Annotated in this window: 56 protein-coding genes, 7 tRNA genes and 2 pseudogenes (1 of these 65 cut by a window edge); 13 read left to right on the top strand and 52 right to left on the bottom strand. The window is 48.5% G+C overall.

The window, feature by feature from the left end; translation table 11 throughout:
* Positions 1–7: 7 nt before the first annotated feature.
* Positions 8–1165, bottom strand: a pseudogene (locus tag MHB80_RS06930) (beta-galactosidase trimerization domain-containing protein); the annotation flags it as partial.
* Between the two features lie 380 nt (positions 1166–1545).
* On the opposite strand from MHB80_RS06930, the gene MHB80_RS06925 reads away from it, so the two are divergent.
* Positions 1546–3822 carry a helix-turn-helix domain-containing protein gene (locus tag MHB80_RS06925; RefSeq protein WP_341281476.1) on the top strand — a complete coding sequence of 759 codons (2277 nt, stop codon included), beginning with the start codon at positions 1546–1548 and terminating at the stop codon, positions 3820–3822.
* Positions 3823–3924: 102 nt separating this feature from the next.
* Positions 3925–4470, top strand: a complete 546-nt coding sequence (locus MHB80_RS06920) for a glutathione peroxidase (RefSeq protein ID WP_341281475.1) — start codon at positions 3925–3927, stop codon at positions 4468–4470.
* Between the two features lie 97 nt (positions 4471–4567).
* On the opposite strand, the gene MHB80_RS06915 is transcribed toward MHB80_RS06920, so the two are convergent.
* The 22 genes from MHB80_RS06915 to MHB80_RS06810 all read right to left on the bottom strand — a co-directional run bounded on the left by MHB80_RS06915 (position 4568) and on the right by MHB80_RS06810 (position 27461).
* On the bottom strand, positions 4568–5242 hold the full coding sequence (locus tag MHB80_RS06915) for a TIGR00266 family protein (RefSeq protein WP_341281474.1): 675 nt from the start codon (positions 5240–5242) through the stop codon (positions 4568–4570).
* 63 nt (positions 5243–5305) lie between these two features.
* Positions 5306–5932, bottom strand: a complete 627-nt coding sequence (locus MHB80_RS06910) for a sigma-70 family RNA polymerase sigma factor (RefSeq protein WP_341281473.1) — start codon at positions 5930–5932, stop codon at positions 5306–5308.
* A 46-nt stretch (positions 5933–5978) separates the two neighbouring features.
* Positions 5979–6539: a hypothetical protein gene (locus tag MHB80_RS06905; protein WP_341281472.1), complete on the bottom strand. Its 561-nt coding sequence runs from the start codon at positions 6537–6539 to the stop codon at positions 5979–5981.
* 419 nt (positions 6540–6958) lie between these two features.
* The gene (locus MHB80_RS06900) at positions 6959–8065 is read right to left on the bottom strand and encodes a toxic anion resistance protein (RefSeq protein WP_341281471.1); all 1107 of its coding nucleotides are present in this window, start codon (positions 8063–8065) and stop codon (positions 6959–6961) included.
* 39 nt (positions 8066–8104) lie between these two features.
* On the bottom strand, positions 8105–8779 hold the full coding sequence (locus MHB80_RS06895; protein ID WP_341281470.1) for a hypothetical protein: 675 nt from the start codon (positions 8777–8779) through the stop codon (positions 8105–8107).
* A gap of 34 nt (positions 8780–8813) precedes the next feature.
* Entirely contained in the window at positions 8814–9845 is a 1032-nt protein-coding gene (locus MHB80_RS06890) for an ATP-grasp domain-containing protein (protein ID WP_341281469.1), read from the bottom strand.
* Positions 9842–10693 (bottom strand): HAD family hydrolase, encoded by an 852-nt coding sequence (locus MHB80_RS06885; RefSeq protein WP_341281468.1) that lies wholly within the window; start codon positions 10691–10693, stop codon positions 9842–9844. The genes MHB80_RS06890 and MHB80_RS06885 overlap by 4 nt, the downstream gene beginning before the upstream one ends.
* Positions 10690–11871, bottom strand: a complete 1182-nt coding sequence (locus MHB80_RS06880) for a cysteine protease StiP family protein (protein ID WP_341281467.1) — start codon at positions 11869–11871, stop codon at positions 10690–10692. The genes MHB80_RS06885 and MHB80_RS06880 overlap by 4 nt, the downstream gene beginning before the upstream one ends.
* Positions 11868–13301, bottom strand: coding sequence for a phosphoribosyltransferase family protein (locus tag MHB80_RS06875; protein WP_341281466.1), 1434 nt, complete (start codon positions 13299–13301; stop codon positions 11868–11870). The genes MHB80_RS06880 and MHB80_RS06875 overlap by 4 nt, the downstream gene beginning before the upstream one ends.
* Positions 13246–14451, bottom strand: coding sequence for an HpcH/HpaI aldolase/citrate lyase family protein (locus MHB80_RS06870; RefSeq protein ID WP_341281465.1), 1206 nt, complete (start codon positions 14449–14451; stop codon positions 13246–13248). The genes MHB80_RS06875 and MHB80_RS06870 overlap by 56 nt, the downstream gene beginning before the upstream one ends.
* A 157-nt stretch (positions 14452–14608) precedes the next feature.
* Entirely contained in the window at positions 14609–15349 is a 741-nt protein-coding gene (locus MHB80_RS06865; RefSeq protein WP_341281464.1) for a TerC family protein, read from the bottom strand.
* An 18-nt stretch (positions 15350–15367) separates the two neighbouring features.
* Positions 15368–16738: a TerD family protein gene (locus tag MHB80_RS06860; protein WP_341281463.1), complete on the bottom strand. Its 1371-nt coding sequence runs from the start codon at positions 16736–16738 to the stop codon at positions 15368–15370.
* On the bottom strand, positions 16735–17313 hold the full coding sequence (locus tag MHB80_RS06855) for a TerD family protein (RefSeq protein ID WP_341281462.1): 579 nt from the start codon (positions 17311–17313) through the stop codon (positions 16735–16737). Before MHB80_RS06855 ends, MHB80_RS06860 begins: the two co-directional genes overlap by 4 nt.
* A 139-nt stretch (positions 17314–17452) precedes the next feature.
* Positions 17453–18028 (bottom strand): TerD family protein, encoded by a 576-nt coding sequence (locus MHB80_RS06850; RefSeq protein WP_341281461.1) that lies wholly within the window; start codon positions 18026–18028, stop codon positions 17453–17455.
* 36 nt (positions 18029–18064) lie between these two features.
* A complete protein-coding gene (locus MHB80_RS06845) occupies positions 18065–18667 on the bottom strand; it encodes a TerD family protein (protein ID WP_341281460.1) in 603 nt (200 codons plus the stop codon).
* A gap of 171 nt (positions 18668–18838) precedes the next feature.
* The gene (locus tag MHB80_RS06840; protein ID WP_341281459.1) at positions 18839–19606 is read right to left on the bottom strand and encodes a VWA domain-containing protein; all 768 of its coding nucleotides are present in this window, start codon (positions 19604–19606) and stop codon (positions 18839–18841) included.
* Between the two features lie 148 nt (positions 19607–19754).
* Positions 19755–21584 (bottom strand): ABC transporter ATP-binding protein, encoded by a 1830-nt coding sequence (locus MHB80_RS06835; RefSeq protein ID WP_341281458.1) that lies wholly within the window; start codon positions 21582–21584, stop codon positions 19755–19757.
* A complete protein-coding gene (locus tag MHB80_RS06830; protein WP_341281457.1) occupies positions 21577–23322 on the bottom strand; it encodes an ABC transporter ATP-binding protein in 1746 nt (581 codons plus the stop codon). The genes MHB80_RS06835 and MHB80_RS06830 overlap by 8 nt, the downstream gene beginning before the upstream one ends.
* A 149-nt stretch (positions 23323–23471) precedes the next feature.
* Positions 23472–24242, bottom strand: a complete 771-nt coding sequence (locus MHB80_RS06825; RefSeq protein WP_341281456.1) for an N-acetylmuramoyl-L-alanine amidase — start codon at positions 24240–24242, stop codon at positions 23472–23474.
* Between the two features lie 165 nt (positions 24243–24407).
* Positions 24408–25274, bottom strand: a complete 867-nt coding sequence (locus MHB80_RS06820) for a protease modulator HflC (protein ID WP_341281455.1) — start codon at positions 25272–25274, stop codon at positions 24408–24410.
* On the bottom strand, positions 25271–26305 hold the full coding sequence (hflK, locus tag MHB80_RS06815) for an FtsH protease activity modulator HflK (RefSeq protein WP_341281454.1): 1035 nt from the start codon (positions 26303–26305) through the stop codon (positions 25271–25273). Before hflK ends, MHB80_RS06820 begins: the two co-directional genes overlap by 4 nt.
* A 73-nt stretch (positions 26306–26378) precedes the next feature.
* The gene (locus MHB80_RS06810) at positions 26379–27461 is read right to left on the bottom strand and encodes an AI-2E family transporter (RefSeq protein ID WP_341281453.1); all 1083 of its coding nucleotides are present in this window, start codon (positions 27459–27461) and stop codon (positions 26379–26381) included.
* Positions 27462–27640: 179 nt separating this feature from the next.
* Between MHB80_RS06810 and MHB80_RS06805 the strand changes: the two genes are divergently transcribed.
* The 4 genes and pseudogenes from MHB80_RS06805 to MHB80_RS06790 all read left to right on the top strand — a co-directional run bounded on the left by MHB80_RS06805 (position 27641) and on the right by MHB80_RS06790 (position 31254).
* Positions 27641–28543, top strand: coding sequence for an AraC family transcriptional regulator (locus MHB80_RS06805; protein ID WP_341281452.1), 903 nt, complete (start codon positions 27641–27643; stop codon positions 28541–28543).
* Between the two features lie 117 nt (positions 28544–28660).
* Positions 28661–29269, top strand: a pseudogene (locus tag MHB80_RS06800) (LamG-like jellyroll fold domain-containing protein); the annotation flags it as partial.
* Positions 29270–29275: 6 nt separating this feature from the next.
* Positions 29276–30562 (top strand): right-handed parallel beta-helix repeat-containing protein, encoded by a 1287-nt coding sequence (locus MHB80_RS06795; RefSeq protein WP_341282884.1) that lies wholly within the window; start codon positions 29276–29278, stop codon positions 30560–30562.
* 137 nt (positions 30563–30699) lie between these two features.
* Positions 30700–31254 carry an SEC-C metal-binding domain-containing protein gene (locus tag MHB80_RS06790; protein WP_341281451.1) on the top strand — a complete coding sequence of 185 codons (555 nt, stop codon included), beginning with the start codon at positions 30700–30702 and terminating at the stop codon, positions 31252–31254.
* 147 nt (positions 31255–31401) lie between these two features.
* Here MHB80_RS06790 and MHB80_RS06785 read toward each other — a convergent pair whose 3' ends face one another.
* The 7 genes from MHB80_RS06785 to MHB80_RS06755 all read right to left on the bottom strand — a co-directional run bounded on the left by MHB80_RS06785 (position 31402) and on the right by MHB80_RS06755 (position 35872).
* A complete protein-coding gene (locus tag MHB80_RS06785) occupies positions 31402–31824 on the bottom strand; it encodes a pyridoxamine 5'-phosphate oxidase family protein (RefSeq protein WP_046228838.1) in 423 nt (140 codons plus the stop codon).
* A 249-nt stretch (positions 31825–32073) separates the two neighbouring features.
* Positions 32074–32667 carry a ribonuclease H-like YkuK family protein gene (locus MHB80_RS06780; protein WP_341281450.1) on the bottom strand — a complete coding sequence of 198 codons (594 nt, stop codon included), beginning with the start codon at positions 32665–32667 and terminating at the stop codon, positions 32074–32076.
* Between the two features lie 48 nt (positions 32668–32715).
* Positions 32716–32800 (bottom strand) — tRNA-Leu (locus tag MHB80_RS06775).
* A gap of 10 nt (positions 32801–32810) precedes the next feature.
* Positions 32811–32884: transfer RNA gene (locus tag MHB80_RS06770), tRNA-Glu, on the bottom strand.
* Between the two features lie 257 nt (positions 32885–33141).
* A complete protein-coding gene (locus MHB80_RS06765; protein WP_341281449.1) occupies positions 33142–33375 on the bottom strand; it encodes a hypothetical protein in 234 nt (77 codons plus the stop codon).
* 662 nt (positions 33376–34037) lie between these two features.
* Positions 34038–35090: a beta-galactosidase gene (locus MHB80_RS06760; RefSeq protein WP_341281448.1), complete on the bottom strand. Its 1053-nt coding sequence runs from the start codon at positions 35088–35090 to the stop codon at positions 34038–34040.
* Entirely contained in the window at positions 35060–35872 is an 813-nt protein-coding gene (locus tag MHB80_RS06755) for a response regulator (RefSeq protein WP_341281447.1), read from the bottom strand. The genes MHB80_RS06760 and MHB80_RS06755 overlap by 31 nt, the downstream gene beginning before the upstream one ends.
* Positions 35873–36050: 178 nt before the next feature.
* Between MHB80_RS06755 and MHB80_RS06750 the strand changes: the two genes are divergently transcribed.
* Together MHB80_RS06750 and MHB80_RS06745 are read left to right on the top strand one after the other, a co-directional pair.
* Positions 36051–36749 carry an S-layer homology domain-containing protein gene (locus MHB80_RS06750; protein ID WP_341281446.1) on the top strand — a complete coding sequence of 233 codons (699 nt, stop codon included), beginning with the start codon at positions 36051–36053 and terminating at the stop codon, positions 36747–36749.
* A gap of 198 nt (positions 36750–36947) precedes the next feature.
* Positions 36948–37364, top strand: a complete 417-nt coding sequence (locus MHB80_RS06745; protein ID WP_341281445.1) for a hypothetical protein — start codon at positions 36948–36950, stop codon at positions 37362–37364.
* A 144-nt stretch (positions 37365–37508) separates the two neighbouring features.
* Here MHB80_RS06745 and MHB80_RS06740 read toward each other — a convergent pair whose 3' ends face one another.
* The 8 genes from MHB80_RS06740 to MHB80_RS06705 form a co-directional block, all read right to left on the bottom strand.
* Positions 37509–39227: a DUF4127 family protein gene (locus MHB80_RS06740; RefSeq protein ID WP_341281444.1), complete on the bottom strand. Its 1719-nt coding sequence runs from the start codon at positions 39225–39227 to the stop codon at positions 37509–37511.
* A gap of 912 nt (positions 39228–40139) precedes the next feature.
* A tRNA-Leu gene (locus MHB80_RS06735) sits at positions 40140–40224 on the bottom strand.
* A 27-nt stretch (positions 40225–40251) separates the two neighbouring features.
* Positions 40252–40327, bottom strand: a tRNA-Lys gene (locus tag MHB80_RS06730).
* An 18-nt stretch (positions 40328–40345) separates the two neighbouring features.
* A tRNA-Glu gene (locus tag MHB80_RS06725) sits at positions 40346–40420 on the bottom strand.
* Between the two features lie 86 nt (positions 40421–40506).
* Positions 40507–40595 (bottom strand) — tRNA-Ser (locus MHB80_RS06720).
* A gap of 5 nt (positions 40596–40600) precedes the next feature.
* A tRNA-Asn gene (locus MHB80_RS06715) sits at positions 40601–40676 on the bottom strand.
* 54 nt (positions 40677–40730) lie between these two features.
* The gene (locus tag MHB80_RS06710) at positions 40731–41201 is read right to left on the bottom strand and encodes a SprT family protein (protein WP_341282883.1); all 471 of its coding nucleotides are present in this window, start codon (positions 41199–41201) and stop codon (positions 40731–40733) included.
* A gap of 116 nt (positions 41202–41317) precedes the next feature.
* Positions 41318–41695, bottom strand: a complete 378-nt coding sequence (locus tag MHB80_RS06705; RefSeq protein ID WP_341281443.1) for a helix-turn-helix domain-containing protein — start codon at positions 41693–41695, stop codon at positions 41318–41320.
* 227 nt (positions 41696–41922) lie between these two features.
* On the opposite strand from MHB80_RS06705, the gene MHB80_RS06700 reads away from it, so the two are divergent.
* The 4 genes from MHB80_RS06700 (at position 41923) to cmpA (ending at position 44643) form a co-directional block, all read left to right on the top strand.
* Positions 41923–42501: an NAD(P)H oxidoreductase gene (locus MHB80_RS06700; RefSeq protein WP_341281442.1), complete on the top strand. Its 579-nt coding sequence runs from the start codon at positions 41923–41925 to the stop codon at positions 42499–42501.
* Between the two features lie 43 nt (positions 42502–42544).
* Entirely contained in the window at positions 42545–43750 is a 1206-nt protein-coding gene (locus tag MHB80_RS06695; protein ID WP_341281441.1) for an MFS transporter, read from the top strand.
* A gap of 311 nt (positions 43751–44061) precedes the next feature.
* Complete coding sequence (locus tag MHB80_RS06690; protein WP_056034079.1) at positions 44062–44412, top strand: hypothetical protein; 351 nt, start codon at positions 44062–44064, stop codon at positions 44410–44412.
* Between the two features lie 78 nt (positions 44413–44490).
* Positions 44491–44643 carry a cortex morphogenetic protein CmpA gene (cmpA, locus tag MHB80_RS06685; RefSeq protein ID WP_099516750.1) on the top strand — a complete coding sequence of 51 codons (153 nt, stop codon included), beginning with the start codon at positions 44491–44493 and terminating at the stop codon, positions 44641–44643.
* An 80-nt stretch (positions 44644–44723) separates the two neighbouring features.
* On the opposite strand, the gene MHB80_RS06680 is transcribed toward cmpA, so the two are convergent.
* The 6 genes from MHB80_RS06680 to MHB80_RS06655 all read right to left on the bottom strand — a co-directional run bounded on the left by MHB80_RS06680 (position 44724) and on the right by MHB80_RS06655 (position 50462).
* Positions 44724–45365: a nitroreductase family protein gene (locus tag MHB80_RS06680; RefSeq protein ID WP_341281440.1), complete on the bottom strand. Its 642-nt coding sequence runs from the start codon at positions 45363–45365 to the stop codon at positions 44724–44726.
* A 156-nt stretch (positions 45366–45521) separates the two neighbouring features.
* Entirely contained in the window at positions 45522–45977 is a 456-nt protein-coding gene (locus MHB80_RS06675) for an Rrf2 family transcriptional regulator (protein ID WP_341281439.1), read from the bottom strand.
* Positions 45978–46078: 101 nt separating this feature from the next.
* Positions 46079–48274, bottom strand: a complete 2196-nt coding sequence (locus tag MHB80_RS06670; RefSeq protein ID WP_341282882.1) for a Tex family protein — start codon at positions 48272–48274, stop codon at positions 46079–46081.
* A 285-nt stretch (positions 48275–48559) separates the two neighbouring features.
* Positions 48560–49204 carry an MBL fold metallo-hydrolase gene (locus MHB80_RS06665; protein WP_341282881.1) on the bottom strand — a complete coding sequence of 215 codons (645 nt, stop codon included), beginning with the start codon at positions 49202–49204 and terminating at the stop codon, positions 48560–48562.
* Positions 49205–49227: 23 nt separating this feature from the next.
* A complete protein-coding gene (locus MHB80_RS06660; RefSeq protein ID WP_341281438.1) occupies positions 49228–49794 on the bottom strand; it encodes a thioredoxin family protein in 567 nt (188 codons plus the stop codon).
* A 59-nt stretch (positions 49795–49853) separates the two neighbouring features.
* Positions 49854–50462: a DedA family protein gene (locus MHB80_RS06655; RefSeq protein ID WP_341281437.1), complete on the bottom strand. Its 609-nt coding sequence runs from the start codon at positions 50460–50462 to the stop codon at positions 49854–49856.
* Between the two features lie 147 nt (positions 50463–50609).
* Here MHB80_RS06655 and MHB80_RS06650 point away from each other — a divergent pair, with 147 nt between their 5' ends.
* Positions 50610–50921: a dehydrogenase gene (locus MHB80_RS06650; RefSeq protein WP_341281436.1), complete on the top strand. Its 312-nt coding sequence runs from the start codon at positions 50610–50612 to the stop codon at positions 50919–50921.
* A gap of 102 nt (positions 50922–51023) precedes the next feature.
* Here the strand turns inward: MHB80_RS06650 and MHB80_RS06645 are convergent, their stop codons facing one another.
* The 8 genes from MHB80_RS06645 to rfbB form a co-directional block, all read right to left on the bottom strand.
* Complete coding sequence (locus tag MHB80_RS06645) at positions 51024–51203, bottom strand: H-type small acid-soluble spore protein (RefSeq protein ID WP_341281435.1); 180 nt, start codon at positions 51201–51203, stop codon at positions 51024–51026.
* A gap of 25 nt (positions 51204–51228) precedes the next feature.
* Positions 51229–51435, bottom strand: a complete 207-nt coding sequence (locus MHB80_RS06640) for a hypothetical protein (RefSeq protein WP_341281434.1) — start codon at positions 51433–51435, stop codon at positions 51229–51231.
* Positions 51436–51523: 88 nt separating this feature from the next.
* Positions 51524–52969 carry a cardiolipin synthase gene (gene cls, locus MHB80_RS06635; protein WP_341281433.1) on the bottom strand — a complete coding sequence of 482 codons (1446 nt, stop codon included), beginning with the start codon at positions 52967–52969 and terminating at the stop codon, positions 51524–51526.
* A gap of 216 nt (positions 52970–53185) precedes the next feature.
* Positions 53186–54166 (bottom strand): glycosyltransferase family 2 protein, encoded by a 981-nt coding sequence (locus tag MHB80_RS06630; protein ID WP_341281432.1) that lies wholly within the window; start codon positions 54164–54166, stop codon positions 53186–53188.
* A complete protein-coding gene (locus tag MHB80_RS06625) occupies positions 54156–55562 on the bottom strand; it encodes an undecaprenyl-phosphate glucose phosphotransferase (protein ID WP_341281431.1) in 1407 nt (468 codons plus the stop codon). The genes MHB80_RS06630 and MHB80_RS06625 overlap by 11 nt, the downstream gene beginning before the upstream one ends.
* Before the next feature lie 103 nt (positions 55563–55665).
* Positions 55666–56646, bottom strand: coding sequence for a glycosyltransferase family 2 protein (locus MHB80_RS06620; protein WP_341281430.1), 981 nt, complete (start codon positions 56644–56646; stop codon positions 55666–55668).
* A 40-nt stretch (positions 56647–56686) separates the two neighbouring features.
* Entirely contained in the window at positions 56687–57559 is an 873-nt protein-coding gene (gene rfbD, locus MHB80_RS06615) for a dTDP-4-dehydrorhamnose reductase (RefSeq protein ID WP_341281429.1), read from the bottom strand.
* On the bottom strand, positions 57556–57671 hold the 3' end of the coding sequence (rfbB, locus tag MHB80_RS06610; RefSeq protein WP_341281428.1) for a dTDP-glucose 4,6-dehydratase. The gene runs 907 nt beyond the window's last position; 116 of the gene's 1023 nt are visible here — the last part of the coding sequence; the start codon falls outside the window, past its right edge; its stop codon occupies positions 57556–57558. Before rfbB ends, rfbD begins: the two co-directional genes overlap by 4 nt.

Raw genomic sequence — 57671 nt, 5'->3', positions numbered from 1 at the left:
ACCTTGCCTATGTCGAGATTTGAAGAATCATGACGCCATACGGTTCGATCGTTACTGCTCCGGATAAGCGCTCACTGGTCAGCAAATCGGTGTATCCCACTTCTCCCAGCTCAAGCTTGGATTCAAAAGGATTATGATTCAGCACGAAGGTGTATGCTTCTTCCCCTTTATGACGCTGCGCAAGCTCGACTCCAGAGGCTGCGCGAAGCGGCGCTTCGATGCCCAGCTTCTCGCATAGCGTCTGCACCAGCCCGCTGAGCAGCTTCTGCTCAGGAACCGTCGCCACATAATAGGCTTCGCCTTTCCCATAGCGATTGACGGTTAGCGCTGGCATCCCCGCATAAAAATCAGAGCCATAGCTACCTATCGCCTCGGCACCTTCTAAATGAAGCAAATCGCATAGCAGCTCACACTCATAGGAGCCCCCTGCGATATGTCCAAAACGCTCGCCCACTTCGACGGTATTGCGCATATCTGGCGTCAAGCTGTCGATTTCCTCGACCCAGACGCCAAGCAGCTTTCTTAAGGCGCCTGGATAGCCGCCCAGCGTGACCAGATCATTTTCATTGACGATACCGCTGAAAAACGTCGTTATAAACGTGCCGCCGGCCTGCACGAACGCTTCGATGCGCTCGGCTACGCCTGGCTTAAGCATATACATGACGGGAGCGACTACGATCTTGTACTTGGAGAAGTCGCTGAGCGGGCTGATGACGTCCATTTGAATGTTTTGGTCATAAAAAGCTTTATAATAGCGCTGCGCCTGATCCAAATAGTTCAAGTCCACGCTTGGACCGCTCGTGATCTCAACCGCATTCCAGTAGTCGATATCAAACAGCAGCGCGGCTTCCGCATGTACCGTGGCATCCAGCAGCTTGTCGCCCAGCGCCTCAAGCTCGCGCCCAAGCTGCGCGCATTCACGGAATACGCGCGTATGCTCATGTCCGACATGCTCGTTTAGCGCGCCATGATATTTCTCGCAAGCGCCGATCGAGCGGCGCAGCTGGAAGAACATCACCGTGTCGGCTCCATGCGCCACCGCCTGATAGCTCCACAGCCGCATGACGCCCGGACGCTTGAGGCTGTTGTAGGGCTGCCAGTTTTGCTGGCTTGGCGTCTGCTCCATCAGCATGAACGGCTTGCCCTGCTTCAGGCCCCGCAAGATCAGGATTATAGTCACTGACATACCATATTTTGGAATCTTGGAATGAATCATTTTGTCACTTTCCCTTCGACTTATCGATATTGCACTGCGAATTCGAGGAAAATTTCTAAAGGAAAGCAATAGGTTTATCATCTGAACGTATAGGTTTTGCCAAAAAGTTCACTCTAGTTCGGTTTGTTCATAGCGTTCAAAGCAAGAGCGTTCAATTTTATGCATAGAAAACATTGTACGGTTGGCACAGTGAAGTTTATAATATGAACATAAGATGTGCCAGAGCTCAGGTGAACAAACTGACATATACGCATATACAAGCAAACGTTAGCCAAATCACTTAGAAACTAAAAAAACGTAAGCGCTTACTAAAAAGAGGGGGGACAGCTATGAAAGTCACCGCATGGAAAAATAACGGGAAGCTCTACAGCAGGTTTCTGCTCAGCATTACATTATGTATCGTATTGACGCTGCTTATCTCGTCCTTCTTCTATTATCTTGCTTATACACGGCTGGACCTGAAGCAAGCCTATTTATCTGATGTCAGCAGCCTGACCCAGACCAGCCAGGAAGTGAACAGCATGACGGAGAGCGCCCAGTCGCTCACCTTCCAGCTGTATCGGACGTTTACGATTTCCAAGCTGCTTTTTTATACGAAGCCTAATATTTATGATGTGACGGCAGCCATGAATGATTTGACCAACTACTTGAGCTCCATGCCGTTTATTGAGTCGATTTATGTATACAATTCAGCCAGCAATCAATTTTACATTGCCAATCGTTCCGGGCAAAGCGGGATTTTTACCATGGAGGAAATTTCCGATAAAGGCATTTTGCAGACGTTAGACGATTACCAGACGTATAAGCCGTTTACTCCTATTCCCCGTTCCTATATTCCGGAGGATACAAACAGCCCATTATTGCCTGGCCAGCCTTCTCCCGTGCATCATGTATACACTTATTTAGGCTACGATGCGGTCGGCAAAAGCCAAACGATAAACTCGGCGGTCATCGTCAATATTTCATCGTCGTGGATCAATAAAGATATTGGAACCGTGGCAAGCGAGTCACTCGGTAAATCCTTTATTATCGATGATCGCCAGCGCATGCTTTCGCGTGATACGCTTGCCCCTAAATCGCTGAGCGAGCAGGATAATGACATGCTTTCATCACAAATTTACGGACAGCAGCAGCCGGGCTATGTTGTGGCGCGATTTGACGGCCAAAAATCGCTCATTTCCTATACATCCTCGGATGCGCTCGAATGGCAATATGTTCGTGTCACGCCTTATGGCGAAATCACCGGAAAAGTAAGTGCCATTCGCAATACGACGCTTGCCATTGCGGCCGCCATTCTCGCCATCGGCCTGCTTATTTCCTGGTTGCTGTCACGTTTGCTCTACCGTCCGATTCATCATATTATGGACAAAATGAATATGCTCGAGACCGAACGGCGCAACAGCTCCTATACGGTTAGACAAAATATTTTACGCAACCTGCTGGAAGGCGCGCAGCAATTGCAGACCAAGACCCAGCTCGACAAGCTGGAGCAAAGCGGCATTACGTTTGATTTTACGAACCATTACCGCGTTGTATTAATTAAAATTGATGATTTGGAAGCGCTCAGGGAAACGCGAGGCAATGATTTGCTCGCTTATAAATTCGCGATTATGAACATTAGCTGGGAAATTGGGCTGAAGCATTACCGCGTCGAAACAGTGGATATGAACGAAGACAGCGTTGTGCTGATGCTGGGCCGCCTCGAATCGACGGAACAGCCGGATGATGAGCTGCTGCGGACGATGCTGCTGCAAATTCAGCAATCCAGCTTGGAATATTTGCGTATTGGCATTTCTATGACATACAGCCCGGAGGCGCAACAGCCTCAGCAGCTTGCCTCTCTCTATAAACAGGTGAAGGAGGCTTCGCTTCACCGCTTATTTTATGGGCAGGGCTGCTTGATCTATTCGCAAAATATTATGGAGCTCAAAGCGAAGGAATATAAATTCCCCGTCGATAAGGAGAAGAAGCTGACCGATGCATTGATGGCTTCCAAAAATGTCGATGCGAAGCAGATTTTCGCCTCTATTGTAGAGGAAACGGCTGAATATCCGATTCACGTCGTGCAGCTCGCCATCTCGCATTTAACGATGACGGTCAATACGATTTTGTACACGATTCATAAAAATAACAGCCTCGAGGTCGAAACCGGGCTGAATACGAATATGCCTTCCCTCGATAAATTCGAGACGGTGGAGGAAATGAACGCCTTATTTTTCACTTTATTTGATGATATTCAAGCAAGGTTGATGGAGAAGCGCACGCTCAAGCAAAGCGATCTCATTCGTAAAATCAATGAGCTGATTGAGCGCGACTTCGCGAGCTCCAATCTATGCTTGAATTGGATCGCCGAGGAACTGGATATGTCTTCCATCTATATTAGCCGGGTTTACAAGCAGCAGACGCTGACTGCTGTCGTTGACGTCATTAATCAGGTGCGGCTCGAGCATGCCAAGGATTATTTGGAAAATACCGATTGGTCCGTCGTCGATATTGCAGACAAAAGCGGCTATACGAGCAGCTCCTATTTCCATCGCATGTTCAAGAAGAGCTTCGGCGTCACCCCCGCCGACTATCGCAAATCAAGACTCGCCCAGCATGGCTGATCGACATAGGTGAAAACTATAACCTTTATCTCCATTATATATTAGACCAATAAATAGAATTGTCCTATGATGGGTTGTATAGCGCCGAAGGGAGCGAACAACTTGTCCATCTATGACTTTCAAGTAAAAACGATGACCGGCGAATGGCTGGATTGGTCAGCCTATCAGGGGAAGGTTTTGCTAATTGTTAATACGGCTAGTCAATGCGGTTATTCCAGCCAATTTGCCGCGCTGCAGCAGCTTTACGAAAAGCATCACCACCAGGGATTTGAAATATTGGCTTTCCCCTGCAATCAATTTAACGACAAAGAACCAGGCAGCGACGCTGAAATAAGAGCCTATTGCGAACAAAGCTTTAGCATCACTTTCACTCTGCTCAGCAAGGTGGACGTTCGCGGCGAAACCGCTCATCCTTTGTTTCACTATTTGGTGAGCGAAGCTCCATTTCGCGGTTTCGATACACTAACCCCAAACGGCAAGTGGCTAGATCAATTTTTAAGTGAAAAATACCCCGAGCTCCACGCTGGAGACGGAATCAAGTGGAATTTTTCCAAGTTTCTCCTTGATCGCAGCGGCCAAGTGTCTGGCCGTTTTGAACCGACTGTGCAGCCACTGGAGCTTGAAGCAGCGATACGAGCACTGCTTTAAAAAATAAAAAGCAAGGTGCCTAGCTCGTCTACCCGAGCTAAACGCCTTGCTTTTTCTTAACCCTTTCAGGCCTGTCCGTCTATGTACCTTCGTTTTATCACTTTGGAATAAACTGATTAATCCAGCCGCCAAAGCTTTTCGGATTTCTCGTTTGAATCAAGACGACGCCTTCGCCGCGGAATCGGCACACAACCCCTTCGCCACTTGTAATGCTGGACAACCAGCCACTCGCAGCCTTCTCGATCCGGTAATCCATATAATCAGGCCATGCAACCAGATGTCCGTTATCGATGATAACTTCCTCGCCCGCGGCCAGCTGCACCGCATGAATCGTTCCGTAGGAGGAAAGAAACACCGTTCCTTTACCGCTAATTTCAACAATAAAGAAGCCTTCGCCCGACAAGAAGCCTTTCGCCAGGTTTTGCATCTTCGTGTTAACCTCAATGCCAGGCGTTCCAGCCAAGAAGCCGTCCTTCTGCACATACAGCTTGTACGATCCATCAAGCTCAATCGATTCAATATCGCCAATCGCTGCGGAAGCAAGCAGCGCTTCACCTGGACCGCGCGTTGCAGACAGCTCTTGAAAGAAAAATTTCTCGCCGCTCAGCATTCGGCCAAGGCCGCGCATAATGCCGCCATCCAGCGTACCCTTCAGCTCAAGGTTTGGCGACATCGATACCATTGCACCTGACTCTGCTTTAATCGTCTCGCCGCGCTCCAACAGCACCTTCAATAATGGAAAAGCGCCGCGGTATAAAATTTCATGTCTCATTTCAATTTACTCCTCCGATCATTCGTACTGCCTTCGGGCGTAGAAGATGTTGCCACCACGCTTTTAGAAAAGCGGCCCGCCCATCATCATGCTGCTAAGAAAATTCAAGGAAGCACCGCGTAAGTTTAGTATGCTCCATTTTTTCTTCAATAGCTGACGCACGCGAAATAACCGTGATTTTATGGTGCCAACAGGAACCTGTGTTTCCTGGCTAATTTCGTCCAGCGACATATCGTAAAAATATCGCTTCACGACCAGCTCGCGGTCCTTATCGGACAAGCCCTTCATCACCTCGGACAGCTCCTCGGACAGCTCCTGCTCCAAATACACGTGCTCCGGCCCTTTATCCGGGCTCGGCAGCGTTTCCTTGAGCGGCCATTGCGACATAAAATAATCCGGCTCCGCATCCAAAGAAACGCTGCGACGCGTTTTGCGTTTTCTAAGCGTATCAATACATAAGTTAATCGTAATTTGAAAAATCCAGGTTGTGAAGTTTTTGGAAGGATCAAACTTATCGATATTCGTCAGCAGGCGAATAAACGTCTCTTGCAGGACATCTTCGCTTTCCTGACGGCTGCCAAGCATCCTATAAGCAGTTGAAAACAGCCTATCATAATAGACCTTTGTAATTTCCGCGAAAACCAACGGGTCCTTCTCTTTGATCCGAACCGCTAACTGGGAAGCATCCATAATTTCTCTCCAAACTTAAATAGGATAATAGACTTTAATATTGGCATTACCGAATTTTGGCGATGTCCTCGCTCGCCCTCTTATACGCCTTCACAAGCTCCTGAATTTGATTAAATTCACTGTCGCCTGGCCCAAGGCCATCCATAAACATTTTCTGAAGCACCGATTTGAAAAGGGTTGTCCGCTCCTCAATGAAGCTGCGCTCCAGCTCCAAAATTTCATCCAGTGTGTGGCTATTGATGAAATCATCCAGCTCGCTCCGCTCGGCGCGGCCGCCGCCCCCATCACCGCCATAACGCTCGCCCCGCAGCCTCTCCGGCTCCGGCATGGGCTCCTCTTCCTCGTAAGAATTCAGGTTAACGGAGGAGCGTATCGATGATAAAATAATATTTTCTTTCGCCAGCATAATTTGGAACGATTTGTTTTGAAACAAGTCACTCATGACGCTGCGACATAAATCACGATTTTTTAGTAAGATGCCATCGAAGGGATGAATGGTCCAATTATCATTCGAATAAAATAAATTAAAAATAAATTTCTCGCTGCCAAAAACGTATTCTACGTTTATTGTATGCTCATCCAGCATCTCAAATGAAAAATCCAACATTATCGTTCCCTCCATACGAGCAGCAGGCCCGAAATCTTCCGATAAGTCAATTTTACCAAATGATCCGCCATTACGCTAATATTATATAAAATTCGACGCTATTCTCGTTCTCATAGCTAAACCTAGACTTTCTTATCCTTCGAAAAATATAACAATGGCCGCATCTTCTTAAATTACAGAAAATACGGCCCTGCCCACGCTTATAATTGGTTATGCTGCTCTACAATAGCCTCTACCCGTTCGCTGCTGGCAACGATAATCAACGTTACAATCAATAAGCCGAGCGTGCCTACTGCAATCAAAGACAACCATCCTCTCATTCCATCGCTTTTGTTAAGCCTATGAATGAGTGGGGCCATCTATGAGTATTGTTGCCTATGCTTTTCTATATTTAAAATAGAACGAGCCTCCTGCTATTATTAGCTGAGCAGCCTGTCCATTTCGTTTCCACCAGCAGCTCCACTGGTAATCGCCGATTGCGGTTGTCCGCCAGTCTCCAAGCCTAAACGCTTCGACATATTCTGGTTAATTTGCGCCAGCTTCTCCGTATGCGTTTTGCAGGTCGCGATAATGTCGCGGTTGGATTTCTCCGATGTATCAAGCGCTGTAATCAGATCGGCAATCGCCGTATTGACAGCCTCGAGCGACATCGCTGGCTTTTTGAGCAGCTCCGCCGACTTTTCCGTTGACGTTTTGAGCAGCTCTGCATTGCGCTTGAACTGGTCTTCAATCGTGCTGTTTACACTCTCTACTGCATTGGCGATTTTTAACTGATCCTCGATAGCGAGCGTAATCATTGCCGACACTGTAATTAGATTAGACGCTTTATAAATGCTGTTGTTGACCGCATCAATGAGCTTATCGCTGTTGTCATTGACAATGTCTGTCGCGGCAACTGCCTGATTGAACAGTAATATATCCTCGGTCATCGACTGGATGCGGGTGACGACTTTACGCAATCCACGCTCCAGATACGTTTTGCGCTGCTCATTTTCCGGCTTGGCAATTTCCGTTTCGAACAGCTCCTTGAGCTTGTTGCCCATCGCGATCTTCTCTTGCAGCGAATAAATTTCCTCAAGTGAGCTGCGCTTGAGCGTGCGCATATTCACGATGCTCTCTTCAAGGCCATCCTTGCCGTCACGCAGCCCTTGCACAATCGCATCAATATTCGTCCTTACGGACTGATATTTATAAACGTAATTTTTCACAGGCGACTTGCGTATCAGCTTGCCAATGAAGCCAACGTTTTTACTTTGCTGCAAAGATTCGCATTCATTACGCAGCGACAAAATCAGATTCGATACTTGGCTTGACCCGCCCGACATAAGGGTGGCAACCGGACGCTCCAGCTGCTTCAGCGTCGCTCCTGCGCGCTCCTGCGTCTTGGCGCCCAGCTTACCCATCTCGTCCATCAAGCCATCTAGCGACAGCGTATCGGCCTGTGCTACCTTCTGAATAATAACGGCCGCTTCCTGGACGGCCTTCTGCTCGTCTTCTTTTTTCAATTGAATCGTTTGTATGGACACTTAAGTTCCCTCCCCACGGATTTTCAATCTGACACGCCATTAAAACTCCGAGTAGTTATAGCGTTTATGAATGACCTCCGCCTTGGTTTGCAGCTCCATCAAATCCTTGTGTTCAATCGTTGCAACAATTTCCGAAATTTTAGTATTAATATCCCGCAAACCATTTAACAAAATTCTACGGTTTTTCGTCTTGGCGTCGCCGCTCAGCCTTAAGAAAGGATTAATGACGCTGTTCAGCTCCTTGAGCACAAGCCGTCTGACCGTATGATTAATTTCATCATTATTCAGTTCAGACAGGAGCGGCAATACCCGATGCAAACGCAGAAAAAGCGAGCAGGATTTCTCTACAATTTCATTGTCCAGCGTATTTTTCTGCCCTTCGGAGATCACCATATCCTCCAGCACTTCCAAATACTCCAGCACCGGCTCAAATATGGGACTAATCGCTGGTGAAGCTGCTCCGCCTCCGCTAGAGGCAGAGGGCTGCACGGCTGCTTCTGGCAGCTGCCCAGGCTCAGAAGGACCTCGGCCCGGAGACGGAATCGCATCGATAATATTGGTTTTGCGCAGCAGCCGCTTCTCATCGAGCACCACACCCGCGAGCGTAGCTGCGACTGGGATAAGCACCGTTATAAATTCTGGCAGCAGCCAGCTTGTTGCAGCGGCAATGATAAGTCCGATAGCCGCTCCGATAATCGAGCGTTTTTGAATCACTCTCTCACCCTCCAACCTGCTGTGCCACTCGCTTCTATTCGAATGCTGTCAAACGCATCGGCTGCTCAACATGGCTGGCAAGCACGCCATACTCAGGCGTCAGCTTGCCCACCGTTCCACCTAGCGCCAGCTTGACCGCCAAATAAGGGAAGTTGATGCCGCTCAGACAGGAAACATGGAGACCGCCAGACATCCGCGGATTAATCTCCAGAAGCTTGGGCACTCCATTTTTGTATTTCATCTGTATATTATAATTGTAAGGGATTTTGTATGTTTCTGAAACCCTTTGGGCAATTTCCAGTAATTCCGGCACATCATCCAGCAGGCGCAGACGTCCGCCCGCTTTGCGGCGCGGAACTGCAGCAAGCAGTTCTCCATTTGGCGCAGCTAGGCAATCGATACTGTATTCAAACCCGTCAAGCAGCTCCATTACCATTAAATCGCCAAACTGTGGAACAGTCGATAAGGTGCGGTACACCTCTTCAAACGACAGCGCGCGTGAAACCGAGCCGAACAAATCCGCCAGCTTGTCGCGCTCATTGTCAATGATGCGAAAGCCTTGTCCGCCTTCGCCATCCGTTGGCTTAAAGCAAACGCGATGCCCTTTTGAAGCCAAATCGTCATAGGCAGCCTTAAACTGCTCTGCCGTTGAAACGACATGATAATCGGGAATGACCATAATGCCGCTTTCGCTCACCGATTCATAAAACTGATCCTTGACCATCAGCTTGCCAAGCAGCTCCTCATCTTGACAAACGACGACTTTAACGCCTATTTCATCAAAACGCTTGATGCTCTTCACAATATCCAGCATATTCAGCCTTGGGACGAACACATCTATTTTGTGCCTCAAACAGAATTCAATGCAAAAATCAACGTAAGCCTCGCCTTTTACAGAAGGCTCAACCTCCACCACATCGCAAGCTTGCAGCGACATATGCTTCGGATCGGCATGCGTGCCGTACAGCTCAAAGGCTGCACCATCGCTATTATTGCGAATCGCATTCATATAATGATAAGCGACTGAAAACCAGCGGTTGAACCATACTTTTGTTACGTTGCTCATACGTTTGCCTTCCTTTCGAATGCCGCTGCTGTCTTAAACTCAGCCATGACGGTCGATACAAAGTCCAAAATTTGCTGCGAAGCCATAATGCCCGAGTTCGTTGTAAAGGTGTAAGCCATGTTTCCCGGCTCACGCTGCTCTTGGCGAAACAGCTCACCATGTCTTGGAGCAATGGCATGACTTGCCGCATCAAGCAGACACTGGTCGAGCAAGGAATCACCGGAGGCAGCAACGACCGTCGCGCCAAGCTGCTGCTTTAAATGCAAGAGCGCCGCGCTTTTGCTCACCTCATTTGGCACGAGATAAATTTTGCGTCCTTGAACCGATACTTTCCAGCCTAGCGCCGTAATTCGTTCCACAGCACGGCTAACCTGCTCTACTGGCATCCGCTCCCGATCAATGACGTAGGCGTAAAAAAGCTCGTCGCAATAACGTGCGCCGTGAATCCAGTCGCTACTGGCCACCTCATCGAAAATCGCTTGAATTTCCGCAGCTGGAGCCGCGCTAGCCGCAATAAGCTTCTGAATATGCATGCTCCATGCTTCGTCACGCACCCCATTTACCAAAATATTGCCGCCATTGCTTGTGACCGCATACGTTGGCGCTATATGCTCGCGGAACAGCTCAATCCGGTTGTACTGCTCCATCGTCCGGGTCGTTACCGGTATAAAATGAACCTCCTTCGCAATAGCTTGCAGCAACGGGAGCATTTCCGTCAAAAAATACGACAGCACTTGACCATCTTTCGTTTCTGCGGGCATCACAAGCCCTGAGCCCTCCGCACCATCCAGCCCCATCGATCTCGTGGAATAAATGAGCGTCTGATCAAGATCACTGGCGAAAATCATACAGCTTCCTCCTCGGCGGAAGCAGCAATATCCGCCTTTTTATTTTTAGGTTTAATAATGCCGCAGCAGGAATAAGTCAATTCGGGAAATACTTCTACCGGAACACCACGATCGCTTGCCAGCAGCAAAATATGCTGGAGCCCCGGGTTGTCCAGACGATCAACGAGAATTTTCCAAGGCACCCGGCGCAGCAGCACCCGTGTCGTCTCCCCCACGCCCGGCTTCACTAAATTAATATCCTCGATGCCGTAAAGCTTCTGAATGGCCTTAATATCTTTCAGTCCCTGCCAAGTTGCCACTGCCTTCTCATTCATCAGCTTTACAGCTTCCTGCTTCGCCTGCTGCGATATTTGGCTAAAATAGGCGGATACCGTATCGATAAAATGATTCGATAGGTCATCCTTCATCCATTCCTTATAAAACTTCGCTCCGTGAAAATCATCCGGCCCAATAATATCGCCCCGCAATACCGTGCGGCTCATCAGCCCGGACACGGTGGAATTAAGGCAAGCACTCGGAATGAGGAAATCCTCTCGGGTACCGAATATACTTGAGCTGCAGGCAGGATCAGCAAGTACCGCCAGCTCCGCATCCAGCTCAATCCCATACTTCTGCTTAAAGGTTCGACAGGCTTCAATCAGCACCTGTGTAATCGCTCCTTTACCCGTCCAGCCGTCGACGAATTGAAGCTTCGCTTCGGGCCCATGCTGCTGCAAAATGTAGAGCAGCGCATTTTCATCAATGCCCTTGCCGCGGATAATAGAGATGCTGTAATGCGGCACATCGAGCCCGCACGTCTCTGCTATGTAGCGCTTCATAAGAATGCCAATTGGCGTGCCCGCTCTCGCTAAAGAAACAAGTACCGTGTGCTTGCCGCTGCGCGCTACTACCTGTTCGGCAACGATGCCAGCAGCAAGTGCTACCCGCTGCGCAGACTCCGTCAATGTCTGGTGAAACAACCGAATGTATTCCGGTGTTGGCTGATATTCGACGGGCAGCATTTCCGAATAATGCACACCGGATTGGATCGCTTCCTCACGATCCTCCGTACCCCGCTCCAGCTGCACATCGCTCAAATCCTTCAATAGAAAAACGACGTCAGAAGGCTTATAACTGCCAAGGGGCTTCGGAGCTCCGATCGGTTTTTGCAACCGTTGTTCAAGCAAGCTTCTGCTCATGCCATTTCCTCCTTATGACTGCCCTTTGATGGACCGCAAATAATGACGTTGATTTGCCCAAAACCGCATGTATGCAGCGCCGACAGCAAAGGAGCAAAACGTTCCTCTGACCAGTCGCGCTCTGCAAAAATAAAACAATCGTCGTATTGCGAGACACCGACATTATAAAAAAAGTTCCGCACCTGCTCATCTTCCGGTGATGGAAACGTTTGTCCCGACTTAATCGCATAATCTGGCTTGTCAATCGGATGAACCGGGCTTCTCGTCGTTGAATGGAAAAATACACCTTGCCCCAGCTCCGCCGCTATTCGCATCGGTATATACATAAACTCGCCCGTACCCAGACATAATGTGCGCTCGCCCACCCGCATGCTTCTCAGCTGAGCCCCAGTCTCTGCAATGCTTGCATCAAGCGTTCCATTATCGCTAGACTGAATGCCGAAGCGTCCCGTTCCTGCCACATAAGGCGAGGCATTCACCACTCCCGCTGAATCAACCGAGCTGTAGGACGCAAGCTCGAACAGGTCGTCCAAATACACTTTATTCAGGCGAGCGCTTGCTGGCGTCTCAGCCTGCGTCTGCGCACTGGCCGCTACCTGCTCGGGCGAGCTTCCTTTCGCCTCGATAGCGCCCTTCATTAGCGACAATACTTCAATCGACACGCCAAGCTCCTGTGCGGCTTCCGCAAAACGCTGCTCATCCGCTTCTGTTCTCCAATCGAGCAGTGACGCTACTATATATTGTTGACGGGGAAATTGCCTTTGGATATCCCGTATTATATTCAAGGCTGTTTTACCAGTCGTGAGCTCATCATCGACGAGAACGATCGGCTCGTTACCGTTAAAAAAGGCAGCATCCAAGGCGTAACAGCGATGTGCCACCGCGTGGGAATGCTCCTCCTCAAAGCTAATGAGCGATTCCATCGCCGGAATCTGCTCCCTGGTCGTGTGAAGATAAGTACAATCCGCACCGAACACGCGAAACATGCTGTGACCAAGCGCAGTTGCTGTTTCAGCAAAACCGATGAACAGCGCCTGTTCCGGCAGCTTAAGCTTAGCGTCAATCACCTGATGATAAACCTGCTCAGACCGCTCCGGTCTAGTCAAACCTTCGATGGCAGCATCAAGCAGTTCATTAGCCAAAACATGCTGCTGCTCATCCTCGGCGTACCTTTTATAAAGCAGCAGAGACAAAGCCGCGCCGCTTAGCAGCGAAGTATAAGAATTAACAGGCAGATGCTTGCCCAGCACTTTGCTGACAAACAGAAAGGCCCGCTTCTTGTTCATCCGCGCTGCCATAGCAAACAGCGTATCCGGCGATAATCCGAATGGGTTTGCTGTCACCGTTACCGTAACCTTAAGATCATCTACAATGTTATACGTATGCTTGCTCCTGGCTTGCGAGTAAGGCGATAAAATGTTGTTCTTCATGCAGCACCCCGTATATTTTTGATCTTGCAATGACTCGATTAGCCCAATTCATATGGGGTTTCACTTCATTCATTTTATTGGCATAATCGCTCTTGAGTACGCCGTTATAGCCATTATGGCTAGCAATAATGCTTTGCGCATCAATATATTCCTCATACGTAACTGCATAGAGGGATTGCACCGGCCGAATATGCGACGGGTGAATAATGGTTTTGCCAATAATACCGTTTTCCTTGTCCATCATGACCTCACGCAGCAAACCATCCGTTTCCGGTGCCGCCGAATGCCGCAATGGCCAGCGCTCGCCTCTTCCAGACAGCTGCTCCGGCTGCAAAGGAAACAGCGAAGGAACAGGAGCCTGCTTGCTGCTTGAGAAATATTCCCATACCGGTCCCGAGATGACATAAGAGGAATCCATTCTTCCAAATATATTGATAATATCCGCCATACAATCGCGAACTGGCAAAATATCGTATATCGTCATCGTTTTGCTGCGACGCAGCCCAAACAAGCTGGAGAAGTCTGTCGCTCCAATACGGACGTTGAGTACATAACGCTGATAACGATCCAAAAGCTGCTTAATCGCCAGCAATTCCTCCATGCGAGACTCGCGATAAATAATAGCAGGCGTCTCTAGTATAGGCAGCCCATAAAGCACGGGTGCCCCCTCGCTCTGCTGAGAGTTGAATGCCGCAATTTGACTAAAATAAGCTTCACCGTTTGCTGCCGTAAATTTAGGGAAAATAAAGCCGGTAATCAGGCTGATCTTTTCTTCCAGCCGCTCGATAATGCGGGCAAGCTGCTGCACGCTGCGAATGCGAATGAACAGGAGAGGAAGATGATCACGCGATAACGAGCCTATTTTCAAAAATGAGGATAACCGAAAAATCTGCTGCAGCAGAGATTCCTCTGCCATTTCCACCAAATGGTCGCCAACCGCATCCTCCAGGTCAATGACCATCGTCGTCAAACCTTCATGCTTGCGGTTTAAAATATCTTCGGAAATCGTTTGGCGGGTAGCCGGACAATACAAAGCAGCTCCGACGGCATAAGCGAGAAGCTCCCGCTCCGTCGTATGATTGAATGGGGTAGGTGCCGAGAAGAAAACCGCTTCTTCTTCCTCCCAGGTAAAATAATCAAAGTATCGCATTCCGGTTTCCTCCTGATTCATTCCAGTAATCGACACTGTTCCAATTACTCGGCCCCGATCGCCAAATACGCGATCTACTCATAAAAAAAATAATCCCCCCTTTAACCAGGAGGGATTAAGGGATCATTACCCGCATAAACCGCTATTTAAACATGTTCTAGTTGCTGTTTGAAGTACCCTTCTTTTGTCTCATCAGGCTTAGTACGATTGTACCGCCAAACAGAAGACCGATTAGGGCGAAGAAGTAGAGATGAGGGATTTCGATATGGAAGGCCCCCAAAATCATCTTAACTGCGATTAACGCAATGAGGAAAAATGCCGTTTTTTCCAGCTCAGGAATTTTCTCAATCAGCTTGAGGAATACTTGGGCCACGCCGCGCATCATCAGAACGCCAAGAATACCGCCAAGGAACAATACCCATACTTCCTTGCTGACACCAAATGCCGCGATAACACTATCGATACTGAATGCAATATCCATTAATTCTACAGCGATAACCGTTCTCCAGAACGATTGCCCTTTGTTTTCAACACTGTCTTCGCCGCCGCCCTTGAACAATCCTTTATAAGCGATGTACAAGAGATAAGCTGCACCTAGGAATTTGACGGCTGTGAACGTAACCAAATACGTACCAAAGCCAATCGCCAGAAACCTGAAAATATAAGCGCCCAAAATACCGTAAAACAAAGCTCTCTTCTGTTGTTCCTTCGGTAAATGCTTAACCATAACCGCGAGCACGAGCGCATTATCGGCGGACAAAAGTCCTTCCAATATAATCAGTGTTCCAATAATTCCCCAGCTGACAGGGTCGGAGAGGGTAGTTACTACTGCATTCCAATCAAAGAAATGCCCGTAGTTCTCCACTATGCTTTTGAAAAAATTCGATAGCCAGTCCACTTCATTCTAACCTCCATTTTATTTGCTTCCTGCAACCCAGCTGAGACCCCAATCGAAAGCACTATCAAGCTTCCGATGTCCTTCAAAATACCGAACAATCCGCTCAATACTGAACGTTTCATTGTTCACATTCGTAATCATCGCAATGGCACACATCGCCTGGCCATTATCGTATTCATCCAGCTTAACGATAATATCCGGGCCGCCTTGCTGGCTAAGCGTGACGACTCCGTCAGCCTCAGACCAGCGCGTCACCCCTTTGTAAATAAAGGTGAAAATGAGCAAGCGTTTGATTTCCTTAATTTTCTCTCCGTTAATCCGGATATTTTCGCCCGTCGTTACTGAGCCTGTCCGATCATCGCCATCCAACATGACGTATGGCGCTCTGTTCAGGGAACCGAAGCTGTTGCCAAGCGCCTGAATCACGCCCTTGCTGCCATCTTTCAACTCATACATGCAAGCGAGGTCAAGATCAATGCCCGTACGTTTGAACAATCCGCCGCCGGCTTTTTGGTTCCAATTGAGGTTTATCAAAATTTCACCCAAACCGCCGCTTTGCTTCGTCAGATTAATGACGTCGCCCTTCTTTTTCAGCTCAATTTTAGAAAAATTGATTTTCGCCGCTTCTGAAGTCGGCTGCTGCGAAGCAGCAGGAGCAGATGGTGCAGGGGCAGGCGTAGAGCCAGGCCTTGGTGGAATAACGATGCGCGAGCCCTGCGTCTCCTGTGGCTTAGGAGGCGCTGGCGGAATAAGCGGATTTCGTGGTCCAGAAGACGTCTGCGGCGCAGATGGTACTGGCGGCGCAGGAGGAGGAGTTGGCGCAGCAGGAGCTTTGGGCTCGTCCTTTACCTCAATGCCATAGCTTCCGCATAAGTCTTTCAATCCGCCGGAATATCCGGCCCCTATCGCATTAAATTTCCACTCCTGATTGTACCTGTATAGCTCACCGATGACAATTGCATTTTCCACCGAGAACGGCTCACGAAGGTCATAACGAATAATCTCCTGGCCCGTACTTTCATTCAGGAAGCGTATGTATAGGCCGGCTACTCCGCTAAACTGCTGATTCCGTTTATCGCCATCGTAAATCGTCAACGTAATTGCAATTTTCTCAATCGCAGCATCGGTACGGGAAAGATCGATCTTGAACTGCTTGCGGTCATTGCCGCCCGGCGATTCGACATACGATAAAAAAGCATTCGATGGATTGCCGTAAAACAGCAAATCATTGTCGCTTCGCACCTTTCCGCCTGCAGCTAGCAAAAACGCAGAAGTATCGATTTCGAAGGAGGAAGGGGCTGACCATCCCAGGGCAGCCGTAATCCGGGTCAAACCCGGATTAGACTTGGTTACATCAGCTTTCTGCCCCTTTACGAGCGCTACCGTCATACCTCTAGGCCGTAATTACGGCAAAGATCGGCTAGACCGCCAGCGAAGCCACTTCCAATCGCCTGGAATTTCCAATCGCTCTCATGGCGGTAAAATTCGCAGAATACAACTGCCGTTTCCGTCGAAAATTCTTCACCAAGGTCAAAACGAAGCACTTCATTGTTATTCGCCTCATTAACTACTCGTACGAAAGCGCTGCTAACTTGACCGAAGTTTTGTTGGCGAACAGGAGCATCATGAATCGTAACTGTAATGCCGATACGCACGATATGTGCTGGAACCTTACTGAAGTCGATAACGACTTGCTCATCGTCCCCTTCACCTTCACCAGTACGGTTGTCGCCAGTATGCAGCACAGCCCCGCCGTATGTTTCTCTATTATTGTAGAAAATAAAATCTTCGGCTCCCTTGGCCTTTCCATCAGCATGGAGCAAAAATGCAGAAGCGTCAAGGTCAAATTCGCTGCCGCCTGCATATTTATTCGTATCCCAGCCCAGACCGACAACTACTTTGGTCAATCCTGGATTTGTTTTTGTGAGATCAATACGTTGGCCTTTAGACAAGTTAATAGACATATGATTTCCCCGCTTTCTAGAAGAGTTAAGTGATAGAGGTTGGAACGTTAGAAAAAAGCTGTAAAGGGGCTTGCCCTCCCCTCCCGCCACATCGCACGCGAGAAAAGAGGACCTGCCCCTGCTTGTATGCTCTTAAAGGTTAGTTCAAGCCGAAGTCGCGAGCCAGACCGCCCAAGCCGTCTTTATAGCCGCTGCCGACTGCGCTGAATTTCCATTCGCCGCTATGACGATAAAGTTCGCCTACAACAACGCCCGTTTCGATTGAGAAATCTTCGCCCAAATCGAATTTGATCAGTTCTTCACTGCTTGCTTCATTCACAATACGGATGTACGCATTGGAAACTTGTCCAAAGTTCTGGTTGCGCGTCTCTGCATCGTAGATCGTAATAGCGAAAGCTATTTTCTCTACATTTGCAGGCACAGCTGCCAGTTCGACTTTGATTTGCTCATCGTCTCCGTCGCCTTCGCCGGTACGATTGTCGCCTGTATGTACGACGGAACCGTTCTCATTGGATGTATTGTTGTAGAATACGAAGTTTTTCTCGCCTTCTACTTTACCCGATGCTGCCAAGAGGAATACCGATACGTCGAGGTCAAATTGGCCTCCGCCGTCATATTTGTTAGTATCCCAGCCTAGGCCTACCAAAATTTTGGAAAGTCCTGGGTTTGTTTTCGTCAAGTCTACTTTTTGACCTTTGGATAAGTTAATTGCCATTGTCAAAGACCTCTTTTCATTTATATGGAATGGGTATTACTTGTATCGCGCCGCCAAAATATCAATATGTGGCGCTTGGGCTCCTTCACCGATGGCGTTGAATTTCCATTCGCCATTGTGACGGTAAAGCTCACCTGTAATCAGAGCGGTCATGCCGGAATAATTATCCGTCAAATTAAACTTTACCAGCTCTTGCATATTATTTGCATTTAAGACCCGGATATAAGCCGAGCGGATCATGCCGAAATCCTGCTTTCTTGCTTCAGCTTCATAAATGTTGACAACGACTAGAATTTTCTCCACATCAGCTGGCACTTTCGCCAAATCGATACCGATTTGCTCGTCATCACCATCGCCTTCACCCGTGATATTATCACCCGAGTGAATGACCGAGTTGCAGGCACTTTGCTTATTATAGAAGCAGATGAGGCTTTCGCGGCTTGCCAGCTTTCCGTTAGCATTCAGCATCAGTGCCGAAGCGTCACAGTCAATGTTAGCCGCCTGCTTCCGTCCCATTCCGAAAAAGCTTTTCTTCTCTTCCACCGCTGGGTCCCAGCCAAGACCAACCATAAGCTTGGTAAGACCGGAGGTTCCTTTGGTCAAATCGATTTTCTGTCCCTTAACCAGATTAATACTCATGTTCGAGGTCACCTCCTTCCCACATCAGGCGAAGCAGCTTCGTCATCTGTGGCTTTCGTTTTCATTCTACCTTTTCTACGGATGTAGCGCCCAACAAGTTTCAGAGAATTTCAGCAAATCGTATAAAGATTTTATTAAGGGAAGAAAAGGCTGGATTAACCTGTCATTTATTTAGAATAATTGTTTGGCTTTGGCTTCCTTAAGCCATGTCGGGAATTCGACAAGTAGGCTGTCATACAAATCGTCGTCGGAAATTTTATCGAGGTTTTTCACCTTGAGGAAATTCGCATTGTCGATATAACGGCCATCCAGGTTGTCCAGCTCGTCCAGGAAATAGAAGCGCTCATTGCCAATGCCGACAAACTGGAAGAAAATCCCCAGGCGTGACAAGCCGCGAATCAGCTCGCGCGTCTCCTCTTTGTCGGAGTTGTCCCCATCTGTAAAAAACAGGACATACACGGGCGGATCATTTTTAACTTTGGATGCATCTATTTCATATTCCGTCCGGCTGCCCAAGCCGAGAAAACCGCCCTTGCGGGTAAGCTTCAGCGCCCCTGGATAATAAAAGTCCGCGATCTGCTTCATGACGCCCGCATATTGCGTGCCCATCTCAAGCTTGTGCTTGCTCGTAATTTCCCGCTCTACAAATTGATAAAAATTCGCTTGATATATTTCCCCAATTTCATGGTTGCTCAGTCCGAATGCGAATACATCCGCCGCACCGTTATCATCAAAATTCATCGCAAGCGCAAGCGCGCGCTCCGCCGTTTTTTGAATAATGCCGCTTCTGTACAAATTAGTCATTGAGCCGGAAATATCGAACACGGCTGCTACCCGGGCAACCTGCCCGTTCAGCCCCCGCTTAGTTAAGGAAATCGTCGCTTTCTTCTTCAAATCAATTAAATGGTCTTCCGCTTGCTTCCTTAGATCAATACTCAAAGAGATCCCTCCTTAGCTTGATACTATTAACTATATCAAATCTAATATAAAATGACAAAAACCCCAAAGTCCATTGCTAGTTTTTTACTTTTCTCGCGCAAAACACATACCTGCTATTCATACCCATTTTTCGAACGATTTAATCAGCTCACGCGAATACTTTTCCCCGCGAATGGCGATACAGCTCCTCATAATAGCCATGCCGTCTCACCAGCTCTGCATGCGTGCCCTGCTCGGCAATTTCACCCTTGCGCATGACAATAATGCGATCGGCCTTCATTACTGTAGAAAGGCGGTGGGCGATAATAATCGTCGTGCGCCCCTTCGATACGATCGCAAGCGCCTGCTCCAGCAGCTGCTCGCTGTAGGAATCAAGATTCGCCGTCGCTTCGTCGAGAATGAGAATTTTGGGCTGAAATACGATAATTCGGGCAAAAGAAATCAACTGCCGCTCGCCGGCAGACAAGCCGCTTCCCCGCTCGGACAGCCGCGTATTATAGCCATCGCTCATTCGCTGAATAATCGCATCCGCTCCAACCAGGCGGCATGCTTCGATAACCGTATCCTCATCAATATCTGTATCGAACAGCCGCACATTATCCAGTACGCTGCCCGAATAAAGATAGGGCTCCTGCTGAACGAGGCCGACGATACGGTGCAGCTGCGATTGCTCCATATCGCGTACGTCCGTGCCGTCGATTCGCACGCCGCCAGAGCGAACATCATAGAAACGGCAGAGCAGGCTGATCAGCGAGCTTTTGCCTGCACCAGTCGTGCCAACGATGCCAATTCGCTCCCCTGCCCGGATACGCAGTGATAAGCCCTGAATGACAGGAGGCCGCTGCCCATAACCAAATACAACATGGTCAAATTCGATATCGCCACGTACGTGCACTTTCGCAAGCGCATGCGGCATCGCCTGGTTCTCCACCTCCGGCTTAAGCGCAAATATGCCCCAGATGCGGGTGACCGCAACCGTCGCCGATTGCAGCGTATTCCACTGCTGTGTAATCGTGTTAAGCGGCTGGAAAAACAGACGGATATACGTAATAAACGCGTAAAGCACGCCGAAATCCATTTGCTTGTTCAACACCGCCATGCCGCCAAGCCACGTAACGAAAGCAATTGACAGATTACTTAATATATCAAAGGAGCAGCGAAACCATACCTGCGTCTTCACTTCCTTCATATTAGCTCGGAAATAGCCTTCATTGCGCGCCGTAAACTCCCGCTGCTGCTCCTTCTCCTGATGAAAAACCTGAATCAGATTCATGCCTGCTAAATTTTCAGCAGTAAAAGCTATGAGCCGGGAGAGCTGCGTGCGCGCACGCTGATAGGTCCGGCGCATATAAGAACGAAAACCAATGGCGATGCCCGCGATAATCGGCAGCAGAAGCAAGCAGTAAAGCGCAAGCTGTGCATCCAGCTGGAACATCAAAAATATAATGAACACCAATGTCATGCCATCGCGCAGCACACTCATCAGCACTTGGCTGAACAGCTGATTCAGCGATTCTGTATCGCTGGATACGTGGGTAATCAGGCTTCCGCTTGAGGTGCGGTCAAAATAAGACATCGACAGCTTGGAAATATGCTCGAACAGCTGCTTGCGGACTTTCGCCACAATGCTTTGCCCTGTGTATTGCAGCATATTGTTCTGCAAATAGGTGAACAGCAGGCTCATTGCTGCTAAGCCCAAATACAAAGCTCCTATGCCGATAATGGCACCATACTCTCCCTTGCCCGCCATCAAATGATCATCAATAATGACTTTCACCAGATAAGGTTGGAGCAATTCCGCAGCTATAGCCAGCAGCGTACAGAAGAAGATTAGCGCAAAGCTCCATTTATGGGGTTTAGCAAAGGAAGATAGCGCCCGGAATGCTGACACATATTTTATATCCGGCTTCGGCTGGTTTTCGCCCGTTTGCCGCTCAGCCCTCTGGTCAGCCTCCCAATTGCGAATGGAATTAGCCATCTGCTTCTCCCTCCTCCTGAATCGCACACAGCGATGCGTATAAGCCCGGCTTCGCCGACAGCTCGGCATGGGTTCCCTGCTGCGCTATCGTTCCGCCCTTCATGACGATTATTTGATCGGCATGCTTGATCGCACTAATGCGATGGGCCACAATAATCGTCGTTTTTCCTTTGCGCATTCTGCGTACCGTATTCATAATTTCCGTCTCGGTTACAGCATCGACTGCGCTTACACTGTCATCCAAAATCATAAGCGGAGCCTGCTTAATGAAGCCTCTCGCAAGACTCGTTCGCTGGCGCTGTCCGCCTGACAGCGTCACGCCCCGTTCTCCGAGCTTCGTCTCGAACTGCTCGGGAAACGCCATAATATTTTCAAAAATTTGCGCCTGCTTTGCTGATTCCTCAACAGCGTCCATTTCTCGCCCCCGATCCGAAAAAGCAATATTATCGCGAATAGAGGTGCTGAATAGAAAACCATCCTGCGGCACATAGCCAATTTGGCTGCGCAGGCTCTCCAGCGTAATGTCGCGAATATCCGTCTCAGCAAAACGAATGCTGCCCCTCGGCGCCTCATAGGTGCGCAGGAGCAGCTTCATCAGCGTTGTCTTGCCGCTGCCTGTCGCCCCTACGATGCCAATCGTCATACCCGGACGAATATCCAGCCGAATATCCCGCAGCGCAGCTCCGCGAGCCCCCGGATAAGTAAAAGACAGTCCCTCAACATGAATGCTCTTGCCCTGCAAATCAAGCGAAGCGGCAGCCTTGCTTTCCTGAATGTCCGGCGTCTCTGACAGCAGCTCGTTCAGCCTCTCCAGTGAAGCGCGGGAACGCTGCATCGTATTAATAACCGTGCCAATCTGCTGAAGCGGGTTCATGAGCATCCGTATGTAAAGCGTCAATGCCACAAAATGCCCCAGCGACAGCTCGCCGTTCACCGTTAAGTAGCCGCCTAACGAAATCGCTATAATTAAAGATAACGCGCCGAGAAATGGGATGATTGCTTGAAAAATCGATGATACCCGGACCAGACGAAGCTGGTTGTCCTTGATTTGATCCACCGTTGTGAAAAAACGCTCATTCATGACCGATTCAACAGCAAACTTCTTGGTGACGCGTATGCCCCCGAACTGCTCCTCCGCTGATTCCGTCATCGTGGCGAGCGAGGCCTGCACTTTTTTGGAGCGCTGCATAATGACAGGACCGAATCTCGTTACGATGAATGGGATCAGCAGCAGCGGCACAATGGACGAGGCTAGCAAAAACAGCGGGATGCCGCTGTAAAGCATCATCGTCACGACGGCGAAAAACAGCGTCACCGCACTGGCCGTCTGATTGACGCCCATCGAGATCGACTCCCTCACTCCGGTGACGTCATTGACGACATAGCTCAGCAGCTTGCCGACGCCATTTTTCGAATAAAAACGTTCGCTGAGTCCTGTAAAATGCATAAACAGCTTGCTGCGCGTCAATCGCTCAAAGCGTCTGCCAATGTACATGATGAGAAATTGCGCCACACAAGCCAGCACAACGTAGCTCGCGCCAATGGCGAGCAGCAGCAGGCTGTATTTTTGAATAAGCCCGCTTGATAAACCGTTATTTTGCAGCGCATCCGTAAACCTACCCAGCACCTGCGGGAAGAACACCTGAATGATGCTGGATGCGACATGCAGCAGAACGGCAACAGCATATAAAGGCCAGCTTTGCTTTAGAAAATCGACTAAAATCCGCCCTTTTTTCATTCTGCACATCACTCCTTTGCCGACTAACTATTTACCACTATAGTATTCATTGTAACAGTTTATTCGCCGTTTGGGTCGAAAATGACGAAAGACGGCTCGCTTGAGCCGCCTCCGCCCTGCGTTTGGCCTTTGCCTGCTTTGTATGCTGCCTACAGCAGCCCTTTGCGATAAAGCACCGTCAGCAAGCGATAAAAGTCCAGCGAACCACCTTCCGGCGTGTCGATGACGCCAGCAGCTACCGCAGCCGCAACTGCTGCTTTCGCCCATGCTGGCACCGCCATACTGTGCTTGGCTTCTAACTCCGTTACCCGCTTCACAAGCGTATCAAACTGCAGGCGCTCCGCTTCTGTCATTGGCTCCCCCTCCTCTTCCGGCTTTTCCGGTTCCGGCTCTGGCTCCGGCTCCGGCTCTGGTTCCACGAGATTGCCCAGCAGCGCTTTGATTTGCTGCAAAAAGCTTTCCCAGCCGCCCGGCCGGCTCCGAAACGTATGCGGACAGTTTTTGCCGCTCCAGCGGTTATGCTGGACGACTGCTGTAATCGGCAGCCCAAGCTTGCGCAGCAGCTCGGCAATGAGCGCCGCTGCATTCGCCTCCGCCTTGCTGCGGATGCCATCGCCATTTTCACAAATTTCGATTCCGATTGAGCTGCGGTTACCCGGCCCATTGCCATCGCCTGCATGCCAGCCATGCTCGTTCACAGGCAAATGCTGCACCACCCTCGTATCATCCACGGTAAAATGCCAGGAGACGGGCAGTGCTGCGGCGGCACCTCCTTTTAAATATTTGGCATGGGAAAGCGCATCCGCCCCCTTCGAGCTGTTCGCTGTATCATGTACCGTCACATATTTCGGCCCTTGAATGGCTGTGCCGGGACGATTGTTCCTGCCTGCCGGAATAAAATCTTGTATCCTATCAGCCATCTTTCACCCTCCCTTCCAGCGCGAGCATGATTCGCTCGCTTCTATTAGGAAGTGCGCCAGCGGCACAATTGGTTTGTACACCTGCCTGAGGACGACAAAAAAAGGCGTGGAAAAGAGTGCTGCTCCACTCTTTTCCACGCCCTGTCATTCAGCCAAAGCTGGCCCTTATTGGCCAAGCAAAATTTTCGCATATGGCGAGTCGATTGGCAGCATGATGACCGGCTCATTTTTGAGCGTCGTCACATAGCTGTCCAGCGTCCGGTAAAAATTATAGAACGCCGGGTCCTGCCCGTATGCTTTATTGTAGATTTTCGCCGCCTGCTGCTCACCCTCGGCAATGATTTTTTTCGAGTCAGCCTGTGCCTGCGACATCAGCTCGCTTGCAGTACGGTCAGCCTTCGACGTAATTTTGCGCGACTCCTCATCACCCTCGGACAAGTAACGGGCCGCGATGGATTGACGGTCGGAAATCATCCGATTGTACACGCTTTGCTTATTGCCTTCAGGCAAATCCGTCCGCTTAATGCGCACATCGATCACCTCAACGCCATAATCATCACGCTTCAGCGCCTCGGCTACATCGCGCGTAATTTCATCATTTATATTGCCGCGCTCCGTCTGCTCGCTAATAATATTATCGTAATTCACCTCAGACAGCTTGCGCCTGACCGAATTGTATACCGCTTCATCAATACGCTGGACACCCGCGCTTACCGTCTGTGCCGTTTTCAAAAATTGCTCCGGTTTCGTAATGCGCCAAACGGTGTAATTGTCCACGATAATCGGCTTCTTATCCTTCGTCAAAATCGACGTTGGATTGCTCTCATACGTCATTTGGTATTTCGGCAATGGCGATACACTTTCGATAAATGGAATTTTCAGCTTGAGACCCGGCGTTTCGGCAACCCGCACCGCTTCACCAAACTTCAGCACGACCTTGTATTCGCCTTCCTTTACGATGTACATCGAGCCTGCGCCAAGGATGACGATGACCACAAGGCTGACTAGCAAAATCAATTGGTTTTTCTTCATGGTGTTGCTCCCCCTTCCGCCTGCGGAGCAGGGGTTTGTGAATTGCTGGAGCTGCTCGAAGTGCTTTTGCTGCGCAGCAGCTCATTCAGCGGCAAGTAATTCACTGTATCACTATTGCTGTTTGTAATGAAAATTTGCGCATTCGGCAATATTTTTTCCAGCGTCTCGAGGATAAGACGGCTTTGTGTAACGTCCGGACTATTTTTATATTCGGCAAAAATCGCATTGAACTTCGCGACGTCGCCCTCGGCGTTCAATATCCGCGACTTTTTCTCCGCTTCGGCATTTTCAAGCAGCGCCTGTGCTTCACCGCGCGCCTTCGGAATGCGGTCGTTTTCATATTTTGCCGCGTTGTTGATCTTTGTGTTTTTCTCCTCGCGGGCATTCGTGACTTCACGGAACGCTTCCTCTACCTGGCCGCTTGGCGGCTCAATATCCTGGAATTTAATGTCCATAATTTGAATGCCGGTTTTGTATTTTGTTTGCAGCTCCAGCAGTTTCTCCCGCACCTTATCCTGAATAACGGTTTTTCCGTCCGTAATCGCATAATCGAGCTTCTCTGAACCAATAACCGAACGGATGGAGGAGCTCGCCGCATTGCGCAGGAAGCGCTCCGGATCATCAATGTTGTACAAGTAATCATGCAAATTGCTTATTTTCCACTGGACGACGGCGTCAGCCGATACAATATTTTCATCCCCGGTAATCATGAGCGCTTCGTCGTCAACGGGTGTGACGCTGTCCCCATTCTGGCGGTACCCGATATGAATGCGCTGCACAAGCTCAGCCGGCACCGTAACCACCTGCTGAATCGGATATGGAAACTTAAAATGCAGCCCAGCCGTCGCTTCCCCCGTATACTTTCCAAATGTCAAAATCGCCGCGCGCTCCTGCTCCTGTACCGTATAAAAAGATGAAAATCCGAGCGTAACGGCTACGATGCCGATGGCTGCCCCGATGATCGCCTTTTTTACCGTTTTTGGATTAAGCGGCTGCTGGCTTCCTTGCGGTCTGTTTATTTCCGTGTTCAATTAAACCTCTCCCTTCTATTTATATGAACAAAATGAGAACAAACCTAATCTGTTCATACGTAAAGGGAGCCTATTAGGTGACAGTTTTTTCCCAGCGATTATAAATCCGCACGATAATGATCTTCAAAAGCAGATAAACCGGGATCGCAACCATGATGCCGACAATGCCGCCCAGCGCCCCTGAAACGAGAATAAGCAGCAGCGTTGTAATGGGATGAACGTCCAGCTTTCGCCCATAAATATACGGGGACAAAATATTTCCTTCAATCTGCTGAGCCAGCATAATGATGACCACAACCCAGATGACGGACGTTGGCTCATCGATAAACGCCACGATCACACAAGGAATGAGCCCCAAAATTTGCCCAATATACGGGATCATATTCATGAAAGCAATGACGAGAGCTAGCACCAGAGGATACGGCAAACCGATGAGAAGAAAGCCGATGAGCACCATCCCGCCAAGCAGCAGGCAAAGGGTAACCCGTCCGACAATAAAGCCGCTTAGCGCCTTGTCCATCTCCTGCAGCGTTTCTTTCAAACCGCTTTTGTAACGCCCGGGAACCCGCTCCAGCAGCTTGCGGACCGCAGCTCGGTCATCCATCAGCATGTAATAAAGCAGCAGCGGCGCCGTGGAAACGACGATTATAAAATTGGAGAGCACGGAAAAGGCATTTTTCACATAGTCGGTTGCCGATGCAATGCTTTTTGTCAAATAGGGCTCCGCTTTATCCATTAAATTAAAGCCTGCAAAATCGAATTTCGACAGGTCGACACCAAACAAAATTTGATTTTTCTGCAGCTGCTCCAGCTGCCTTCGAAAATCATCCGCAAGCTTCGGAAGCTGCTCCAGCAAACCCGTCAGCTGGCGCTGCAATATCGGCCATACGACGATGCCGAGCAGCGTAATGAGCGCAGCCGCAAGCACATAAATGAGCAGAATGCAGAGCGGCTTCGGCAGCTTCAAGCGATGCAGGCGTGCGACCAATGGGCGGAGGAGATAATACAAAAATACCGACAGCACAATCGGTACAAAGATGATTTTCAGCGCGAGCATAATCGGGTCAAAAAACGCGGAGTTGCGCGCAAACAAATACAAGATAAGCAGCACCAATACGATGCTGACAAAAATTTGATTCAATCGGGTTAAACGCATACTGAAGCTTCCCCTCTGTTCCTTAGTCATGCCTATCATCTATGCTTACCCATTGCCCTGCTCCTGAAACCAAAGCCCAGATACTCAACATTTCGGATGAACGTTTCTTGTCAAAGCGTTAGCTTGGCATTATTTATGGTATCCTATCGTTATATAACCATAAGGGGACAGGGAAAAAGATGTTTTATCCAACGGTGCATTTCAATCACTTAAATATCAAGCTGGCGTTAGGCCATAAAATGCTTAGCGTCCAATACGTCAATTGCGGCTATTTCTACGAATCGATCATTGAGCATCGCCATAGCAACCGCAGCTATGAGCTTCATTATATTCCTACGGGCAAAGGCACATTGATTGCCGAAGGACAGCAATACGAGATTAAGCCTGGCTGTCTGTTTATGACCGGCCCGGATATCGCCCATGAGCAAATTACCGATCTGCTTGACCCGATGGCTGAATTTTGCATCTGCTTTGAGGAGCAGCCGCCAGCTCCGGGCAAAAACACCGCTCCCGCAAGCGGCCGCGAGGAGGATTTGACCGGTATTGCGGAAGCTTTTTTGGAAAAATCGTTCTGGTTCGGCGAGGACACGCAGCAAATGCTGCCCCTGTTCCAGCAATTGTTCGAAGAGGCTGAGCAGCAGGCGGTTGGCTACTACGCAGCTATTCACAGCATTATGGAGCAAATACTCATTAGGCTGATCCGCAACTATAAGCAGGGTGAGCCCTCGCGCGTAAGCGCCCCGACCAAAACGCTCGATGACAGCCGTATCGCCATTATAGAGCAGCAATTTCTATCAAGCCCCATCGATCTAACGATTCAGGAGCTCGCTGGGAAGCTCGGCTTAAGCGTCCGTCAAACGGAGCGCTCGATTCGACAGCTGTACGGCATGTCGTTCACGAATAAAAAAAATCAGGTCCGCATGAGTGTCGCAGCACGCCTGCTCAAATCTACAACGCTGCCTATCGCAGCTATTGCCGAACAGACCGGGTTTGCTACGCTGGAGTATTTCTGTACGATTTTCAAAAAACAATATGGCCTGACAGCAACGGCCTACCGAAAAAGCCCCATTTTTCGCGGGTAAATGAACATGTGAGGTAATGATTATTGCTGGAATCGCTTTCATTCCTTACGATGTGTCCAAGGAGGTTAACTGGAATAAAATACAATTAAAGCAATTACAAAGGAGGAAATACACGTAATGTCCACCATGTTTTTTAAGAAAAAGGGGATTAAACCGCTCGCCTTCCTGCTCTGCTTTTGTCTAGCCCTTCCTTTTACATCTATGCTCGGAAAAGTTCAGGCGGCTACGCTCTACAGCGCCGATTTTGAAAGTAGCGGCGCCTTGGGCTGGACCGCCACAAGCGGCATCTGGTCAATCGTACAGGATAGCGGCTCAAATGTATATGCTCAGACCAGCTCCTCAGAAGGCCGCACCTCCGCAGGCAATCAGGCTTGGACGAATTACAGCGTTGAAGCCAAGGTGAAAATTGATAATTTCAATGGAACGAACCGGGCTTATGTAGCCGGACGCTACCAGGATGGCAATAATTTTTATGCAGCGTCGCTTTATAACAGTGGCAGCGGCAAGCTTGAAATACGCAAAAAAGTAAGCGGTTCCACTACTACTCTGGCAACCGTTGACTACCCTGTTGCTGCCGGTACTTGGTACACGGTAAAGCTCACGATGTCTGGCTCTGCAATTTCTATGCATTTGAACGGCACGCAGGTGCTGACGGCTACGGACTCCAGCCTCACTTCAGGCGCAGTTGGTCTCGTAAGCCTTAAGGCAGCCGCTAAATATGACAATGTGAGCGTGTCGGATTCGGCATCGACTCCAACGCCAACGCCTTCGGCAACAGCAACTCCAGCACCGACAGCGACAGCAACTCCGGCTCCTACAGCTACACCAGCACCCACCGCTACACCAACACCAGCCGCAGGCGATCTGTTCGTAGCAGCCAATGGTTCTGCCAGCAACAGCGGCACTATCAGCAGCCCGCTTACACTTGCAGCAGCACTGACGCAAATTCAACCGGGCAAAACGATCTATTTGCGCGGCGGCACCTATGCTTTTTCTGAAACGGTAACGATTGAACGGACGAACAGCGGAAGCTCGGTGAGCGCGCGCAAAGGACTTGTCGCCTATGGCAGCGAGAAGCCTGTGCTGGATTTCTCCGCACAAGCTTTTGCCTCCACGAACCGCGGTCTGCAAATTAACGGCCACTACTGGTTTGTGAAAGGTCTTGAAGTGAAGGGTGCTGGAGATAACGGCATCTTCATCGGCGGAAATTACAACCGGATTGAAAATGTTGAAACGCATCATAACCGCGACACTGGCCTGCAGCTTGGACGTTATGTATCCACTGCCGGCTACAGCGAGTGGCCAGCTTACAATGAAATTATTAATTCTTATTCCCACGACAACTATGATCCGGATAATGGGGAGGATGCAGACGGCTTTGCGGCGAAGCTGACGGTTGGCCCGGGCAATGTTTTCGACGGCTGTATTGCGGCGTATAACGTGGATGACGGCTGGGACCTGTATTCAAAAACCGATACGGGAGCTATTGGAATGGTAACGATTCGCAACAGCATCGCCTATCAAAATGGCCAAACGTCCGACGGTACAACGACAACCGATAGCGATGGCAATGGCTTCAAGCTGGGCGGCGAAAAAATTGCCGTAAATCACATTGTCGAGAACAGCATCGCTTTCCAAAATAAAAAGCATGGCTTCACTTATAACAGCAACCCAGGCTCCATTTCCATGAAAAACAATACCTCGTGGAGCAATGGACAAAGCAACTTCGCTTTTGATTTAGGCACACATATATTCACCAATAACCTGAGCCTCAGCGGCGGCTCCAGTGACAAAACAAGCGGCACCGATGTTTCAAATACCAATGTTTGGTGGAAAAGCAATGCCAGCGTAAACGGCAAAGGCTTGCTTGCAAGCTCGGCTGACTTCGTGAGCTTGACTCCTTCCGTTACCCGCAATGCAGACGGCTCGCCGAATCTTGGCAATTTCCTTAAGCTGGCGACCGGCAGCGATTTAATCGGCTCCGGCACGCCATCTGGCACGAATGTTGGCGCACGCTAGGCTCAAATAAGAATAGGAATTTGCGGCCGCCCCTTGCCTGAATGCGTCAAAACCGCTACCATGGTAAGGGTGCATAAAGGAAATCTGCTTAGCAGCTCCTTATGTGCGATTAACTTTTTTGCCTAAGGAGACTTAACATGTTAAAGCTAGGAAGAAATGATGTATGCCACTGCGGCAGCGGCCGTAAATATAAAAAATGCTGTATCGAGCTGGACCGTGAGGAAGAGCGCCGTTTGGCAGCGGCCCAAGCTTCAGGCGGACTGCAGTCTTACGCGGATATCGAACGCCTGCTGGATCAAGAGCTTGTATGGGAAGCTCCATCCTATGGTGAGCTGGCCCGTGAACTGGCCAAGCAAATGAAGGAGGGCTATACGCCTGCCCAAATTAGCCTTGCCCTGTTTATGTGGAAGGAATATACGGATGCAAATAAACCTTCTTTCCGTAAATCCGGCGTCTACTGCGCGGCTTTGGAATATTTGATCTGCGAAATTCAGAGCATTCCAAGCTCGAAAGCCGAGCTTGCCGAGAAGTACAGCGTATCCGTATCTACTCTATCGAAAAAATGCACCGAGCTGACCAGCTTCTTTATGGAGCAATATGCAGAGCTTCAAGCGGAGCAGCCTGAGGCAGCAGCCACTGACGATGCTGAGAATGCGGAGCAGCTCCAGCAAGAGGAGCTTGTGAAGGCTTAAGCTAGAGCCGGGCTTCAATCGTTTACAGTTACATGGTTGCCAATAGCAGCAAAAGAGCCCGGCGCCTTCACATGAACGTGAAAGCAGCGGGCTCTTTTCGGTTTTTTTTATGGAAAACTCTAGTTAACCGCTAGTGCTACTGGGTGGTTATTGCAGCCACACCTTGGTTTCTCCACCGTCGCTGGAGTATTCAATATACTCCGGTACCGCTTCTATAATAATGTATTCCGGATCATGAGGTCCTTCAAACCACTGCTTGAAATTTTCATTCCACAGCTTCTCACGCAGCTTGTCGTCCGCGCACAATTCCGCACGTGCCTGAATTTGGACAATATCGGAAGACGGCTTGCCATCGTAACCAACGAGAATATGAACATTCGGGTTAGCCCTCAGCTCATCAACCTTGCTCGTATCGCGATTTGTCGCTAAATATAAGTTAAGCCCATCATGGAAGAGCGCCATATAACGCACCATCGGCTTATCGCCATTTACGGTAGCAAACGAGCATACATGGTTTGCTTGCAGCACATCAATAATTTCCTGCTCCAATTGTTTTGTTGTATTCGGCATCGGTATCTCTCCTTTAAAGGTTCATCTTTTTGCCAGTCTTCCCAGCATCGCGCCTGCCATAGATTACCCCTTTTGCCGTTTTTTTAATCGGAGCATGGTTTTGATGATTGTTTCTATATATGTAATAGACAGCCAGGCACCGTTAGAAAAGCAGGACCAGCTGTATAGCAAACGTATAACAATGGTTAAGCAGACGCACGAATACGCCTGCTTGTTTTTCATCATCATTGCTTGTTGATCTATTATTATTTATTGTTCTACGACATCATTTGCCGTGAAGCGGTAAGGCTTCTTGGAATGCCGATTCGCATAAGAAGAAGCGACAATTGCTTCCGGTTTCAGACGAGCTTTCATCCCCATAGCTTCCACACGCAATACCATTTCCGCCACATAAGCAGCCGTCTTGCTGACAGCCGGATCGGTTCCGGCATCGACGTCAATATACGCTTCGAAGGACGCGCCTTTGTATACAAAAGGGAGCACGATATCCTCCATTTGCTTCTTACGTTCGCCACCGAAAAACAGCGCGACCTCCTCGCTGTATGACGTCTCCAGCGACAGCTTCTCCTTGATGGATTTCAGTTCCCGCGGGATGACGACCTGCCGATAGCAGGCCCATGCTCCTTTGCCCTCACGCTGGATAACGACGCCGGTAATCATCGTCGTATGTCCCGCATGCACCTGGCAGTCGGTACCGATCATGAAATTGTAATTTGCATGTGGATCAAGCGACATAAAACGGACAATGCGATCATGAACCTGCTCCAGATTGAGGCGTCTTTCCGATACATTGTGAAACTCCATGTCGTGAATCAATTGAAGATGTTTTCTTATTTTCATCATCGTCACCTGTAAAGCAATTAGGCTTCTTCCCTTCTTTAGTTGGAGTAGTGTGCTTCAAGGGACTTGAACCCTTAGTTGTCTTAATGACAGCGGATTTTAAGTCCGCCGCGTCTGCCATTTCCGCCAGAAGCACAAGGTGATCGTGACGCATGGGGGATTCGAACCCGCCGCATCCACGAGTGAAAGTCGTGTGGCTTAGCCGCTTGCCGAATGCGCCTTAATATAAGGACTGCTTATACTTACTTACTTACTTACTTACTTACTTACTTACTTACTTAATCAACGAACATGCGTTCTAATTTTTGCAATAAAAAAACTACTTTCCCCCTCACGGTTCCGCCATGCCACCCCGTCTTCAGCCGATATCAGCCAAGTTTTGAGAATGCACAAACGGACCACTCACCTAGGGTGCAAGTAGTCTTCACGTATACAGATAATGATTCATCGGAATATATTCTACCCCGCGCTTCAAGATCAGGCTGCCGCTGCTCCCCCTTTATTCAGGATGGAGCAGTCCAGCTGCGATACGCAAAAACGACGAATATTCGGTTCGATGCAGGCAACATGTAAGTTTTCATTCAACTCTTCTAACGCCGGATGCTGATGTTCATCCGCCTGCTGCTTCGTTATTTCGCTATGCACTTGCTCATACTGATGTAAATCAAGCTCCGCTGGCCAATTCATAAGCTGTTCTGCTGTGTTTTTCATTTCCTGCACCTTCCTTTCGTCTTCGTTATTGGTCTCGCAACGGCATCGGCTTACCGATCACGCATTTCGCTTCAATGCTTTAACGCTTTAATTCATGTTCGACTTGATGCTTCTCATACTAGCATATCGAATTTTAATAAGTCAATCCTTTTTATTTTAAAAAATGAAAATAGTTAATTTTATTGATTTAATTACCTTATATTCATGGATATCAAATAGAAAAATGATTCATTTTTCGCTAAATATTAATTTTCACTAGCTGAAGTATTCCTTTAGCAAATAAAAAAAGACTACTGCTCAGCGGCAGTAGTCCTTCATCTCCCCATCAACAACCAGCCCATTCATGATTCTCAGGCGGATACCTGATTACCGTCGGCTTGGCGTCGAAAGCATATAGGAGAAAGGCTGCTGCACGGGCTGTACGCATTACTGGCCTGCACAAAAAGATGGCTGCTCTGCTCAGAGCACCACGGTTGTTCAAGCTTGTTATCATGGTTTGATAATAAAATGGTTAACATGCGCCGTGCACTTCCTTTCCTTGGTTGATTAAAATGATATACATTCACAGCATAATAAATATTGTTCATTTGAAGCTTATTAATTGTTTCCCATCTTATAGCAAATAATCCTGTCTTGTCAACAACAAATCTGCTCCTGATCGGCTATGCTCGCAAAATCCACACGTCATAAGGCCCAATCACTACCTCACCAACAAGCGGTTGACCTGAAATCAGCTCCTTCAGCGCCAAATAAACCTGCTCTTCGCTATTCCAATAATCATAGCCAATATAACGCTCTATTTTCACATTGCTATCGTTCGCATAGTCATACATAATGGCTGCTTTTTCCATCACATCGGTACCGATAATAACGTCCTCCAGCATCCGCGTTTTCTTCGCCACCCGCTTCGCTTCCTCCAGCCGCCAATGCGGCTGATCGCCATACAAATTCAGCCCATGCCAGAGCGATTCCGCCCCGTAAGGGCATGTCCGCCAGCGGAAATAAAGCACGCCGTCTGCCCCATGGGCAATCGACTGCCACGTCCACAGCCGCATTTGCCCCGGTTTGGGCGTCGCCTGCAAATAATCACCGCGGTCGTTGTTCAGCACATTCCCAATCTGCCCGCCCGGCCCCGCCTGCTGCTCCAGTACCGTAAACTTGGAAGACAACCCCCGCACCCGGCTGAGCTGCTTGCCGCTAAGCCGATCCTTATGCGGATATTGCAGATCAGTACGCATCAGTTGGAATGCCGGATACGAATCATAAGACATAAAATCAACGGTGCGAGCCATTAGCTCATAATTATCAATATTTCCGAATAATCCATTATGGGTAATGAATTGCTCCTCAGGCAGCAGACGGGTCAAAATCTCATATTGCAGCTCTGCAAATCGAATCGTCGAGTCCGATGTAAATAAATAAAAATCGAGCAGCTGGCTTGGGCTATGGTACGTCACCGTTGGCCTTGGCAAATAAATTTGCTCCCATGCATTGTAGGTCTGGGCCCAGAATGCCGTTCTCCATGCAGCGTTGAGCTCATCCAAGCTATCGTTGTATTTCTCCCTGCACCACTGGCGGAAAGCCGTATGATCGCTCTCAGCAAAGCTCACATCTGAATGGCAGTTCAGCTCGTTGTCAATTTGCCAGCCAATGACCGCAGCATGCCCTTTGTAACGCTCCGCCATCATCGTGACGATGCCGGCGCAAAGACGCAAATAGATCGGCGCCGTGTAGTTGTAGTGCCTTCTGGAGCCAAAACGATCTGCACCTCATTCCAGCCATAAAAATAGCTTTGATGGACAGGAAGCTTAAGGATAAATACTAGCCCTTCCTCATCGGCCGCAAAAGCAGACAGCCACTGCAGCTCCATATGCTGATCCGCATACAGATTTTCTATAGCTTTTAGCTGATCATCATCAAGCGGCGGCCGTTCAGGCAGCGTCTCTCCTCCTAGCGTGTAAACAGGGGGAGTTTTCATATACAGCATGACAAGGGAACCGCTCAGCTCCTCCAGAAAAGGATGCAGCTCCTCGATTGCATCGATATCGTTCAGCTGCTCTTTGCCCAGCACAACATCCGAAATGACACTGCGCTTCGATCGACTTAGCCGCGTGCGCTCTGAGCGCAGCTCCTCTTTAATGCGCAGCAGCTCGCCGAGCAGACGGTTCTGGCTTATTTCATGCTTCAGCACATAATTGGCTGCTTTCATCTCCAGCGCCTGCCGCACATAATCAAAATCACGATACGCTGTCAGAAAAAGCAGCCGAGTCCCCGGCTCAGCCTCCTGTATTTTCCGTCCTAATGACAGTCCATCCATATGGGGCATCGAAATATCGGTAATCACAATTTTCGGACGGTGCTTCAAAAATAGTTCAAGCGCTTTCAAGCTGCTTGTCGTCTTCGCCACAACACGAAAGCCATGCTGCTCCCATGGCACCAATTCATATACATTTTCCAAAGCCAACGGCTCATCATCCACGAGTAATATATCCATCATGCTCACCCTTCTTCGCCAGCTCGCGCACGTGCGGAGCCCTCCTCATACTTTGCTTCCATTCAAACATACTAACGGGATATATTCAAACCGCAAAAATGTTTTTTTGCAACCTTTTTTTATTTGTCTCGTCTGATACGATGTAAGCAGCAAGCAAAATTTCACATTGAGGTGAAGTACAATGAGAATCAAACATAAATTTGTCATGTTATCCGTTACTGCTCTGTTAGCGATGTCTTTTGCCAGCCAAAGCTTCGCGGCTTCTACTCCTTTCAATGATGTTAATCAGTCTTCTGTTAAAGATAAAATTGCTTCACTACAGGAGAGGGGAGTTGTTAAAGGCGTAAGTGCTGACGAGTTTAAACCAGATGCTGCCATTACAGCCGCCCAAGGCATTCAATTGATTGTGAATGCACTGAATTTGAACATCGATAACATCAGATTTTTCAAAGCACCACTAGCGACGGACTACTTTGCCAAAGCCAACAATGACGCCTGGTATGCAGACGCCCTCATCATCGCGGCGCATAATGGACTTGAGCTGCCAGCCGATCTTGACCCCGCTAAGTCATGGACCAAAGAGGAGTTTATCCAATATTTGATGAAAGCTGCCGAGGTTACAAACAACCTGCCGCTCATCAATATTAAGCCGCTCGAATTCGCCGATGAAGCCGATCTGGACGTACAGTATCAAGGGGCCGTTCAACGTGCGCTTGTGCTAAAAATTGCGGAGCTGGATGCGGACGGCAAGCTTCATCCGAAAGAGGAGATTTCCCGCGCCGATGCCGCAGTTCTAACCTATAATGTGCTGGAGTATATCGCTGCGCACCCAGCTCCGACTCCTGCCCCTGTAGAGCCGGAAACAGGGTCCGCCGAGTAGGTTCAAACTTGCCCTCCTCCAAACCCCTGTAATATCATGAATATTAACTAGCAAAACGAATCATTTAAGCAGCCCATTCTTTCAGGAGAAGCGGGCTGCTTTTGCATTTTCTTTTTCAAATAGTAGCGGACTATTATAAGAGTGGAATATTTTTCCGATATACATATAGGGTTTAGACAGCTATAGGAGGAATAAGGGATGAAGGAGCCCACTTATAAAATGCCAACGGACGAAGCCGTCCAACAAATGAGCAAAGCGGAAAAAAAGCAATTTTATAAAGATTATTATAATGGACGTTATGCAGCGGTTGGCTTTAAACCCACATTCAAACGGCAAGTCGCTTATCGGATTGGCGGCAAAAAAGGGCTTTTTATCGGCATTGGTGCCATGATTATATGGTTTTGCATCAGTCAGGCAATCATCGATCGCTTCTCAAAGGAATCCATGATACAAGAGCGAATGCTTGAGCTTGAAAAGTCCATTAATTGGTCACAACAGCAGCTTAGCCAATACGAGATCCGCGTACAAAATGGTGAGTTGACCAAGCTGGAGCAAAAAAATTACAACGAGCTAATAACTAAATATAATCAGCAGGTCGAGCAATACAATTCGTGAGCTGACGGAGTAACGAAACATTTCTATTTCGATGATTAATCAGCTAGTTAATTCTTTTTCATGCACCAAACAAATTAAAAGCCTTGATGTTTCCGCCCCTTATGACAAGGAGCAGATACCATCAAGGCTTCTTTTACATGTAAATTAGTTATAAGCCTGCATTCTTCGCAAGGACACAACTGGCTCCACCGTAACTTCAAAAGCGCGGTCCCAAATGAATTTTGGATTATCCAGCTTTAAAACAACACGAGTATACGGTGCAAGCGACCATCTTCCATCACAAATTTGACGGATCGCACAGGCCGGAGCTGCCGAGCCAATACCGAAAGCCTTTTGCTGAGCAAGCGTAACCGTATTCGTCTGCATCCGGCCCTGCAAAAGCGTGGTCAACAGCTCGTAATCGCTAGCGGAATTAAACAGCCGCATGTTTTGATCCGCGGTCACATTCGTATATGGAGAGCGTCCGCGAGACTCTGTGCGTATTTCAGCGATTGTAACAACCTTATAATAATAGTCTTTCAGAAAACGCTTGAACAGCAGCGAGCCGTGTGCATCCATAGCCGTATCGAGTACAGACGCATGCGTCTCCATCGTCAAGCAGGCATAACGCGACTGTGCCATGCCAAGTGCCATGCCGATTTTGTTGCCGGCCGTATTCCAGCCGCTATAGCCAAGCAGGCTGCCTGTGTACTTACAATCCAGCAGCTTAGTCGTAACGGCCTCATTCGCCGCCCCGCCGCCGGTAAAATCAATGACAATTGTCGGCTGCATATTCGCCGCGTTTTCAGCTTCACGACTCACCGCATTTCCCGCTTGGTCAACCGCCGTAATCGCGATAATTTCCATATCACTCTCGCCACCGTCCGCCACTTCCCCGCCCACAATATCGATATGGCGCAGCAGGTTTTGATGAACATCCATATACTCATAAGGATTAACAATCGCCCGGCCATCCGGGCCAAAATATCGAATCGCAAAGCGCGGCTTGCCGTTCACGCAATAGAGCTTCTTCGCCATTCGCGCCAGCAAGGAATGTCCTAAACCATCGGCATCTGGCAAAATAATAGCCCGCTCCTGATTTTGTCCATCCGTGCCGCCTAGCCACTCATTAATCCGGTTTTCCACAAAAGCGATCTCATTCGCCTGAATCCCGTCAATATAGGCATCGTCAACGCCAATGGCGACAAAATCAATATAGCCCTGCCGTGCGAGCTGATCCAGCATGTAATACGTCGTCGTCAATTTATGGCGCTTCGCATTATAATACTGCTCCTTATCCACATAAACGGTATCAGGGAAGTTCGTACCATCCGGCTGAATATCGTAGCCATTCAAAATAGCCAGCAGTTCCGTCTCCGGCTTGCGCGGCTTCTGCATGAGCGTACGCGTCTCCGTGTAAGCCGGCATCGCCAACCCTTCTACGAAGACGGTAGATGCCAGCCTCATGATCGTGTCGAGCACATAGATTGGCTTATACGGATAAGCCTGCTTTACCTCGCGAATGACATCCAGCAGCTCAGTCGACTGGGCATCGTAGGCTGGATACGTTCCGTCAGCAGTAGCGCGCATGCGCCTGCTCCCAATAAGTCCGCCATACACGAGCATATCCAGAGAGATAATAAAACCGTCCACCTTGGAGGCATGGTGTAAAATAAAACGGCGAATATGCTCCGGCTTGCCAAATGTCGGGTCAGATGTACCGATCACCAGTGTTCCGTCTGTCGTCATTTGCGAATCGAGCCGGTTGCGAATATCTCCTACAGGCGGCACAACCACTTGAATGCCAGCAGCTTTGCCTTGCAAAATAATATCGTCCAAATTCGCTGGACGGTCGTCGAGCGGAATGTATAATACCTTTTTCATTTCAATCACTCCAACAAATAAGGGTAGGCACATCTCATTTCAATGTCTTGTACCTTCACTTATGTAGGTAACCATCTCGGTAGAATAACAACCAAAAAAATAATTTAATTGTATAGCACAGCTATCAATCGCCTCAGAAAAACTACACGTCAAACATAATCTTTCTATTACCGAGAATATCACACCTTATGAATGTGAACACACGTGCCGAAAATCTGCTCTATGCTCTCCGTTTCAGGGGCATCCCTGCACAAAGATAGACTTGGCGGACACAGCAGCCGCTATTTCAACAGAACTACGGGTTATGGCACAAGCTGAGGACCCAGGAGCCGCTAATGTGCTGCAAATAGCCATTTTAAAGGAATGATGAGGGGGATAACGAATTTCCTGTCCGCTTACCGCCTGAAATCGGATCAAAAGCGATAATAGCGGAACCTCAGTCCTTCCAAAAAGGAGTGAGCGTCCCAAGCTGCTTGGTCTCAGCAACAATCGTAGGCTGCGGGTCTCCAGCCTTAAATCGTAAAGGAATTTCCCTCGAATAAGTGCTAAGCAAGGAGCAGCAGGCCGACTCCGGTTTGCATAAACACCCTAGAAAAAATTCAAAAAATTAAAGAAGCTATTTTCGTTTAAAGTTACCGCCTACAACCATTTTATTGCGACCTGCGGCCTGCTCCAATCGTTGAAGTTCCCTTAATTCGCTTGAAATTCAAGTTCATTTTAAAACCTTTGGAGTCCCAAAGAATAAGCAGATTATAAAAGAGCAACTTAACATCTGCTCCTTTATACAGCGGTAAGCTGTGGATATGTTGAAACAAACCAATAACACTTATCCCCCTTGGCATTTCGGAAAAATAAGTTAATCAAAATAAAAAAGAAGCCTTGAACATCAAGGCTTCTGGAAGTTTTAAGTTATGGTGCGGTAGACAGGATTTGAACCTGCACGTCCATTGGACACTACCCCCTCAAGATAGCGTGTCTGCCGTTCCACCACTACCGCACATTTAGGGAAGTCTTACAAGAAAAATGGTGAGTCATGTAGGATTCGAACCTACGACACCCTGATTAAAAGTCAGGTGCTCTACCAGCTGAGCTAATGACTCTCATTTAGAAAAAATAAATGGTGACCCGTAGGGGACTCGAACCCCTGTTACCTCCGTGAAAGGGAGGTGTCTTAACCACTTGACCAACGGGCCTTAATTGTCGCACACAGTGATATTAGGCGTAAAAAAAAGACCGGCATGTTGAACGGCCTTCCGTTACAATCACTTTGAGAAAAATATGGCGGAGAGGAAGGGATTCGAACCCTTGCGGCTGTTACACCCTAACGCTTTAGCAAAGCGCCCCCTTCGGCCTCTTGGGTACCTCCCCATATGTGGCTCCCCGAACAGGACTCGAACCTGTGACAACTCGATTAACAGTCGAGTGCTCTACCAACTGAGCTATCAGGGAATACTTTGTTTTTCTCAGTGTTGCCTGTGAACCGCGGCGACAAGTAATAATTTATCATGTATCTGAATTTAAGTCAAGCGTTTTTAAAAATAATTTTCCGCGACATTTTCCACACGCATATTTAGCGGGATTTATCCGCCTTTTTCGCATGTATTCCATTCCGCATTCCTTGCATACCAGCTTGTACCGAAACGGCTCAACACGGCGCTCCGGCAGCGATTGGCAGAACCTCGATCCACCCACCTGAGCAAGCAGCCGCTTAAAATCCTCATCGCGGTGCCGATAGCCTCGTTTCAATATATGCAGATGATAATGGCACAGCTCGTGCTTAATTATTTTTTCTGTTTCCTCCAATCCGAACGTTGAAAGCTGATAAGGACTAATTTCAATATTATGCGACTTCATAAAATATCGCCCGCCTGTCGCCTTCAATCGGCCGTTAAATGTTGCTAGATGCTTGAATGGCCGTCCAAAGCTTTCCAAGGACACCCGCTCCACCCATTGCTGGAGCTCCTCGTCTTTCATCGTCTGCACCATAAATCATGATTCTCCCTTGTTCATTTGTTCTCTTACACTCTCAGACTATCCGCTTTCAGACATGAGATTGGCCTCCGATCAGCTTCATGCTAGCCCATCTTCTTTTACTCTATGGGTTCTTCCAAAACCTTGTATTTGTCTCCATGAATCTTTTCCAGGTGATCCTCTCCCCAATAGCATAAAAGGTCTAGCGCAGGCTTTAATCCCCAGCCATAGGAGGTTAGCTCATACTCCACTCTAGGTGGAATCTCTTTAAAAACCTTTCGAGCAACAATCTCGTCCTTTTCCAAGCCTCTTAGTTGAGTGGTCAGCATTTTTTGCGTAATGCCGGGTATTGACCTTCGAAGCTCTGACGTCCGTTTCCGTCCTGTCATCAAATGATAGATGACCAAAGGCTTCCATTTCCCCCCCATTACTTCTAATGCCGCCTCCACTCCAACGTTATACTTCTTTTGAACGCTATTTTCCCTGTTTTCAGTCATCACTTATTCCCCCGTTAAAAGGCTTTTTTTGCCAAGAACTTTTGACCGTTATTCAAGTCAATTTTAGGGCATCAATCTAGGGTACCTTCATGTTCCCATGGTACCTGTAGCATCCTATAGAACTTGAAAGTACGTACTTCCAGATTATTTTTGTACTGTTTATAATAGCACCAGCCATTGATCATGGCTACAAGTTATCTGATGAGGAAGGTAGTGAAGATACAAGTATGAAAGTATTAAGCATTGTTTCACACCCGAGAAAAGATTCCCTGACCTTTAAGGTTGCCGAGCGTTTCTTACAAGGTCTTGCTGAGGCTGGTCACGATTATGAAATGCTGGATTTACACGAGCTTGGCTTTGATCCTGTTTTAAAAGGAGTAGATGAGCCTGATTTGTCAGCTGCAGGACAGTCCTTTTCCCCTGAGGTAGAAGCGGAAATAAGGCGAATGAAGGAGTATGATGCCTTGGCATTGATTTTTCCAATTTGGTGGTGGCATTTACCAGCCATGCTCAAAGGTTATATTGACCGTGTATGGAACAATGGATTTGCTTACGGCTCGAACAAGCTTCATCATCAGCATGTCTTATGGATTGGTTTGGCTGGCGTTTCCAAAGAACAGATGAAAAAACGCAACTATGAAGAAATGATTACTCATCTGCTGAATGTGGGCATTGCAGATTATTGCGGTATTTCCAATTCCAAGGTTGAATTTTTATTCGAGACTTTGGATTCCAATTCCAAGCATTATGAGATGCTGCTTAACCAGGCTTATTACTTAGGTTTGAATTATGCCAAGGATTATTAAGCTTTAAGTAGTTTCATAAAATACGTTAGGGGAATGATTAATTATGGGACAAAACTGGAGAATTTTTATACTTGCCGTAGTCTGCTTTCTGGTCGGGACATCCGAATACATGATTGCGGGCATTTTAGATAAAGTTGCCGCAGATATCGGTGTGACACTACCCCAGGCTGGACAGTTAATGACCGTCTTCGCGCTAGCCTACGCCATAGGAACCCCCATCCTGATGGGGGTCACGGCCCGGCTTGACCGTAGGGACTTGTTGCTTTACTCGCTTGGTTTAATTATCGTGAGTAATGCACTCATCGTGATTTTACCGGGATACGGATTAATGCTGCTGGCAAGGGTAATTATGGCGCTCGGAACTGGCGTATTTGTCGTGACATCACTTACCTTAGCCGCTAAATTAGCCCCTCCGAACAAGCAGGGGAGTGCAATTGCGATCGTGCTCATGGGTATTAGCGCTTCACTTATTTTTGGCGTACCAATTGGCCGAGTGATTGCCGCCTCTTATGATTGGAAGCTGATTTTCGGCGGCATTGGCCTTCTTGCTATTGTCGGTCTGCCCGTCTTGGCAAGCTCGATTCCGCGGTTGAAAGGCGATGCGCCGGTCTCCTTAACTAAACAACTGGCTTTGGTGAAGAGACCTCGAATCGCGCTAGCCCTTGGAATTAATTTTTTCTTGATCATGGGTTATGGCATCGCATTCACGTACTTGTCGCCTTATCTGCTTGAAGTTGTCGGGATGAGCGAGCGATGGGTAAGCGCAGCCCTTTTCGCATACGGAATCGCCAGTCTAATCGGCTCAAAGGCAGGCGGGTTCGGCACCGATCGCTGGGGTGTAGCCAGAACGTTAACCGGAGGGACGATATTAAATATGGTGTTGCTGATCTTGTTGTCGGCAGCCGTTGGTACGTCAACATTCCTTGTTTTTACACTGCTGGTGCTCTGGTCGTTCTTCTCCTGGTCGTCCGCTCCAACCCAGCAATATTATCTTCTTACATTGTCTCCAGAGGCATCGGGTGTCATGCTTGGCCTCAACACATCCGTGCTGCAGCTAGCTATAGCGGTGGGGGCTGGAATCGGCGGCCTCGTCATCGACTATATGTCGCTGCAAGCGATCACTTGGATCGCAGCTGCCTCTATTGCAGTAGCAGCTGTTGCTACTGCTGCGATGTTTGGCAGAATAAGTTATCAGTCGCGCCAAGCAAGCCAGGGAGCAGAAGTATCATCAGCTTCAGCTGCGGAATAACAGGTTGAAATAAAACAACGATAGTACATGCTTACGAAGCAGCTTTCCGACGGAAGCTGCTCTCTCCATTTCCAACCTTCTCCTCCACTGCTCCCTGCCTCTTCGCTTTTTATCATTCAACTTATATAGTTCCCAAATAAAATAACAACCGTAAAGAGGCCGGAAAAAGTGTGGCGAAATCCACTTCGTTTTTCTGGCATTTTTGCTGCCCATACGCTACACTGTCAAGTAGTGATGCACTTTTATGGCACGGCAGCAATAAACGGCTGCATGATGCAGCGAATGTTTTGAGGGGAGAATCCAATCATCTTATGCCAACGATGCGTTTTGTACTAATGAAAAACAATGATCAGGTCTTCTTTGTAGAAATGCCTGATACGCATGCCTATCAATTAAGCGCCCTTAACCTGCGCCTGCACAAGGAGCTGGACAAGCTTACTGCTGAGCAGGTGCCTGCGCTTCCATATGCGATTGCTGAATGTGACCGCGTAGAGCTGCACGACAGCTCGATTCGCATTGCTTCGGGCTTAGACTACATTAACGAGCTGGAACGCGAATTTGCGGCTGTTAAAGAGTCTGCCTACCCGCTTATTGCCCTGCTTACGGAAATTCGTGCGCTGCAAGCTCAGCTTGAGCAGTGGTACGAAGATGAAATCGGCTAAATAGGACCTGCACGGACATTCGCCCTTCCCCATATGGTAGTAATACATCAGGGATGACCGGGAGGAGGGCGATCCGCAATGCCGCAGTGGCTGTGCAATCAAATGATGCGTGCGTTTCATAAGAAAGATCGCAGGCAAATTAAGCTGCTTAATGAATGCTGGTATTTTTATCGCAGCAAGCAAAGCACCAAGGATACGGATAACAACAACGAACTTACGATTCGCCATTGAGCGTCGTAGTACAGCAATGAAGCCTCCGGCTCCCACTCATTGAAGTGGATGCCAGAGGCTTCTTCGTTTGCTGCTATAAATTACATTTTGTTAAAAAACGTAATATCGTTGATCGGCAGACGCGTGCTCGGATGGCCGGTTTGGGAAGCTTTGCCGATTGGCAGCAAAATGTTCAAGGCATAACGCTCTGGAATGTTCAGCAGCGCTCTTACTTTATCGCGATCGTAGCCGCCCATAGGTACGGTATCGTATCCTTTTGCTTTGGCCACTTGCATAATTTGCATCGATACGAGGCCTGCATCAAATACAGTCACTTCATGCAGACGCTCTTTCGGAATGGAAGTGTAAAGCTTCTGTGAGTTTGCAGCGAATGATTCGCTCATCTCTTTAGTCATAAGTCCAGCTTCTGCCATTGATCCGTAAATGGTCTCAGCATTCTTATACATTTCCTGGTCGCCTAAAACGACGATAACAGCTGCTGCGTCCACAACCTGCTGCTGGTTGTTCGAGATTGGCAGCAATTGCTGCTTAATAGCCTCGTCTGTTACAACCAGAAAACGCCAAGGCTGCATGTTCGACGATGATGGTGCTTTTGCGGCAATTTCCAAAATTTCTATAATTTCCGCTTCTGTCATTTTTGCGGTATTGTCATAATGGCGCACCGAGCGGCGATCGCTTAATACTTGATAAAAAGCTTGGCTTTGTTGTGTTTGTACAGTCATGATAATTCCCTCCAAAGTATCGTTTATATAAATGCAATTCTTACTGTGCAAAATATAACACAGTTGATTTCAAAAAAACGTCTGCTTCACAAGCAATAGTATAGTACTCCATCCACTCACTTGTCAATCGTATATTTCTAACTATTTTATAGTTGGTTATCTATTCCCTTTTTTAAGATCGCATACCCGTCTCGTCAGCTGTTCAATTGTCCCTTGACCCAGCATAGCGAGCGCGCTATTTTTTACTCCCTCAGAAATTTCGCCAAAGGCTTGGCGCATTTCCTGTCCAAATTCATGCTCTCCTGTCGTCTGCTCCAAGCCTTTGCATAATGGCTCCCCTAGTTGAAGCGCCAAATACACATCTGCCAGCGTAATTGCGCCTGCCGAGCGGCTTAGCTTGTAGCCCCCGTCCTTGCCTTCCTTCGTTTCCAACAGCCCCTCACGGGCAAGCTCCGCCATTACGCGACGCAGCAACGTCGGTTCAACCTGAAGCCGTTTTGCTATTTCAGCGCTTGTGCAGGGCTGATCCTTATGAGCAAGTACGACGAGCGCCTGAAGCGCTATGCCAAACCATTTATGATGGGGAAAAGTGCTGCATTTCTCGGCTTGCATAGATACTCATCCTCTCTGTTACTTTAAAGGGAAAATCATGATAATCCCTAATAAGTATGACGGACTTGCCGGCATTCGGCAAGTCCGTCTTTAAGCTTTTATTAACCTGGCTTGCGCATCGTAAGGCCAACGCGCCCTTTTTTCACATCTACAGTCAGTACCCAGACGGTAACGGTGTCCCCTACAGATACAACGTCCATCGGGTGCTTCACAAACTTATCGCTCAATTGGGAAATATGGACGAGCCCGTCATTTTTAAGCCCAATGTCGATAAATGCCCCGAAATCGATGACGTTGCGGACCGTGCCCTGCAGCTCCATGCCCGCGGTCAAATCCTCCAGATTCAGCACCTCGGTATGAAAAATAGGAGCGGGTAGCTCCTCCCGCGGATCGCGTCCTGGGCGCAGGAGGCTGCCAACAATATCGCGCAGCGTTGGAACGCCGACGCCTAGCTCGGAAGCGACAGCAGCCACATCCAGCTCCGTCAGCTTCTGTTTAAGCTCTTCTGTGCCGATCTGGTTCAGCTTAACGCCTAAATGGGCAAAAAGCTTGTCCACGACCGCATACGACTCGGTGTGAATTGGCGTAGCATCCAGCGGATTCGCCGCTTCAGGAATGCGCAGGAAGCCGATACACTGCTCGTAAGCTTTCGCGCCTAGCCGCGGTACCTTTTGCAGCTGCGCGCGCTTCACGAAACGGCCATTCTCCTCGCGGTATTTGACGATGTTGCGGGCCGTCGTAGCATTAATGCCCGCAACATAGGAAAGCAACGACGCTGAAGCCGTATTAACGTCTACGCCTACATGGTTTACCGCCGACTCTACGACAGCACCCAAGCTTTCATCCAGGCGCTTCTGGCTGACGTCATGCTGGTATTGGCCGACGCCGATTGCCTTTGGCTCAATCTTGACGAGCTCAGCCAGCGGGTCCTGCAGCCTGCGTGCAATGGACACGGCGCTGCGCTCAGCAACGTCAAGAGACGGGAATTCCTCGGCTGCAAGCTTGGAAGCCGAATATACGCTCGCCCCTGCCTCGCTGACAATAATATATTTCAGCTCAAGACCAGGCGCGGCTTGGCGGGCTTTAATCAGGTTCGCAATAAACTGCTCCGTTTCCCGTGAAGCCGTCCCATTGCCAATGACAATCAGCTCTACTTTATATTTATCAATCAGGCCATTAATTAGTCGCTCTGCTTCCACTACTTTATGATGAGGTGCAGTTGGATAGGATACGGCTACTTCCAGCAGCTTGCCTGTATCGTCGATGACCGCCAGCTTGCAGCCTGTCCGGAACGCGGGATCGACGCCAAGCACGACATTGCCGCGAACGGGCGGCTGCAGCAGCAGATTGCGCAGATTTTCCGAAAAAATCGAAATCGCATGCTCCTCCGCTTTATCCGTCAGCTCACCGCGTACCTCGCGCTCAATAGACGGTGCTAACAAGCGCTTATACGAATCCTCAATGACGGAAACAAGCACCCTTCTTACTGATTCGGCCGTATGATTCCGTAAAATTTTACGGCCAACATGCTCATGAATCCGCTCAGTGGACAACTCGAACGCCACCTTCAGCACATCCTCGCGCTCGCCGCGATTAATCGCCAGCACGCGATGCGGAGGCAGCTTTCGCAGAGGCTCATTGTAGCTGTAATACATTTCGTATACGGACTCCGCTTTCGCATCTCGTGCTTCGGTACGAATAAGCGAATGATCAAACGTATGCTTTCGCACCCAAGAGCGAATCGAAGCATCATCTGCTATATTTTCAGCCAAAATATCCATGGCCCCTTGCAGCGCTTCCTGAGCGCCGGGAACACCCTTGGCCTCATCTATATATTTGGCAGCCTCGGCGAGAGGCTCGCCTTGGCGCGGCTGCGACCAGAGCCACTGCGCAAGCGGCTCTAAGCCCCGCTCTTTCGCCACGCTCGCCCGCGTCTTGCGCTTCTGGCGGTACGGCCGGTATAAATCTTCAATTTCCTGAAGCTTAACGGCGGCGTTGATCGCAAAGCTCAATTCCTCGGTCAGCTTGCCCTGCTCGTCGATAAGACGAATAACCTCGCGCTTGCGCTCTTCCAAATTCCGCAAATATTGCAGTTTTTCCTCAATGGCTCTAAGCTCTGTCTCATCCAGCTCGCCCGTCATTTCCTTGCGATATCTGGAAATAAAAGGTATCGTATTGCCTTCATCCAGCAAGGCGACAGCCGCTTTAACTTTCGTAACCGAGATAGCTAGCTGGGCGGCTACGCCTTTAATAATCCGTTCATTTTCCGCAGCTATTTGCTCTCCTGTCCGTTCCACCTTGCCAGTTGGTCCATCGAGCGCTTCACTCGTTATATTCGTCGTCGTATTTGCCAAGCGTTACGCACCGTCCTTTTTGCATTTTCATAGCCTGCTTATTTTGCCGCAGGCGGGCTTCTCCCTATTTTACCATTATGTTGGGCACGTGTTCAAAATCATTGCTCCTTATATGCTGCTTGAGCCTGCATACCTTCCTCAGGCAGCACAAAAACCGCCAGCCGCAAGCGGCTAATGCCACGCTGGCTGACGGTTATATTGCCTCTCTCATCGTTCTTGCTTAAACAATTAGCGCGTAAACGGGTTATTCGCCTTCTCAAAGCCAATCGACGTTCGCGGACCATGTCCCGGATAAACTTTGACCTCATCAGGCAGCTTGTAAAGCTTGCCCTGAATGGAATCGTATAAATCCCGCTCGCGACTGCCCGGCAGGTCGGTACGTCCTACGGAGAGCCTGAACAGCACGTCGCCGGAAAAAAGATCGCTGCCGCGCAGGAAGCTTACGCTGCCTGGCGAATGTCCTGGCGTATGCATGACGCGGAATTTCTCGCCCAGCAGCTCCAGCGTCATCCCTTCATCCAGCGCATATTCCGCTGGATCGGTCGTCAGCGGCGGCGTTACCTCCTGCCAGCGCAAAGAACCATTTTTCCCAGCATCCGTCAGCCAGTCGGCCTCCAGATCGTGGATATAAACCGGGCAGCCTGCCGCTTTGCGAACCTCGTCCACACCGCCCATATGATCGAAATGGGCATGGGTAAGCAAAATCGCCTCAATATGCGTATCCGCAATCCGCTTCAGCAGACCCTTAGGGTTCATGCCCGGGTCAATGATGAGGCCACGTTCCTTGCCTGTTTCCTCATCCTTTACCGTGAGCAGGTAGCAGTTCGTCTGGAGAGGCCCCAGCGCAAATGACTCAACTCGCATTTCACTCATCATCAATGCTCCTATTCTCCTATTTAGAACGACTCCAGCAGGTCGCGCAGTTCCTTCACAATAACCGAATGATAGCCTGTGCCTTCGCCATAACGGCGGCCCATTTCCTGGCGGACAAGTCCAAGCTTCTCTTGATAATCCGCTGCTTCACGGTCTGGATTTTCCAGCTTGAACGCTGTCATCGCTTCTTGAACATGCTTAGGACGCGGTCCCCATTGTCCAAGCACATGGCCGCCCGTATCTGCAATAATCACAATCGGCACGGCACGGCCGCCCATCGTCAAAAACTGCTCCATCGTATCGAGATGCTCCTCCATAATGAGCACCTCTGTTGGAACGCCGCTATTTTCAAGCGCACGGAATACAACTGGAATATTGCGAATGACATCTCCGCACCATTCCGCCATCAAAATCAAGACGCGCAAATCGTCACGGTTATTTAGTGATTCGAAATATTCACGATCGCTTTCATCCGTCCAAGCAAACTGGTTGTACCAGTCTTGAAAAGCCTCTTTATTTTTGTCCATGCCGTCGATGAATTGCTGCGGGCTGATGCCTTTGTTCAATTTTTCTGCTACGCTTTTGCTCATATTCATTTACCCTCTTTCTTCTGTTATATGTATTGTAAAGCCATGTGTGTCAGGCTGCATTAAACCGATTTTTTACGTGATTTTCTAATTTTATAAAGCGAATAAATAATGATCAACAATACGGCAAGAATAATAGCCGGAAGCACATAATCCTTTGATTGCTCATGAATATTTTCCCAATTTTCGCCAAGCGAGAAGCCCAAATAGACGAACAATAGCGCCCATGGCAGGGATGCTGCTGCGGTAAGAATAGTAAATAGCCAAAAATTCATTTTCGCCATGCCTGCGGGAATCGAGATGACCTGACGCATAACGGGAACGAAACGTGCTGTAAACACAATGCCGGAGCCATATTTTTTGAACCATTCTTCGGCAAGATCGACATGCTTCTTTTTAATCTTAATATACTTTCCGTATTTCTCCACCAGGGGACGTCCCCCGTATCTTCCGAATGCATACAAGATCCAATTTTGCCCAACCGCGCCAAGCGTCCCAAAAAAGACGGCGCCTGCGTAGGAAATTTCGCCTTTGTACACCAAGTAGCCGCCAAAACCGAGCACGATCTCACTTGGAATGACCTCCATCAGCAAACCGATCAAAATGCCAAAGTAGCCAAGGCTTTCAATCCATAAGAGCAGTGCATGCAAAATCTCCGAAATCCTATCCATCACGCTTGCCTCTCACATCCTCTCTAAACTACTGCTTCGTCTGTTATTCTACCACACGGAAGGAAGGCTCATCCAGTCGAAACGATGCAGGTGACGATCATACAGTCGGAAGCATACATATAGAGGATAGAGAGGAGCCGGTTAGCCATGAAGCCTACTGCCCAGAAGCATGATTCAAACCTTCCTACCGCTCGTAAAATAAGGCGTGCCTGCAGCAATGAGCTGTACCGTACGGCCAAACGTTTGAAACTGTGGGTGTCCAAAGAAAAGCATGATCAGGCGGAAAATTTATATTTTAAAAAGGTGGCTGTCCATCTGCTGTGGATTCACGAGCATAAAAGCAATCGCAAGCTGCTCGCCGATTGGTGGGATGAGAACGTCTCCGCAGAAATCGCCGAGCTATGGGAGACGGATCAAGCAAAGCTTAGCGAAGCGTTTCGTGAATCATTTGGCGGGTAAGGGCATACGAAAAGAAGCAGGGTATCATCTGCAGGCAATCAGCCTCTCCGAAATACCCTGCTCTTCACGCTTTTGTTAAGAACGCACAGCTTGCAGCCGCGGCTACTCTTCCCTTAGCCGTTCCAATGAAACGGTCTCCGTATTTAATGGATTGGAGCCAACCTGTACAGTCGCCATATTATTAGCTATATCCACATGCTCAATCCAGACGGATTTGCCATCGAGCTGTACGGCAATGGTTTGTGATGAATCATAAATTTGCTTGGCGCGCGAAGCGTCCATTAGGTTCCCTCCTTTTGCTTGATTGCTATCTTCCTTCTTCCTCCATCGTATCGGTCGTCGATTCATCAATAAGGCCATTATGAGGCGTTACATTGCCTCCTCCGAGCCCTTCGTTCACCATACGGTCGATATCCATAAAATAATCGGAGCGCCCTTCGTGCTCGGCATCAACGCCAGCATTCGCTACCGCATTCTGATCTTCGATTGTCGGCTGTTCATTTCCATCTGCCATCGTTTTCCCTCCTTCCATCATACGTTCTGCTAGCCTACTTGCAAAATATGCCCAGACCACAGCTGTTTCATTCATCAATAAAGAGCAGCTACAACAACGGGGACAGCATATGCGCCGCGGCTTCCGCCATCTTTTGCTTAGCAGGGCGTTTCGTAAACTCAGCCAAGCTCAGCTCATCGCTGTCTTGCTCATCCTGCCGAAAATCCCTCTTCAGCTGTGCAATCGAGCCGGGATCAAATAAAAGCGCATTTTGCTCATAATTGTTGTAGAAGCTGCGCATGTCCATATTCGCCGTTCCTACTGACGCCAGCATGCGATCAATGATGAGCACCTTGGCATGTATAAAGCCTTTTCGATAGCGAAAAACCTTAATTCCTGCCTTAAGCAGCGGCTCTACATAAGACAGCGTAGCCCACAATACAAGCTGTGAATCACCTTTGCCCGGAATAATGATTCGTACATCGACGCCGCTCAGCGCAGCTACCCGAAGCGCCATCAGCAGCCCTGGATCGGGTATAAAATAGGGCGTCGACAAGCAGATGCTTTCTTTCGCTGCCATTACCGAAGCGACGACTGATTCCAATATCGGCTCCCCGATTTGATCGGGGCCTCCGGGCGTAATGAGTACCGGATTATGGCCGTCGCAATGATGCCTAGGCATATAACGTTCATCGTCCAGCTCCTCATGTGCAGCGAAAGCCCAATCGCTCCTGAACAGCTGCTGCAAAAAATAAACCGCATCTCCCTCCAGCTGCAGATGGGTATCCCGCCAAAATCCAAGCTTCGGATTCCCCCCTAAATACTCATCGCCTATATTAATGCCTCCAACGAAGCCGATTATGCCGTCGATGACTGCGATTTTACTGTGATTGCGGTTGTTCAGCCTCCGCTCGTACCATGCATGGCGCGGCGGCAAAAAACAGCTTGTCTGAATGCCAGCAGCAGCAAGCTCGTGAATATAGGCTTGGCTTATATTCATACTGCCGATGCCGTCATACAGCACGCGAACCTCTACCCCCGCCTTTACCCGCTCGATTAAAGCTTGCTTGAAGCGCTGTCCGATTCCATCATCTCGTATCGTATAATAATCGAGATGAATATAGCTCTTAGCCCGGCTAATCGCCGCCAAAATCGCTTCGTAGGTATCCTGCCCATTTTGCAGCACATGGACTTTGTTGCGCAGCGTAATACAGTGCCCCTTCGAAGCCGTCAACAGCCGGAAAAGCTGTTCTTGCCCACCCAGCTCTGGACTTCCCAGCAAATCGGTAAAGTTTTGCGCATTAAACGTTAGCTCCCCCGCAAATAGCAGCTTCTCTTGAGCGAGCCGTTTATGTGTATGGCTGCTTTGGCGATTCACTGGCCGTGCGAGCAGCAGGTAAAGCACAATTCCCAAAATCGGCAGCAGCATCGTAATCGTCAGCCAGGCCGCTAAGCGTGCAGGCCTGCGATATTCCATGGCGAAGATAAATACAAATTGCAGTAAATAAAGCCCTAGAACGATGGTCAGGGCTATTATAATCAACCAAACGGACATGTTGGTCCCCCTTGCATCTGCCACATAACCTGCCTTTGTAAACTTGCTGTTTTAGTGTCGGCGGTTCAAGGTATCCTTATGCGTACATTTGCTCAAGTTAAACGGGGCAAACCATTGTAGTACATATAAAAAGCATGCCAGCCCGATTACCTTAACCGGGTGACATGCTTCGAATGATTTCATATCTTTAGTATTCTGAAAAAATAATGCCTGAAGCTAGCCCGTACGCTTCATAGTTGCCGAAGAATCGTTTACCCTGTGCATCCGATCCCATATCAGCTTATGCATACTGAAATGCCGGCACAAAAATAATGGAAGCCGCTTATGCTTAATCCCGAGCTTATAGCCAATAAGCTTCGCAGCCGATTCCGCAACAAGTACAGGAATCAAATGATAGCGCCGTTCTTTCAGCAAGCATTTGAGCTGGGTCTTTACAAGCTTGAAACCAGGTTTTCCCACCTTGCTGTAAGGTATAATCCATTCATTTCGGCACATGGACACCCCATTGTCAAAAAAACGCCTGAACTGCTGCAGCACCGTATAATCATGGGAGTGATATACGCCTGCTTCGGCAGCATAAGCAATATTATAGCCGTTCATGACACAGGTAGCAGCCATAAACATATCCTCATTAAAGATAACAGGCTCCGCAAAGCTGCCCATCTCATAAAAGGTTTCCCTCCGATACGCCGCACACACATTTGAGCAAATAAACGTCTGGATGCCCATTTGGTCAATATCCGCTTTAGATTTCAAACGCGACTCTTGTGGATAGTTCGATTCCCTTGCAAGCCGTTCTAGTATGCCTGCATGTGGATAAGGGATCTGTCTTGCATAAGAGCAGGCCGTTCTCTCGTCTGACAGCAGCGGCTGGATCAGCTTTTCGAGCACATAGTCATCATAAGGAAGCGCGTCCTGCGTCATAAATACGAAAAAATCACCTTTCGCTTGAGCTGCCGCCGAATTACGAGTTCCACCATGGTCAAACTCGCTGCGCTGAACGGACAGCACCCGCGTGCCCAGCTTGCGTGCCCGTTCCACTGTACCATCGTCTGAGGAAGAGTCCATTATTATAATTTCGTAGGGACGCAGCGTCTGTTTTTTCAGCCGCTCCACCTGATCAACCAATCCCGCCCCCGCATTTAACGTTGGTATGATAACTGATACTTTCACATCCGTACTGCGGTCAGTAAGCATTTTTATTGACAAACCCTCTCACAATCGTCATTACGATAATTTTCAAATCCAATATAAACGTCCAGTTCTCGATATAAAAAATATCATGGACGATGCGTTCTTCAATCGACGTATCGCCACGCAGACCATTCGTCTGTGCCCAGCCGGTTATACCAGGGCGAATCTGGTGCTTGATCATATACTTCGGAATTTCTTCTTTGAACTGGCTGACAAAATACGGACGCTCAGGCCGCGGCCCAACGACGCTCATATGCCCGAACAGCACATTGAAAAACTGCGGAAGCTCATCAAGGCTCGTGCGGCGCAGGAAGCTGCCAAATTTCGTACGGCGCGGATCATTTTCCACCGTCCACTGCGTATTGGAAACCTCACCAGTCGATACGCGCATCGAGCGGAATTTATACATGAAAAAGTTTTTGCGATCAAGTCCCATCCGCTCCTGCTTAAACAATACCGGACCAGGAGAGGTCAGCTTAATTCCAATAACCGTAGCTAACATAATAGGAGAAGTCAGAATAATTGCGATTAAGGAAAAAATAATATCAAATCCACGCTTCAGCACGCGATTGCTCAGCTCATCCAGCGGCACATCCCGCACATTAATGAGCGGAATACCAGCAAAATTATCAAAAAACGGCCTAGCCGGCAATAAATCGAAAAAGTCCGGTATAATCAGTGTCTTCACACCTGTTTTCTCGCATGTCTCAATAATTTGCGCATATTTCTTATGAGCTTCTAGCGGCAGTGCTATAATAACCTCATCAATCGTAAGCTCATTCAGCTTCGCCTCAAGATCATCTAGACAGCCGATAATCGGCTTCATGTTCTGAAATTCCTTCGTATGCTCCCCCTGATAATCATCTAGAAAGCCGACAGCTTCATATCCAAGCTCTGGACGCCTAATCAATTTCTCATAAAAATTCCGCCCCACCGACCCTGCACCAACAATAAGCACATAACGCTTGTTATAACCACGGCGACGGAAGGAGAACAGCATTGATTTCACAACATATCGATACAGCGCTATCGCTACAATATTCATAAGGAAAAAGATTAAAAGTAATTCCCGGGAAATATGTATCTCCCCTGTAAAGTAAAACAGACTGAGCAAAAACAGAAAACTAATCGTTTGAATTTGAATAATTTTCAGTATTTCATAAGAATAGTTTTTACGTCGTTTCGGTGAATAAAATTGCAAATAAAATCCGACCACAATTGCAGAAAAGGAATACACGGTACCCCATACCAAATAGGTGGAAAAAGGGATCGAATTCACATGAGTCAACCAATCGCTATAAAATTTAAGCCAATAGGCGGCAAGAAATACGATTAACGTACATAATAGATCCGCAAGCATATACAACTGGGTCAATATCCTCTGGTTTTGCCGGATCATAACAGCAATTTCACCCACATTCTATCAGTTTTCGACTCTAGTAGTATTGTATCAAAATAAGGAAGCAAAAAGAACCCCACATGTTTCCATGAAGGGCGATCTTCTACTTGTTTCCATAAACAGTCTGTCTGAGCCTATTTTCCTTAGCTTTACGCTCCACTTGCTTGCGCTTGTCCAGCATAACGGGCAGCTTTCCGAAAATAATTGGCCAAGAGCCCAGCAGGCCTGGTTCTCTTAGAATGATATAGACAAGCTTCGATGCTTCAACAAATGCGAGAAGCGGAAGCAGCCAAAGTAATTGCCAGCTGACGGGCTCATTTTTTATTAGCGTAAACCAGCGGTTCTGATAGGAATGTCTGCGGATGAATAATGGAATAGAACGCCTGCCGCCTTGCTTCCAGCCTCGATGATGCAAAGCGCTTGCCGATGGCACATAATAAGATTTCCAACCCAGCTTTTGCGCTCGCCAAGCCACATCTACATCCTCTTTATAGGCAAAATAGTCCTCATCAAAAAACTGTCCGTCAATTTGAATACCACGAATCATAGCTGTGCGGTACACAGCCGCAGCTCCTGAGACCCCGAACACCTCTCGTAGTTCGCTCCATTCCGCAGCAGGCTCCCCTGAAGCCAGATCATAGGCTTGACGTGTACGGCGCATACCAAGGCCTGCACTGTCCATAATGGAGTGGTCTGAGCCTAAAACCAGCTTGCCAGTCACACTGCCTGTCTCTGGATGTCTTTCCATATAAGAAACCGTCTCTGCCAAATAAGCTGGGTCCAGCGTCACATCTGGGTTGAGCACGAGTACATAATGCGAAGCCGTTTGCCGAATCGCTTGATTTTGACCACCTGCAAATCCGTTATTTACAGTATTAGCTGTAAAACAGATGATTGCCTCTAAGCCTTTATCTGCTGCGTAACGTTCCACAATCGCTTTTGTTCCGTCAGTAGATGCATTGTCAATAATAACAACGCGCTCTGGCTGAAGCGTTTGATGAAGAACGGCATGTAAGCATGCTTCAATATCGGCAGCGCTATTGTAGGTTACAATGCAGACGCTTGCTGTAGCCATTTTAGCCATCACTCACTGTCTTTTATTTATTGCATTTACTCCATATCAACTACGTAATATCGTTCACAAAATGACGAAGTGCATCTCTCCATGGACGCAGCTGCTGCAAACCGTTGCTCCGGATAGCTCCCTGATCCATCACAGAATACGCTGGCCGCGGAGCTGGCCGTGGAAACTCATTCGTTGTGCAAGGATCTACTTGCACCTTCGTGTTGCCAGCTTCCTCGAAAATCGCCTGTGCAAATTCATGCCATGAACATATACCGGTATTGGATGCATGATAAATGCCATAATAGTCGGTTTGAATAAGCTCCAGCAGAAAATGAGCCAAATCGTACGTATACGTTGGCGAGCCCAACTGATCAGCGACTACTTTCAGGCAGTCACGCTCGGCTCCCATTTTCAGCATCGTCTTTACAAAGTTGTTCCCATATTTTCCATATACCCATGAGGTTCTCACAATAAAAAAACGATCGTGCAGCGATTGAACGGCATATTCGCCAGCTAACTTCGACTTGCCGTATACCGTTTGCGGATTCGTATTGTCATATTCATTGTATGGAATGCTGCCTTTTCCATCAAAAACATAATCTGTGCTAATGTAGCATAGCTTAGCTCCTGTTTCTTTGGCAGCAACAGCCAGATTGCGCGTGCCTGCTCCATTCACACGAAAAGCCTCATCTGGATCAGATTCGGCTTGATCAACGGCCGTGTAGGCCCCGCAATGAATAATCGCATCAGGTCGATACTGCGCCATTACGGCACGGCATTGCTCCAAATTCACAACATCCAGCTCCGAGCGATTTAATGCAATGCTTTCGAAGTTTTTAGGGACAGGCAAGTTGGCCAGTTCAGCTCCGAGCTGACCTCCTGCGCCCGTAATTAGAAATCTCTGCTGTTTGTCAGCTTGCAGGCTATTCATGCCTGATCACCAAGTCGTTCCTTGTATTGCGTGTCATAATATTGCTGATAAGAGCCGGATACGACCTGCTCCATCCATTCTTTTTGATTTAAGTACCATTGAATTGTCGCTT

Origin of the sequence: Paenibacillus sp. FSL H8-0537, from assembly GCF_038051995.1 — a bacterium.
In the GTDB taxonomy this organism is placed as follows: Bacteria; Bacillota; Bacilli; order Paenibacillales; family Paenibacillaceae; genus Pristimantibacillus.
This window is presented reverse-complemented; position numbering and strand designations above follow the sequence as displayed.

Coding starts and splice junctions, on each gene's coding strand:
- MHB80_RS06925 (WP_341281476.1), top strand. CDS start 1,546: ATGAAAGTCACCGCATGGAAAAATAACGGGAAGCTCTACAGCAGGTTT.
- MHB80_RS06915 (WP_341281474.1), bottom strand. CDS start 5,242: ATGAGACATGAAATTTTATACCGCGGCGCTTTTCCATTATTGAAGGTG.
- MHB80_RS06910 (WP_341281473.1), bottom strand. CDS start 5,932: ATGGATGCTTCCCAGTTAGCGGTTCGGATCAAAGAGAAGGACCCGTTG.
- MHB80_RS06905 (WP_341281472.1), bottom strand. CDS start 6,539: ATGTTGGATTTTTCATTTGAGATGCTGGATGAGCATACAATAAACGTA.
- MHB80_RS06890 (WP_341281469.1), bottom strand. CDS start 9,845: ATGAGCAACGTAACAAAAGTATGGTTCAACCGCTGGTTTTCAGTCGCT.
- MHB80_RS06885 (WP_341281468.1), bottom strand. CDS start 10,693: ATGATTTTCGCCAGTGATCTTGATCAGACGCTCATTTATTCCACGAGA.
- MHB80_RS06880 (WP_341281467.1), bottom strand. CDS start 11,871: ATGAGCAGAAGCTTGCTTGAACAACGGTTGCAAAAACCGATCGGAGCT.
- MHB80_RS06875 (WP_341281466.1), bottom strand. CDS start 13,301: ATGAAGAACAACATTTTATCGCCTTACTCGCAAGCCAGGAGCAAGCAT.
- MHB80_RS06870 (WP_341281465.1), bottom strand. CDS start 14,451: ATGCGATACTTTGATTATTTTACCTGGGAGGAAGAAGAAGCGGTTTTC.
- MHB80_RS06860 (WP_341281463.1), bottom strand. CDS start 16,738: ATGACGGTAGCGCTCGTAAAGGGGCAGAAAGCTGATGTAACCAAGTCT.
- MHB80_RS06855 (WP_341281462.1), bottom strand. CDS start 17,313: ATGTCTATTAACTTGTCTAAAGGCCAACGTATTGATCTCACAAAAACA.
- MHB80_RS06850 (WP_341281461.1), bottom strand. CDS start 18,028: ATGGCAATTAACTTATCCAAAGGTCAAAAAGTAGACTTGACGAAAACA.
- MHB80_RS06845 (WP_341281460.1), bottom strand. CDS start 18,667: ATGAGTATTAATCTGGTTAAGGGACAGAAAATCGATTTGACCAAAGGA.
- MHB80_RS06835 (WP_341281458.1), bottom strand. CDS start 21,584: ATGGCTAATTCCATTCGCAATTGGGAGGCTGACCAGAGGGCTGAGCGG.
- MHB80_RS06830 (WP_341281457.1), bottom strand. CDS start 23,322: ATGAAAAAAGGGCGGATTTTAGTCGATTTTCTAAAGCAAAGCTGGCCT.
- MHB80_RS06825 (WP_341281456.1), bottom strand. CDS start 24,242: ATGGCTGATAGGATACAAGATTTTATTCCGGCAGGCAGGAACAATCGT.
- MHB80_RS06820 (WP_341281455.1), bottom strand. CDS start 25,274: ATGAAGAAAAACCAATTGATTTTGCTAGTCAGCCTTGTGGTCATCGTC.
- MHB80_RS06810 (WP_341281453.1), bottom strand. CDS start 27,461: ATGCGTTTAACCCGATTGAATCAAATTTTTGTCAGCATCGTATTGGTG.
- MHB80_RS06805 (WP_341281452.1), top strand. CDS start 27,641: ATGTTTTATCCAACGGTGCATTTCAATCACTTAAATATCAAGCTGGCG.
- MHB80_RS06790 (WP_341281451.1), top strand. CDS start 30,700: ATGTTAAAGCTAGGAAGAAATGATGTATGCCACTGCGGCAGCGGCCGT.
- MHB80_RS06785 (WP_046228838.1), bottom strand. CDS start 31,824: ATGCCGAATACAACAAAACAATTGGAGCAGGAAATTATTGATGTGCTG.
- MHB80_RS06780 (WP_341281450.1), bottom strand. CDS start 32,667: ATGATGAAAATAAGAAAACATCTTCAATTGATTCACGACATGGAGTTT.
- MHB80_RS06765 (WP_341281449.1), bottom strand. CDS start 33,375: ATGAAAAACACAGCAGAACAGCTTATGAATTGGCCAGCGGAGCTTGAT.
- MHB80_RS06755 (WP_341281447.1), bottom strand. CDS start 35,872: ATGATGGATATATTACTCGTGGATGATGAGCCGTTGGCTTTGGAAAAT.
- MHB80_RS06750 (WP_341281446.1), top strand. CDS start 36,051: ATGAGAATCAAACATAAATTTGTCATGTTATCCGTTACTGCTCTGTTA.
- MHB80_RS06745 (WP_341281445.1), top strand. CDS start 36,948: ATGAAGGAGCCCACTTATAAAATGCCAACGGACGAAGCCGTCCAACAA.
- MHB80_RS06740 (WP_341281444.1), bottom strand. CDS start 39,227: ATGAAAAAGGTATTATACATTCCGCTCGACGACCGTCCAGCGAATTTG.
- MHB80_RS06710 (WP_341282883.1), bottom strand. CDS start 41,201: ATGAAAGACGAGGAGCTCCAGCAATGGGTGGAGCGGGTGTCCTTGGAA.
- MHB80_RS06705 (WP_341281443.1), bottom strand. CDS start 41,695: ATGACTGAAAACAGGGAAAATAGCGTTCAAAAGAAGTATAACGTTGGA.
- MHB80_RS06700 (WP_341281442.1), top strand. CDS start 41,923: ATGAAAGTATTAAGCATTGTTTCACACCCGAGAAAAGATTCCCTGACC.
- MHB80_RS06695 (WP_341281441.1), top strand. CDS start 42,545: ATGGGACAAAACTGGAGAATTTTTATACTTGCCGTAGTCTGCTTTCTG.
- MHB80_RS06690 (WP_056034079.1), top strand. CDS start 44,062: ATGCCAACGATGCGTTTTGTACTAATGAAAAACAATGATCAGGTCTTC.
- cmpA (WP_099516750.1), top strand. CDS start 44,491: ATGCCGCAGTGGCTGTGCAATCAAATGATGCGTGCGTTTCATAAGAAA.
- MHB80_RS06680 (WP_341281440.1), bottom strand. CDS start 45,365: ATGACTGTACAAACACAACAAAGCCAAGCTTTTTATCAAGTATTAAGC.
- MHB80_RS06675 (WP_341281439.1), bottom strand. CDS start 45,977: ATGCAAGCCGAGAAATGCAGCACTTTTCCCCATCATAAATGGTTTGGC.
- MHB80_RS06665 (WP_341282881.1), bottom strand. CDS start 49,204: ATGAGTGAAATGCGAGTTGAGTCATTTGCGCTGGGGCCTCTCCAGACG.
- MHB80_RS06660 (WP_341281438.1), bottom strand. CDS start 49,794: ATGAGCAAAAGCGTAGCAGAAAAATTGAACAAAGGCATCAGCCCGCAG.
- MHB80_RS06655 (WP_341281437.1), bottom strand. CDS start 50,462: ATGGATAGGATTTCGGAGATTTTGCATGCACTGCTCTTATGGATTGAA.
- MHB80_RS06650 (WP_341281436.1), top strand. CDS start 50,610: ATGAAGCCTACTGCCCAGAAGCATGATTCAAACCTTCCTACCGCTCGT.
- MHB80_RS06645 (WP_341281435.1), bottom strand. CDS start 51,203: ATGGACGCTTCGCGCGCCAAGCAAATTTATGATTCATCACAAACCATT.
- MHB80_RS06640 (WP_341281434.1), bottom strand. CDS start 51,435: ATGGCAGATGGAAATGAACAGCCGACAATCGAAGATCAGAATGCGGTA.
- cls (WP_341281433.1), bottom strand. CDS start 52,969: ATGTCCGTTTGGTTGATTATAATAGCCCTGACCATCGTTCTAGGGCTT.
- MHB80_RS06630 (WP_341281432.1), bottom strand. CDS start 54,166: ATGCTTACTGACCGCAGTACGGATGTGAAAGTATCAGTTATCATACCA.
- MHB80_RS06625 (WP_341281431.1), bottom strand. CDS start 55,562: ATGATCCGGCAAAACCAGAGGATATTGACCCAGTTGTATATGCTTGCG.
- MHB80_RS06620 (WP_341281430.1), bottom strand. CDS start 56,646: ATGGCTAAAATGGCTACAGCAAGCGTCTGCATTGTAACCTACAATAGC.
- rfbD (WP_341281429.1), bottom strand. CDS start 57,559: ATGAATAGCCTGCAAGCTGACAAACAGCAGAGATTTCTAATTACGGGC.